The sequence below is a fragment of the Shewanella sp. ECSMB14101 genome, from assembly GCF_000773485.1.
Classification (GTDB): Bacteria; Pseudomonadota; Gammaproteobacteria; order Enterobacterales; family Shewanellaceae; genus Shewanella; species Shewanella marisflavi.
Genome location: NZ_JSFF01000007.1, coordinates 1 through 57,671 on the forward strand (window position 1 = coordinate 1; position 57,671 = coordinate 57,671).

53 protein-coding genes, 1 pseudogene and 2 riboswitches (1 of these 56 running past the window's edge) are annotated in these 57,671 nt (G+C 51.6%); of the genes and pseudogenes, 24 read left to right on the forward strand and 30 right to left on the reverse strand.

Going from position 1 to position 57,671, the window contains the following annotated elements:
* Positions 1 to 28: 28 nt before the first annotated feature.
* Genes NY07_RS07735 through NY07_RS07745 form a run of 3 tightly spaced genes read right to left on the reverse strand, consistent with a single transcriptional unit; the run spans position 29 to position 2,243 of the window.
* Entirely contained in the window at positions 29 to 787 is a 759-nt protein-coding gene (locus NY07_RS07735; RefSeq protein ID WP_033538780.1) for a TIGR04219 family outer membrane beta-barrel protein, read from the reverse strand.
* A gap of 4 nt (positions 788 to 791) precedes the next feature.
* Entirely contained in the window at positions 792 to 1,763 is a 972-nt protein-coding gene (locus NY07_RS07740; RefSeq protein WP_033538781.1) for a DUF2333 family protein, read from the reverse strand.
* 12 nt (positions 1,764 to 1,775) lie between these two features.
* Positions 1,776 to 2,243, reverse strand: a complete 468-nt coding sequence (locus NY07_RS07745) for a copper chaperone PCu(A)C (protein WP_033538782.1) — start codon at positions 2,241 to 2,243, stop codon at positions 1,776 to 1,778.
* A 49-nt stretch (positions 2,244 to 2,292) separates the two neighbouring features.
* Between NY07_RS07745 and NY07_RS07750 the strand changes: the two genes are divergently transcribed.
* A complete protein-coding gene (locus NY07_RS07750) occupies positions 2,293 to 3,030 on the forward strand; it encodes an enoyl-CoA hydratase (RefSeq protein ID WP_033538783.1) in 738 nt (245 codons plus the stop codon).
* A gap of 13 nt (positions 3,031 to 3,043) precedes the next feature.
* Here the strand turns inward: NY07_RS07750 and NY07_RS07755 are convergent, their stop codons facing one another.
* From NY07_RS07755 to NY07_RS07780, 6 genes are all read right to left on the reverse strand, one after another.
* Entirely contained in the window at positions 3,044 to 3,403 is a 360-nt protein-coding gene (locus NY07_RS07755; RefSeq protein WP_033538784.1) for a hypothetical protein, read from the reverse strand.
* A gap of 18 nt (positions 3,404 to 3,421) precedes the next feature.
* Positions 3,422 to 3,628: a PspC domain-containing protein gene (locus NY07_RS07760; RefSeq protein ID WP_033538785.1), complete on the reverse strand. Its 207-nt coding sequence runs from the start codon at positions 3,626 to 3,628 to the stop codon at positions 3,422 to 3,424.
* A gap of 162 nt (positions 3,629 to 3,790) precedes the next feature.
* Positions 3,791 to 4,069, reverse strand: a complete 279-nt coding sequence (locus tag NY07_RS07765; protein WP_033538786.1) for a hypothetical protein — start codon at positions 4,067 to 4,069, stop codon at positions 3,791 to 3,793.
* Positions 4,070 to 4,365: 296 nt separating this feature from the next.
* Positions 4,366 to 5,355, reverse strand: a complete 990-nt coding sequence (dusA, locus tag NY07_RS07770) for a tRNA dihydrouridine(20/20a) synthase DusA (protein WP_033538787.1) — start codon at positions 5,353 to 5,355, stop codon at positions 4,366 to 4,368.
* A 183-nt stretch (positions 5,356 to 5,538) separates the two neighbouring features.
* Positions 5,539 to 6,207 carry a single-stranded DNA-binding protein gene (locus tag NY07_RS07775; protein ID WP_033538788.1) on the reverse strand — a complete coding sequence of 223 codons (669 nt, stop codon included), beginning with the start codon at positions 6,205 to 6,207 and terminating at the stop codon, positions 5,539 to 5,541.
* A gap of 74 nt (positions 6,208 to 6,281) precedes the next feature.
* Positions 6,282 to 7,649, reverse strand: coding sequence for an MFS transporter (locus NY07_RS07780; protein WP_033538789.1), 1,368 nt, complete (start codon positions 7,647 to 7,649; stop codon positions 6,282 to 6,284).
* Positions 7,650 to 7,851: 202 nt separating this feature from the next.
* Between NY07_RS07780 and uvrA the strand changes: the two genes are divergently transcribed.
* From uvrA to NY07_RS07795, 3 genes are all read left to right on the forward strand, one after another.
* Positions 7,852 to 10,677: an excinuclease ABC subunit UvrA gene (gene uvrA, locus NY07_RS07785; protein ID WP_033538790.1), complete on the forward strand. Its 2,826-nt coding sequence runs from the start codon at positions 7,852 to 7,854 to the stop codon at positions 10,675 to 10,677.
* A gap of 108 nt (positions 10,678 to 10,785) precedes the next feature.
* Positions 10,786 to 11,778, forward strand: coding sequence for a M20/M25/M40 family metallo-hydrolase (locus NY07_RS07790; protein WP_235363906.1), 993 nt, complete (start codon positions 10,786 to 10,788; stop codon positions 11,776 to 11,778).
* 247 nt (positions 11,779 to 12,025) lie between these two features.
* The gene (locus NY07_RS07795) at positions 12,026 to 13,834 is read left to right on the forward strand and encodes a DEAD/DEAH box helicase (RefSeq protein WP_033538791.1); all 1,809 of its coding nucleotides are present in this window, start codon (positions 12,026 to 12,028) and stop codon (positions 13,832 to 13,834) included.
* A gap of 49 nt (positions 13,835 to 13,883) precedes the next feature.
* On the opposite strand, the gene NY07_RS07800 is transcribed toward NY07_RS07795, so the two are convergent.
* Complete coding sequence (locus NY07_RS07800) at positions 13,884 to 15,011, reverse strand: NAD(P)/FAD-dependent oxidoreductase (RefSeq protein ID WP_033538792.1); 1,128 nt, start codon at positions 15,009 to 15,011, stop codon at positions 13,884 to 13,886.
* Between the two features lie 233 nt (positions 15,012 to 15,244).
* Here NY07_RS07800 and NY07_RS07805 point away from each other — a divergent pair, with 233 nt between their 5' ends.
* The 3 genes from NY07_RS07805 to NY07_RS07815 all read left to right on the forward strand — a co-directional run bounded on the left by NY07_RS07805 (position 15,245) and on the right by NY07_RS07815 (position 17,888).
* Positions 15,245 to 16,072, forward strand: a complete 828-nt coding sequence (locus NY07_RS07805; RefSeq protein WP_033538793.1) for a tetratricopeptide repeat protein — start codon at positions 15,245 to 15,247, stop codon at positions 16,070 to 16,072.
* A gap of 79 nt (positions 16,073 to 16,151) precedes the next feature.
* Entirely contained in the window at positions 16,152 to 16,976 is an 825-nt protein-coding gene (locus tag NY07_RS07810; protein WP_081953793.1) for a tetratricopeptide repeat protein, read from the forward strand.
* 84 nt (positions 16,977 to 17,060) lie between these two features.
* A complete protein-coding gene (locus NY07_RS07815) occupies positions 17,061 to 17,888 on the forward strand; it encodes a tetratricopeptide repeat protein (protein WP_033538794.1) in 828 nt (275 codons plus the stop codon).
* Positions 17,889 to 17,949: 61 nt separating this feature from the next.
* Here NY07_RS07815 and NY07_RS07820 read toward each other — a convergent pair whose 3' ends face one another.
* From NY07_RS07820 to metB, 7 genes are all read right to left on the reverse strand, one after another.
* Positions 17,950 to 18,327: a hypothetical protein gene (locus NY07_RS07820; RefSeq protein ID WP_033538795.1), complete on the reverse strand. Its 378-nt coding sequence runs from the start codon at positions 18,325 to 18,327 to the stop codon at positions 17,950 to 17,952.
* 27 nt (positions 18,328 to 18,354) lie between these two features.
* Positions 18,355 to 18,576 (reverse strand): cysteine-rich CWC family protein, encoded by a 222-nt coding sequence (locus NY07_RS07825; RefSeq protein ID WP_033538796.1) that lies wholly within the window; start codon positions 18,574 to 18,576, stop codon positions 18,355 to 18,357.
* A gap of 66 nt (positions 18,577 to 18,642) precedes the next feature.
* Positions 18,643 to 19,710, reverse strand: coding sequence for a c-type cytochrome (locus tag NY07_RS07830; RefSeq protein ID WP_052125554.1), 1,068 nt, complete (start codon positions 19,708 to 19,710; stop codon positions 18,643 to 18,645).
* Between the two features lie 11 nt (positions 19,711 to 19,721).
* A complete protein-coding gene (locus tag NY07_RS07835) occupies positions 19,722 to 20,312 on the reverse strand; it encodes a c-type cytochrome (RefSeq protein ID WP_235363908.1) in 591 nt (196 codons plus the stop codon).
* A 126-nt stretch (positions 20,313 to 20,438) separates the two neighbouring features.
* Complete coding sequence (gene metF, locus NY07_RS07840; RefSeq protein ID WP_033538798.1) at positions 20,439 to 21,329, reverse strand: methylenetetrahydrofolate reductase; 891 nt, start codon at positions 21,327 to 21,329, stop codon at positions 20,439 to 20,441.
* Between the two features lie 264 nt (positions 21,330 to 21,593).
* Positions 21,594 to 23,987 (reverse strand): bifunctional aspartate kinase/homoserine dehydrogenase II, encoded by a 2,394-nt coding sequence (locus NY07_RS07845; RefSeq protein ID WP_033538799.1) that lies wholly within the window; start codon positions 23,985 to 23,987, stop codon positions 21,594 to 21,596.
* 19 nt (positions 23,988 to 24,006) lie between these two features.
* Complete coding sequence (metB, locus tag NY07_RS07850) at positions 24,007 to 25,173, reverse strand: cystathionine gamma-synthase (RefSeq protein WP_033538800.1); 1,167 nt, start codon at positions 25,171 to 25,173, stop codon at positions 24,007 to 24,009.
* A 223-nt stretch (positions 25,174 to 25,396) separates the two neighbouring features.
* On the opposite strand from metB, the gene metJ reads away from it, so the two are divergent.
* Together metJ and NY07_RS07860 are read left to right on the forward strand one after the other, a co-directional pair.
* Positions 25,397 to 25,711 carry a met regulon transcriptional regulator MetJ gene (gene metJ, locus NY07_RS07855; protein ID WP_033538801.1) on the forward strand — a complete coding sequence of 105 codons (315 nt, stop codon included), beginning with the start codon at positions 25,397 to 25,399 and terminating at the stop codon, positions 25,709 to 25,711.
* Positions 25,712 to 25,788: 77 nt separating this feature from the next.
* Positions 25,789 to 26,529, forward strand: coding sequence for a sulfite exporter TauE/SafE family protein (locus NY07_RS07860; RefSeq protein WP_033538802.1), 741 nt, complete (start codon positions 25,789 to 25,791; stop codon positions 26,527 to 26,529).
* 51 nt (positions 26,530 to 26,580) lie between these two features.
* Here NY07_RS07860 and NY07_RS07865 read toward each other — a convergent pair whose 3' ends face one another.
* Positions 26,581 to 27,777: a conjugal transfer protein TraF gene (locus tag NY07_RS07865; RefSeq protein ID WP_033538828.1), complete on the reverse strand. Its 1,197-nt coding sequence runs from the start codon at positions 27,775 to 27,777 to the stop codon at positions 26,581 to 26,583.
* A gap of 499 nt (positions 27,778 to 28,276) precedes the next feature.
* Between NY07_RS07865 and NY07_RS07870 the strand changes: the two genes are divergently transcribed.
* The 4 genes from NY07_RS07870 to NY07_RS07885 all read left to right on the forward strand — a co-directional run bounded on the left by NY07_RS07870 (position 28,277) and on the right by NY07_RS07885 (position 33,293).
* Positions 28,277 to 28,606 (forward strand): c-type cytochrome, encoded by a 330-nt coding sequence (locus NY07_RS07870; protein WP_033538803.1) that lies wholly within the window; start codon positions 28,277 to 28,279, stop codon positions 28,604 to 28,606.
* Between the two features lie 63 nt (positions 28,607 to 28,669).
* Positions 28,670 to 30,382 carry a DUF3373 domain-containing protein gene (locus tag NY07_RS07875; RefSeq protein WP_033538804.1) on the forward strand — a complete coding sequence of 571 codons (1,713 nt, stop codon included), beginning with the start codon at positions 28,670 to 28,672 and terminating at the stop codon, positions 30,380 to 30,382.
* 71 nt (positions 30,383 to 30,453) lie between these two features.
* The gene (locus NY07_RS07880) at positions 30,454 to 31,833 is read left to right on the forward strand and encodes a tetrathionate reductase family octaheme c-type cytochrome (protein ID WP_033538829.1); all 1,380 of its coding nucleotides are present in this window, start codon (positions 30,454 to 30,456) and stop codon (positions 31,831 to 31,833) included.
* Positions 31,834 to 32,135: 302 nt separating this feature from the next.
* Positions 32,136 to 33,293 carry a putative sulfate/molybdate transporter gene (locus tag NY07_RS07885; protein WP_033538805.1) on the forward strand — a complete coding sequence of 386 codons (1,158 nt, stop codon included), beginning with the start codon at positions 32,136 to 32,138 and terminating at the stop codon, positions 33,291 to 33,293.
* An 85-nt stretch (positions 33,294 to 33,378) separates the two neighbouring features.
* On the opposite strand, the gene NY07_RS07890 is transcribed toward NY07_RS07885, so the two are convergent.
* On the reverse strand, positions 33,379 to 34,767 hold the full coding sequence (locus NY07_RS07890; RefSeq protein ID WP_235363907.1) for an ammonia-forming cytochrome c nitrite reductase subunit c552: 1,389 nt from the start codon (positions 34,765 to 34,767) through the stop codon (positions 33,379 to 33,381).
* 41 nt (positions 34,768 to 34,808) lie between these two features.
* Positions 34,809 to 36,020, reverse strand: a complete 1,212-nt coding sequence (locus tag NY07_RS07895; RefSeq protein ID WP_033538830.1) for an NnrS family protein — start codon at positions 36,018 to 36,020, stop codon at positions 34,809 to 34,811.
* Between the two features lie 267 nt (positions 36,021 to 36,287).
* Between NY07_RS07895 and NY07_RS18875 the strand changes: the two genes are divergently transcribed.
* Positions 36,288 to 36,575, forward strand: coding sequence for a thioredoxin family protein (locus tag NY07_RS18875; RefSeq protein WP_258311759.1), 288 nt, complete (start codon positions 36,288 to 36,290; stop codon positions 36,573 to 36,575).
* 11 nt (positions 36,576 to 36,586) lie between these two features.
* On the opposite strand, the gene NY07_RS07905 is transcribed toward NY07_RS18875, so the two are convergent.
* The 3 genes and pseudogenes from NY07_RS07905 to NY07_RS18880 all read right to left on the reverse strand — a co-directional run bounded on the left by NY07_RS07905 (position 36,587) and on the right by NY07_RS18880 (position 39,145).
* The gene (locus NY07_RS07905) at positions 36,587 to 37,129 is read right to left on the reverse strand and encodes a NifB/NifX family molybdenum-iron cluster-binding protein (RefSeq protein ID WP_033538807.1); all 543 of its coding nucleotides are present in this window, start codon (positions 37,127 to 37,129) and stop codon (positions 36,587 to 36,589) included.
* Positions 37,130 to 37,138: 9 nt separating this feature from the next.
* The gene (locus NY07_RS07910; RefSeq protein WP_033538808.1) at positions 37,139 to 37,423 is read right to left on the reverse strand and encodes a DUF134 domain-containing protein; all 285 of its coding nucleotides are present in this window, start codon (positions 37,421 to 37,423) and stop codon (positions 37,139 to 37,141) included.
* Between the two features lie 387 nt (positions 37,424 to 37,810).
* A pseudogene (locus NY07_RS18880) lies at positions 37,811 to 39,145 on the reverse strand (M24 family metallopeptidase).
* 133 nt (positions 39,146 to 39,278) lie between these two features.
* Between NY07_RS18880 and NY07_RS07920 the strand changes: the two are divergent.
* The gene (locus tag NY07_RS07920; RefSeq protein WP_033538831.1) at positions 39,279 to 39,914 is read left to right on the forward strand and encodes a flavin reductase family protein; all 636 of its coding nucleotides are present in this window, start codon (positions 39,279 to 39,281) and stop codon (positions 39,912 to 39,914) included.
* Positions 39,915 to 39,930: 16 nt separating this feature from the next.
* Here NY07_RS07920 and dauA read toward each other — a convergent pair whose 3' ends face one another.
* A complete protein-coding gene (gene dauA, locus NY07_RS07925; RefSeq protein ID WP_327266734.1) occupies positions 39,931 to 41,640 on the reverse strand; it encodes a C4-dicarboxylic acid transporter DauA in 1,710 nt (569 codons plus the stop codon).
* Between the two features lie 410 nt (positions 41,641 to 42,050).
* Positions 42,051 to 42,160, forward strand: a riboswitch (glycine riboswitch).
* A gap of 8 nt (positions 42,161 to 42,168) precedes the next feature.
* A riboswitch (glycine riboswitch) is annotated at positions 42,169 to 42,290 on the forward strand.
* 217 nt (positions 42,291 to 42,507) lie between these two features.
* On the opposite strand from dauA, the gene NY07_RS07935 reads away from it, so the two are divergent.
* Positions 42,508 to 43,881, forward strand: a complete 1,374-nt coding sequence (locus NY07_RS07935; RefSeq protein WP_033538811.1) for an alanine/glycine:cation symporter family protein — start codon at positions 42,508 to 42,510, stop codon at positions 43,879 to 43,881.
* Positions 43,882 to 44,223: 342 nt separating this feature from the next.
* Here NY07_RS07935 and NY07_RS07940 read toward each other — a convergent pair whose 3' ends face one another.
* Positions 44,224 to 44,910 (reverse strand): hypothetical protein, encoded by a 687-nt coding sequence (locus tag NY07_RS07940; RefSeq protein ID WP_033538812.1) that lies wholly within the window; start codon positions 44,908 to 44,910, stop codon positions 44,224 to 44,226.
* 236 nt (positions 44,911 to 45,146) lie between these two features.
* Here NY07_RS07940 and NY07_RS19165 point away from each other — a divergent pair, with 236 nt between their 5' ends.
* The 3 genes from NY07_RS19165 to NY07_RS07955 all read left to right on the forward strand — a co-directional run bounded on the left by NY07_RS19165 (position 45,147) and on the right by NY07_RS07955 (position 47,685).
* Positions 45,147 to 45,626, forward strand: a complete 480-nt coding sequence (locus NY07_RS19165; protein ID WP_033538813.1) for a hypothetical protein — start codon at positions 45,147 to 45,149, stop codon at positions 45,624 to 45,626.
* Positions 45,627 to 45,779: 153 nt separating this feature from the next.
* Complete coding sequence (locus tag NY07_RS07950; RefSeq protein WP_033538814.1) at positions 45,780 to 47,372, forward strand: bacteriohemerythrin; 1,593 nt, start codon at positions 45,780 to 45,782, stop codon at positions 47,370 to 47,372.
* A 58-nt stretch (positions 47,373 to 47,430) separates the two neighbouring features.
* Positions 47,431 to 47,685 (forward strand): DUF2999 family protein, encoded by a 255-nt coding sequence (locus NY07_RS07955; protein WP_033538815.1) that lies wholly within the window; start codon positions 47,431 to 47,433, stop codon positions 47,683 to 47,685.
* Positions 47,686 to 47,753: 68 nt separating this feature from the next.
* On the opposite strand, the gene NY07_RS07960 is transcribed toward NY07_RS07955, so the two are convergent.
* Positions 47,754 to 49,781, reverse strand: a complete 2,028-nt coding sequence (locus NY07_RS07960; RefSeq protein ID WP_033538816.1) for a S9 family peptidase — start codon at positions 49,779 to 49,781, stop codon at positions 47,754 to 47,756.
* A 355-nt stretch (positions 49,782 to 50,136) separates the two neighbouring features.
* Here NY07_RS07960 and NY07_RS07965 point away from each other — a divergent pair, with 355 nt between their 5' ends.
* From NY07_RS07965 to NY07_RS07985, 5 genes are all read left to right on the forward strand, one after another.
* Positions 50,137 to 50,454: an ArsR/SmtB family transcription factor gene (locus NY07_RS07965; protein WP_033538832.1), complete on the forward strand. Its 318-nt coding sequence runs from the start codon at positions 50,137 to 50,139 to the stop codon at positions 50,452 to 50,454.
* 63 nt (positions 50,455 to 50,517) lie between these two features.
* Positions 50,518 to 50,763, forward strand: coding sequence for a thioredoxin family protein (locus NY07_RS07970; protein WP_033538817.1), 246 nt, complete (start codon positions 50,518 to 50,520; stop codon positions 50,761 to 50,763).
* A gap of 95 nt (positions 50,764 to 50,858) precedes the next feature.
* Positions 50,859 to 51,854: a permease gene (locus NY07_RS07975; protein WP_033538818.1), complete on the forward strand. Its 996-nt coding sequence runs from the start codon at positions 50,859 to 50,861 to the stop codon at positions 51,852 to 51,854.
* A 97-nt stretch (positions 51,855 to 51,951) separates the two neighbouring features.
* Complete coding sequence (locus NY07_RS07980; RefSeq protein ID WP_033538819.1) at positions 51,952 to 52,563, forward strand: excalibur calcium-binding domain-containing protein; 612 nt, start codon at positions 51,952 to 51,954, stop codon at positions 52,561 to 52,563.
* A gap of 46 nt (positions 52,564 to 52,609) precedes the next feature.
* Entirely contained in the window at positions 52,610 to 53,881 is a 1,272-nt protein-coding gene (locus tag NY07_RS07985) for a hypothetical protein (RefSeq protein ID WP_033538820.1), read from the forward strand.
* Positions 53,882 to 53,937: 56 nt separating this feature from the next.
* Here the strand turns inward: NY07_RS07985 and NY07_RS07990 are convergent, their stop codons facing one another.
* The 4 genes from NY07_RS07990 to NY07_RS08005 form a co-directional block, all read right to left on the reverse strand.
* Positions 53,938 to 54,633, reverse strand: coding sequence for a hypothetical protein (locus tag NY07_RS07990; RefSeq protein WP_033538821.1), 696 nt, complete (start codon positions 54,631 to 54,633; stop codon positions 53,938 to 53,940).
* Positions 54,634 to 54,767: 134 nt separating this feature from the next.
* Entirely contained in the window at positions 54,768 to 55,934 is a 1,167-nt protein-coding gene (locus tag NY07_RS07995) for a BamA/TamA family outer membrane protein (RefSeq protein ID WP_033538822.1), read from the reverse strand.
* A 291-nt stretch (positions 55,935 to 56,225) separates the two neighbouring features.
* Positions 56,226 to 56,630 carry a hypothetical protein gene (locus NY07_RS08000; protein WP_033538823.1) on the reverse strand — a complete coding sequence of 135 codons (405 nt, stop codon included), beginning with the start codon at positions 56,628 to 56,630 and terminating at the stop codon, positions 56,226 to 56,228.
* 94 nt (positions 56,631 to 56,724) lie between these two features.
* On the reverse strand, positions 56,725 to 57,671 hold the 3' portion of the coding sequence (locus NY07_RS08005; RefSeq protein WP_052125560.1) for an SEL1-like repeat protein. 97 nt of this gene lie beyond the right edge of the window; the window shows 947 of its 1,044 coding nt (coding positions 98-1,044); its start codon lies beyond the right edge, outside the window; it ends in the stop codon at positions 56,725 to 56,727.

The window sequence follows — 57,671 nt, forward strand, 5'->3', positions numbered from 1 at the left end:
CGGTTTTTTTTATGCTTGAAACAAGACGTTAGAAAACCAGTTCAAGTCCGGCAAAATAGCCTTTGAACTGCATATTAGCGGTCACACCATCGAAGTCATTCACGTCAAAGTTAAAGTCACGGTAACCGAAACGGATCTTAGTATCCAATGCCGTACCATCAAACGCCCAGCCTAGGCCCAGCTGATAGTCATAGACGCTACTTTCATCTACGCCCTGCATCACATCGGCAAAAACATACAAACCTATGCCAGGAATCCCCACTTCGGCGTTGGCATAGGCCATCACGACACCATCATCGAGATCTTTCTGTGAGTAGGCACCCACTACGCCAGATGGCGAGACCTGATGAACACGAAAAGAGCCATGCATCTTCTTATAGGCGGCACCAAGATCCAAAGCGACGATATCGTTATCTAGCAGCTCCCAATAAAGTACAAAATCGGTATTGCTCAGGTTACTCGCCGTAGTCACGTCGTCGTTAAACACGTTACCACCAAAAGCCCAGTCGCCACCGAGTGTTGCTTTACCATCGGCATCCAAACGGTTTTCGCGGATCTTAAAGTTTGGCACTAATGGAATTGGGTGCTCGATAGCAACCCATACACTGCCTTGAGATGAAGAGCTGTAATCAAACTCTTGTTGGGCTACTCCTTTTTGCGCAAAGGTGCCCTCTGCATCGGCTTCCCAATAATCACCACCCACTTTAAAACCAACAACTGTGGCCGCGTGTGCGGACGTCGCTGCTATAGACCCTAGCAGTGCACATGCAACTAGTGTTTTTTTCATCTATTTAGCCTTGAGTCAATAAGTTAGTTAAGTCAATCACCGCGGCATTTGCGCGGGAAATATAATTGGCCATCACGAGAGAATGGTTGGCCACTATGCCGAACCCAGATCCATTTAAGACAATTGGGCTCCACACAGACTGCTGAGTCTCTTCCAGTTCACGAATGATCTGCTGTAAGCTGACCTCAGCATTTTTCTTCTTCAGTACATCGGCAAAGTCGACCTCAATCGCCTTCATAAAATTAAGCAGTGCCCAGGTAGCACCACGAGTCTCGTAGAAGACATCATCTATCTTCCACCAACTGGTTTTAATCTGTTGGCTCGCAAGGTTAGGAGTCGATTGACTGGCTTCAGTCTCGCCAGCCAGATCGGTATTAATACGCTCCTGTCCGACACTGGCAGACAAACGCTGAGACATACTGCCCAAACGCTTCTGCACCTCTTTCAACCATTCATTTAAATTATCGGCACGAGCATAAAATTGGGCATCTGGATTATTGGTATCAGCAATGCGGGCACGGTAGAGCTTCAGCAGCTTAATGGCGTCACGGTACTCGCCTTCGGCGCTAGGCACCAGCCAACTCGTGTGTTCGATATTCAGCTTGGAATGAGCCGCCAGTAGATCTTTATCGGCGGTAGACTGCGACTGTGAGCGACTAAACTCTTTGCGCATGATCAGCGCCAAGTCCCTCGCCTGCTCGATGGCACCAAACTCGAAAGCGGGCATATTATCCATAAACAACGAGGGTGGCATGACATCATTCGACAGCCAACCGCCATTTTTATCCAGGAGTGTTTCCATGGTCAAAATCAAAGACGTCGTTGTCGCATAACCGACAATCTTATGGCCTGACTCATTATTGAGCTGATGAGGTTCTATACCATCGGGCTCAATGCTCCACCAAACGCTGATGATGTAGCCAATAAAAAACAATATGGCCACCGCTAGACTGACCCGTTTCCATGTTACCTGCATATGATTACTCCATTAATGGTGATGATGGTGCTCACCATCATCTTGTGTCGCTGCCGCTTGCTTGCTAACTGGAAGCGTCACTTGCTGCTCGCTGCCATCACTAAACTTTAGCCTTAACACCACTTCCTGTCCTTCGGTCAGCGGTTGTTTTAGTCCTAACAACATCACATGATTCCCCGAGGGTTTCAACTCAAGGTTGCTGTGACTCGCCAGGGTAAACTTAGGCAATTGACGCATCTTGATCACGCCATCTTCTTCGATCAGGGTATGTAATTGCGCTTCCCCCGCCACGTCGGTCTCGACGCCAACCAGATCAAGATCTGGCCCATGATTCATCAGGGTGAAATAGGCAGCAGTGTTAGGCACGCTCGGCGGCATGGCTCTGACATAGCCATCCACAAACATGACGTTTGCTAATACGGAAAATGAAGTGCATGATAGCAAGACGAAATTAAACGCTTGTTTGAAAATCTGTTTCAATGCCTTAAACTCCTTTTTAACCCCATTTGCCTATAAGGATTATTGACCAATGAGTACTATTCAATTTCAAGATGAGCAGGGCGTTCGCATCATCACGATCAATCGCCCCGACAAACGCAACGCGTTGAACCTTGAGATGTACACTCGGCTCACAGAATACCTTATCCAAGGGGAGTCCGACAACGGAATTAACGCCTTTCTGCTTAAAGGTGAAGGTGATTGCTTTACCTCTGGTAATGATGTTGCTGACTTTTTAAAAAATAGTGACTTAGGACCGAATCACCCCACCTTCAAGTTCCTGTTTACCCTACTTGATCTCACTAAACCTTTAGTCGCAGCAGTGGCTGGCCCAGCAGTTGGGATTGGCACAACTTTACTATTGCATTGCGATCTTGTGTATGCCGACAACACGGCTAAGTTTCAGCTGCCCTTCATCAATCTAGCCCTAGTGCCAGAGGCAGGAGCCAGCCTATTACTGCCCCGCCTTGTTGGCCAGACCAAAGCCAATGAACTCTTGCTGCTAGGTGAACCTTTCGACGCTCAAATCGCCCAAGCCATGGGGCTTATCAATCAAACAGTGCCAAGCGATGAACTCATGAATTACGCCTTGGCGCAAAGCATCAAGCTGGCACAGAAACCTCCTCAGGCACTCAAGATCAGTCGTCAATTGCTCCGAGGCGATAAGGCGCTTATCAGAGAGCAGATGCTAAAGGAGTTAGAAGAGTTTGCCCTAAGATTACAGAGCGACGAGGCTAAGGCGAAGTTTAAGGCCTTTCTCAGCAAATAATGACTCAACTTGGCTAGTCGACTCGACTGGCCAACCCGACTCCCCATGCGGCCAACAATAACAAAAGTAGTGGCCAAAATAGGGAAAAACCCGCAAACATCATGGCGATGGCGCTCAATACGCAGAATGAAGAAACCAGGGCGATAAAACTAAATGCCAGTGTCAGCCATAAAAGTAAAATCAGTAACAGTGCGCTGACCAAGGCACTACTCCACAAACCAATATCTATCCATTGGGGCGCTTCGAGAGTGATATAAAACCAGCTGACTTCAACGTAATGGCCCAGTATCAGAATGGTCGCCGCGACAAAGGTAATGACTCCCAAGACCAAGAAGATATCCAGTGCTTTATATAATACTGTACGTCCTTTCACACTATCATTCCCTAGGTACTAATAACCGGGTTTCCACTTGGGCAGCACCAGCGCCAATACAAAATAAACCAATAACACTAAGGCGGGATTCATAAAGGCTGCAACCGCCCAAACAACTCGAGTCCACAGACAAGACCAGGCAAATTTATCCGCCGTCATCGCCGCGACACCACACACTATGCTGCGGGGATTTTTCAGTCTTCTAACCAGATCATCGATATTCATAACGCTTGTCCTTACATCAAAAAAGTCTTGAGCTTCCGCTATAACACCTTATGCAATTTCAACGTACAGACTAAGGTAGCGCAGAGCGCGAAGCTCAATACAGGGAGCAGTAATAGTGCTGCTAACTCAAACAGATAAGTCATAGTTATTCCTTAACCAGAGTTATTCCTTAACCATTGCACTCGTCATTGGCGCTTCTTCAGTTCTTGTCGTTGTTTCGGCCAACTTGACGTTGGTATCAAACAGTGATTCTGACAACTGCGCCTGCAGTGATAGGCTAAGTTCCTGCTGAGCGGTGGCCATCATCTCTTGCATTTGAGTGGCTAAATGACGCTCCAGCTTGGCGGTAATATCTGTTGGGATAAAGTCGTCTGCCGAAGCAGAGAAGCTAGCACCTACTAGTAGAGAGGCGATTAGCGATACTTTAGTTAGCTTGTTCATGATGTCTTCCTTTCCATTTCGTTTATGACATCTTAGACAATACAAAGGGTGTGCCAACTTTGGCATTTAGGTGTAACAATATGATAAATAATCGTTTATATAAAAATAATGATTCGGTGAAGGATTTTTCAAGAAAAGCGAAAATCAACAAATAGTGAGTTTCACTACCCGCTGGTAATTTTCACTATTTTTGGTGGTTAGTTTAAATAATAAACAAAAAAAGCCACTAACACTGCAGTGGCTTCTTCCATGAGATATGGGTTAAACCCATACTAAATAAGCTTTTTTATATCCGCCTATTTAGCATCCATGCTGGCACGCGCTTGATGCACGACCTCGATACCTGCGCCAGGCTTATGAGCGTTTTCACTCAAATAACGACGCCAGGCCCGAGACCCCGCCTCGCCTTGATACAAACCTGTGATATGGCGAGTGATATGATTTAGTCGTCCGCCGGACAGCAGATGTTTCTCTATATAAGGAATCATATTCTCCAAAACGGCATCTCTGCTCAACACAGGCTTATCCGAGCCACACAACTGCTGATCCACCTGCGCTAACATATATGGGTTCTGGTACGCTTCACGCCCTACCATGACGCCATCTAGCTGGGTCAAATGCTCGCCGCACTCAGCCAATGTCTTAACGCCACCATTGATGGAGATGCTCAGCTGAGGGTAATCCCGCTTGAGGCGATAGACTCTGTCATAGTCGAGCTCAGGGATCTCGCGGTTCTCCTTGGGACTGAGCCCCTGCAGCCAAGCCTTACGGGCATGAATAATAAAAGTGTCACAACCGGCCGCGCTCACCTTATCGACAAACTCAGTCAGAAATTCGTAGCTATCTTGGTCGTCGATACCAATGCGAGTCTTCACTGTTACCGGAATATCCACCACCTGATTCATCGCCGCCACGCACTCGGCTACCAGCTCAGGCTCAGCCATCAAGCAGGCACCAAAACGGCCATTCTGCACGCGATCCGATGGACAGCCCACATTAAGGTTAACCTCATCATAGCCGCGCTCGGCCGCCAGTTTGGCACACTTGGCCAGATCTGCAGGATTTGAGCCTCCTAGCTGCAAAGCAAGCGGGTGCTCTTCCTGGTTATAGGCGAGATAGTCACCTTTGCCATGAATGATTGCGCCGGTCGTCACCATCTCGGTATACAGCAACAACTCAGAAGACATGAGACGCGCGAAATAGCGATAGTGTCTGTCAGTCCAATCGAGCATGGGCGCAATGGAGAAAGTACGATTAATGGCAGTTGGCATAGTGGCAGATGACATAAATAAGGATAACCCAAGTTTAGCAGTGCCCTTCTAGGGGCTGGGCGCGCATTTTACACCGCATGGCGGCAAATGAACACTCCAGCGCGAGTATACCATCCCTGCATAACCACAGAGATTCGGGCGCTAAAAAGAAAAACCCTGCCAAGGCAGGGTTTTAACGAAACGATTGTCGACCTCATCCTAAAACGGGATATCGTCGTCCCAGCCATCATCCAGATCCGGCGTGAAATTTTGCTGTGGTTGCGGCGCAGGACGTTGCTGCGGTGCCTGTTGCGGCGCCGCCTGTGGCTTAGGAGCGTAGGCTGGTGCCGCTGGTGCGCCATAACCTTGCTGTGGTGCCGCTTGCTGCGGCGCACCATATCCACCCTGAGGCGCTGCGCCCGATGACTGTGGCTGTGGTTGTGATTGTGGTTGTGGACGTGGCGCTGGAGCCGATTGCTGAGGCGCATACTGGTTCTGCTGCGGTGCACCATAACCTTGCTGACCACCTTGACCGCCTTGACCTTGAGCACGGCTATCAAGCATCTGCATCTCGTTGACATTGATCTCTGTCTTATAGCGATCTTGGCCTGTCTGCTGATCTTGCCACTTGCTGGTCTGCAGCTTGCCTTCAAGATAAACTTTTGAGCCCTTCTTCAGGTACTCACCGGCGATCTCAGCAAGACGACGGTACATTACAATGTTGTGCCACTCTGTACGTTCTTGCATCTGACCTTGTTGGTCTTTCCAAGACTCACTGGTCGCCACTGTAAAGTTGGCTACGGCGTTGCCGTTTGGCATGTAACGAACCTCGGGATCTTTCCCTAAGTTACCGACCAAAATTACCTTATTGACACCACGACTGGCCATTGAAATCTCCTGCGATAATCTTACAAATCTAAATTAAGTACACTTTAAACGAGCGACCTGCGGCCGATAAAGTGTTAATTGGAAGAGCCTAACACAGCTCGCGCCTGTCTCAAATCGAAATGCTCATCAACTTTCAAATAAGCGACCTTCTCCTCAAGTACCACAATGGCCTCGGCCACCCCTGGCAATTGCGATAGTTCAGTCGCCATCGCGCGAGCCTGATCTTTACCTTCCACCACAGCTTCAAGGGTATAGCTCTTTAACAACACAGGGTTTTGCATTCCCAGCGTTAGCAGTAACCAGATACACATCAATCCAAGCGCCACGGCAAAGACGCCCGCCGCCCCCAGTAACTGGTAAGCCCCACCGCCGAGCAAACCACCACAGAAAGCACCGAGGAACTGACTGGTGGAATAGACCCCCATGGCCGATCCCTTGTCGCCCACAGGGCAGAATTTGGCGATCAGGCTAGGTAAGGAGGCCTCAAGATAGTTAAAACCGGTAAAGAAGAGCACCACGGCCACACTCAACACCATCAGACTATCGGCAAACATTGCCATGGCAGCTAAGGCCGCAATCATGATCATCAGCGCAACTTGAAAAGTCGCCTTAGTGTTTTTCTTTTTCACCCCTATGATGATCAGCGGCACCATCAGGAAGAAAGCGCCCACAAAGGCAGGGAAATAAAGCATCCAGTGCTTCTCTTTCACCAGACCGGCATCGACAAGATCCAGCGGCAAAGCAACAAACACTGCGGTTAATACCAGGTGGAGAATGAAGATCCCCGCATCCAAACGAAACAGTTGAGGATCGGTAAGCATCGCCTTGAGCTTAGCCGGCGCCGCGACCGTGTCGCCTTTAGGGGCCTGACTTATAGGCGTCGGCACTAGCAGCTGCACTATCACCATACCCAGCAGGGCAAGGCCTGCGGTCATGGCAAACAAGCCTGAAAGACCTAAATGCTCAGCCACAATAGGGCCAACCAGCAAAGATAAGGCAAAGGAGAAACCTATGCACATCCCTATGATAGCCATCACCTTGGTACGTTGCTCATCCCGGGTCAGATCGGCGGCCAGCGCCAACACAGCCGCCGCAATCGCCCCCATTCCCTGCAGTGCACGACCAGCAACGACACCATAAATGGAATCGGCCGATGCGGCCAACAAGCTGCCCAGCGCAAACACTGCCAAACCAATCAGAATGATAGGTTTACGGCCATACTTATCCGATAAGATCCCCATTGGGATCTGTAATATGGCCTGAGTTAATCCATATGCCCCGATGGCAACGCCTACCCATAAGGGAGAAAAGCCTTCAAGGTGTTGTCCGTATAACGCAAAGACAGGCATGATCATAAACAAGCCCATCATGCGCAGCCCAAATACACTGGCTAGTGAAAACGCGACTCTTTTCTCAGTCTTAGACAGTCCATTATTGGCCATTGTTCACCCTGATCTGTATTCATAAATAAGTCGCGCAGTTTATCATGAAGCATGGAAATAGCTCAAAAAGAAAAGTAAAAGCTGCGACCAAAATGCACTATTACCATTCGCCTATCGCTAGATCACAAGCTTGGCTTTTCTATGACCTAACTCAATTTTTATGCGATAATCAGTCTCTTTTTCGGCACAACCAGAGAGACAGATGGACAAGATTGAAGTACGTGGCGCCCGCACCCACAATCTCAAAAACATCAACCTGACGATCCCCAGAGATAAGCTAATCGTGATCACTGGCCTGTCGGGTTCAGGAAAATCCTCACTCGCATTCGATACCCTCTACGCCGAGGGGCAGCGTCGTTATGTCGAATCCTTATCGGCTTATGCGCGCCAATTCCTAAGCCTGATGGAAAAACCCGATGTAGACCATATCGAAGGTCTGAGCCCGGCGATCTCCATCGAACAGAAGTCGACCTCACATAACCCGCGCTCTACCGTAGGAACCATCACAGAGATCTACGACTACCTGCGTTTATTGTTTGCCCGTGTCGGCGAACCCAGATGTCCGACTCATAACCAGCCGCTGGCGGCACAGACCGTTAGCCAGATGGTGGACAAGGTATTGGCACTGCCAGAAGGTAGCCGGCAGATGCTGCTGGCGCCGGTGATCAATGATCGCAAGGGTGAGCACGTTAAGCTGCTCGATAGCCTAGCCGCCCAAGGTTTTATTCGCGCCCGTATCGACGGTGAAGTCTGCGATCTGTCCGATCCTCCAACGCTTGAACTGCATGTGAAACACACCATCGAAGTGGTGGTGGATCGTTTTAAAGTGCGCGATGATCTACAGCAGCGCCTGGCAGAATCGTTCGAAACCGCGCTGGAACTCTCAGGCGGTATTGCCACTGTCGCCTCTATGGATGGTGACACAGAAGAATTGCTCTTTTCGGCTAATTTTGCCTGTACCCACTGTGGTTACTCTATGGCCGAGCTTGAGCCGCGCATCTTCTCCTTTAACAACCCGGCCGGCGCCTGCCCTACCTGTGACGGTTTAGGGGTGCAGCAGTTTTTCGATGCCGACAGGGTGATCACTAACACCGAACTGTCGCTGGCTGGCGGCGCCATTCGCGGCTGGGACAGACGTAACTTCTACTATTTCCAGATGCTTACCTCTTTGGCTGAGCACTATAAATTTGATGTCGAAGCCCCTTTCGAGAAGTTGAGCGCCAAGATACGCAATATCGTCTTGCATGGTTCAGGTAAGGAGAGCATCGCCTTCAAATACATCAATGATCGCGGCGACGTGGTGGTGCGCAACCACCCCTTCGAAGGGATCCTGAACAACATGGACAGACGCTACCGCGAAACCGAATCCAACTCGGTACGCGAAGAGCTGGCCAAATATATCAATACCCAGGCCTGTCAGAGCTGTGGCGGCTCGCGCCTGCGGGAAGAAGCCCGTCATGTGTTTATTGAAGACCTCAACCTACCGAGACTCACCGAGTGGTCTATCGGTGAGGCGATGGAGTACTTCGAACAACTGACCCTAAGCGGGCAAAGAGCCCAGATCGCCGAGAAGATCCTCAAAGAGGTGCGCGATCGCCTCGGTTTCCTGGTGAACGTCGGCCTCAACTACCTCAGTCTGTCGCGCTCCGCCGATACTCTGTCTGGCGGTGAAGCCCAACGTATTCGTCTCGCCAGTCAAATCGGCGCAGGCTTAGTCGGCGTCATGTATGTGCTGGATGAACCATCTATCGGCTTACACCAACGAGACAACGAACGCCTGCTCAATACCTTGATCCACCTTAGGGATCTCGGCAATACGGTGATCGTGGTCGAGCATGACGAAGATGCCATTCGTATGGCGGATCATATTATCGATATCGGTCCGGGCGCTGGGGTGCACGGTGGTCAGGTGATCTGCGACGGTCCGCTAAAAGAGATCATTGCCTGTGACGAATCGATCACCGGCCAATATATCTCGGGTAAGAAGCAGATCCAGATCAGCGAAAAGCGCGCCCAGTACGATGCTAGCAAGGTCATAGAGCTATTTGGCGCTTCGGGCAACAACCTAAAAAACGTCGATCTCACTATCCCCGTAGGTCTGTTTACCTGTGTCACCGGGGTATCGGGCTCGGGCAAATCGACCCTAATCAACGATACCTTCTATAAAATTGCCCATCGCCAGCTGAACGGTGCCACGGTAGATGAACCCGCGCCCTATCAGAAAGTCACTGGTATGGAGCACTGCGACAAGGTGGTGGATATCGATCAGAGCCCTATCGGTCGCACGCCGCGCTCTAATCCGGCCACCTATACGGGAATTTTTACCCCAATCCGTGAGCTATTTGCCGCCACCCAGGAGGCGAGAACCCGTGGTTACAAGCCGGGACGTTTCTCCTTCAACGTCAAGGGCGGTCGCTGCGAGGCCTGTCAGGGCGACGGCCTGATCAAAGTCGAGATGCACTTCTTGCCGGATGTGTATGTGCCCTGTGACGCCTGTAAGAGCAAGCGCTATAACCGCGAGACCTTAGAGGTACGCTACAAAGGTAAGAACATTCATGAGGTGCTTGAGATGACGGTCGAGGAGGCGCGCGAATTTTTCGACGCCGTGCCAGCCATCGCCCGTAAGCTGCAGACGCTGATGGAAGTAGGTCTCTCCTATATTGGCCTTGGGCAGAGCGCCACTACCCTCTCAGGCGGCGAGGCCCAGCGGGTCAAGCTCGCCAAGGAGCTGTCTAAGCGCGATACCGGCAAGACACTCTATATCCTCGATGAGCCCACCACAGGTTTGCATTTTGCCGATATCCAGCTGCTGCTCGATGTGCTGCACCGCCTCAAGGCCCACGGCAATACTATCGTCGTCATCGAGCATAACCTGGATGTGATCAAGACCGCCGACTGGATCATCGACCTTGGCCCAGAAGGCGGCTCGGGCGGCGGCACCATACTGGTCAGCGGCACGCCGGAGCAGGTGGCAGAGCATAAAAGTTCACACACGGCCCGCTTCCTTAAGCCGCTGCTAAAGGGTTAATCCTAACTCAACCCTTCAAAAGCCAGCCTCACCGGGCTGGCTTTTTTGTTTCCTTTATTGAGCAAACCTCGGTAGGTTAGGAGTTTTCATCCAAAGGGTATCACTGAATTGACAACCCCTCTTGCCACAGACCCTGCTCGTCAGCTGATCCGCTTGCTGCTTGTGTGCATAGTCACAACGAGCCTAATGGGCTGTGCCAATACCCAGCCCACCTGCAGCGAAGAGTATCGTCTCACCTGGGCCAATCAACAAATGCTATATGAGCGGGTCGCCACGCTGAGTTCGCCGGTCTACATGGGACGCAAGACAGGCACAGAAGGCGCCGCCCTCGCCCGAGAGTACATTATAGAGGCGATGCAGGGCGCAGGACTCACCCCTTGGCAGGGCAAATTTTCACACGATTTCGAATACAAGTATCAATTCAGTACTCGCATCGGCACCAATGTGATCGGCATGCTACCCGCCACCGCGCCCAGTGACCGCTGGCGAGTCGTGGTGGCCCATTATGATCACTTAGGCAAACAGGGCTCCAAACTCTATGGCGGCGCCGACGACAACGCATCTGGTGTCGCCGCCTTGCTGGAAATAGCCGCCCACATAGCCAGTCAACCAAGAGAAGCCAACCTACTGTTTATTGCCACAGATGCTGAAGAACCTGGACTGTATGGTTCCAAGGCGTTTGTCGACGGTTTGATGGCGCCAGACACTCAGCTCGTGCCAGAACAGATCGAATTGGTGATCAACCTGGATATGATAGGCCGACCGGCACGTAACGCCCGCATCTATCTCGAGGGGCGTCGCGGATTTAGCCAATTCGACACCTTGAAGACTGAGTTGGAACAAACTGTCAACCTCTGTATTCGCGCCAATCATCCCCCCGAAGCGGGCAAAACCATTCAGCGTATCGACTGGTTAAGAGCTTCAGATCATTATCCTTTTCATAAAGCAGGCATTCCCTGGCTCTACTTCGGGGTCCCACCCCATAAGGATTACCACCAACCTGGCGATGACATATCCAAGATAGATGTTAATTTTCTAGCCGCTGTTACGGAAACTGCCTACAAACTGTTAATAATTGATAGTTATCTTTTAAATAACTAATATAAAACACAGGGAATTTTGTATTTCTGAAAAATGTAACTCATTGTTAAATATCTGTTTAAATTAACCGTACTCCTGCTTTACTGCTAAAATTATGCCAAGTGGTGGAAAGATATCTCACTTACTGGTATAATAATCGGCTTACTGATTCGTTTTCGGTGCGGGAAGTCGACACGGGGTTGATTTTCTGTCTTTAAAATCTTTTGGTGCAGTCTCTGCACTTAGTTACACCACAAGGCTACAACCCATGTCATCCAGTGAAAAAACTTTCCGCGAACTCGGCCTGTCCGAGCCTTTGTTGCGTGCTCTTGACGAGCTAGGTTACGAAAAACCTACGCCAATTCAAGCAGCTAGTATCGATCCCCTCATGGAGGGTAAAGATATTTTAGGCCAGGCACAAACCGGTACAGGTAAAACAGGTGCCTTTGCACTTCCCCTATTAAATGCTATCGACGCCAATGCCAATACTCCACAGATCTTAGTACTCGCGCCAACACGTGAGCTAGCCGTTCAGGTCGCCGAAGCATTTGGTAGCTACTCCAAATTTATGAAAGGCCTGCATGTACTGCCTATCTATGGTGGTCAAAGCATGCACCAGCAGCTTAATGCGCTGCGTCGTGGTCCACAGATCGTAGTCGGCACGCCAGGCCGCGTCATGGACCATATGCGTCGTGGCACCCTGAAGCTTGAAACGTTAAAAGCTATGGTGCTCGATGAAGCCGATGAGATGCTCAAGATGGGCTTTATCGACGATATCGAGTGGATCCTGGAGCATACGCCCAAGCAACGCCAGCTAGCGCTGTTCTCTGCAACCATGCCAGAGCAGATCAAGCGCGTTGCCAACAAGTATTTGCAAACGCCGGTACACATCAGCATCGCCGCCAGCCACACCACGGTTGAGTCAATTGAGCAGCGTTTTGTTCAGGTGTCACAACACAACAAACTCGAAGCCTTGGTACGCGTACTGGAAGTGGAAAACACTGAAGGTATCATCATCTTCGTGCGTACCCGTAACAGCTGTGTCGAATTGGCTGAAAAGCTTGAAGCCCGTGGCTATGCCTCGTCGCCGCTGCATGGTGATATGAACCAGCAGGCCCGTGAACGCGTAGTAGACCAGCTCAAACGCGGCAAGCTAGATATCTTGATCGCTACCGATGTTGCCGCCCGAGGTCTGGACGTTGAGCGTATCGGTCACGTGATCAACTACGACATCCCATACGATACCGAAGCCTATGTACACCGTATTGGTCGTACTGGCCGCGCGGGTCGTACCGGTATGGCGATTCTGTTCGTTACCCACAGAGAGATGCGTATGCTGCGTACCATTGAGCGTGCGACCAAGAGTCGTATTTCGCCAATGAATGTACCTAGCCCAGAAACCGTTACCGAGCGTCGTTTGTCTCGCTTAGGTGAGCAGGTATCAAACACCATCAACAATGAGTCATTAGACTTTATGCATGGCGCCGTTGCACAGCTTTGCCAGCAGCTGGAAGTGGATACCGAAGCTTTGGCTGCCGCCCTGCTTAACATGGTGCAAAAAGAGCGTCCACTGCAACTGCCACCGATCCAGGAACGCCAGCGCGATAGTCGTGATGAGCGTAACTCACGTGATCGCAGTGAACGTGGTGAGCGCGGCGAACGTAGCCCTCGTGGCCGTCGTGAATCGCGTCCAACGCCAACCAATCTGGGTAAGGCTGACACGCTTAAAGATCATCCAGATGTCAAAATGTGCCGTTACGTCATAGATGTCGGCCGTGACCACGGCGTGGGTGTGGGTAACATTGTGGGCGCCGTAGCCAACGAAGCCAACATCGACAGCCGCTACATTGGCCAGATCCAGCTATTCGATCAGATGACCTCTATCGATCTGCCTGATGGCATGCCAAAAGATATACTGCAACACCTCAAGAAGGTGCGCGTATGTGGTAAGCCACTCAATATTCGCGAAGCGGGAACTGAACTTGCGGGTGCGTCAGATGACAGCCGTCCAGCACGTCGTCGTAAGCCTGTCGGCGAGCGTAAATCTCACCGCAAAGGCGGTAAAGATAACGCTTAAGCGTTAGACGTTTAAAGAAAAGGAGCCTAAGGGCTCCTTTTTTGTTGCCTCAAAGGCTAGGTAACTTCTTAGAGACCTGATCGGCAATGGCCAGGCTCGCGGTGAGCCCCGGCGATTCTATCCCTATCAGGTTAACCAATCCCGCCAGGCCATGTTCGGCCTCACCTTGAATAACAAAATCAGATACCTGGCTATCATTCTGGCCCTGTAACTTAGGCCGGATACCCGCATAGTCAGCTTGCAATCTATCAAGCTCAATCTGAGGAAAATAGGCTGAGATAGCGCGGTAAAATGTCGCCTTCAAGCTCTCTGGCACCGCATAATCTTCACCGCTGCTTGGCGGCAAGTAAAGGGTATCAGGACCAAATTTGAGTTGACCCGCCAAGTCTAAGGTTGCATGAATCCCCAGACCTTTAAGACCGGGCTCAGGCACGGGATAAATAAGATGACGAAAAGGACTCTTCCCTTGATAGGAAAAATAGTGCCCCTTGCACCAATGCAAGGTAGGAATAAACGCACTACCCAACCCCTCTATCTTACTGGCCAGCTCACAGGCATAAAGCCCGGCGCTATTAATCAAATAATGGGTATCTATCTGCAGCGCTAATCCATCATTTACCAGCTCTATGCTAAAGCCATTGTTGTGGGCGCTCGCCCCCATAAACTCAGTATGTGCAGCAAAAATCACCCCGTTTGCCTCGGCTTCAGCCAATAGGCTATACATATAGCCGTGGCTGTCTATGATGCCGGTTGAGGGAGAAAATAGCCCGCCCGCCGCCTTAAGCGCAGGCTCCAGCTCCGCCAATTGCCGACGACTCAGGGACTCGAGATCTTCCACCCCATTGGCCCGACCTTGCTCGAGCAAGGCATCAAGCTTAGCCTCCTGCCCCTTATGGCTGGCGACTATCACCTTGCCGAGGGGGTTAACCGCGATGCTACGTCGGGCACAATAGGCATAGAGGTCATGTTTTCCCTGCACACACAGTCTCGCCTTCAGGCTTCCAGTGGGATAATAGATCCCCGCATGGATCACCTCACTGTTGCGGCTGCTGATCCCTGTACCTATGGTGTCGGCGCGATCGACGAGCAGCACCCGCTTAAAACGCTGGCTTAGCCTGGCAGCCACCGCAAGCCCTACTACCCCAGCGCCAACGACCACTGCATCCATCTTATCCATCGCCCGCTTCTCCCTTAATTTATATCCGGTTAATCAGAAAGATAGTCGCCGTCCCAACCGGGCCATACTACCAACATTAAGCATCATCGGCTTATAACAGACCCAGAGACCCACTGATACTAACCGTAAAACTCACCTTGAATCACGCTTCTACATTAGCACTTAAGTACTATGGCACTATCCGTTAGTTACTGATAGTAATAGTGATTAACATTTTACAAAAGGAGTTTGGCATGCAGCGGATCGTGAATCAGCTTTTGTTAGCTGCTGCTCTGGTCGCAATAACCTCTACCAGTAATGCATCCCAGTTGTCCGCCTGTAATACGGCGGAATGTGAAGATTACTTTAACGCTTATACCATCTTAACCAAGCGTGGCCATTCGAGTGCCATGGCGACCCTTGGTGAACTCTACTATTCAGGCTACGGTACAGAGCAAGATAAAGATAAAGCCTTTAAATGGTTTAGGCGTGCTGCCAAATTTGGCCACACCACGGCGCAATACAAAGCGGGGATCATGTATCTACAAACCTCGGCACATCAAGATATCGATAAGGGGATCAATTTATTAAAGCGCAGTGCTAAGGCTGCTTTTTCCCCAAGCGCACTGGCCCTTGGCAAGATATATCTACAAAATACCTTAACCGAACCGGATCTCGAAGAGGCCGACAGATGGCTCGCTCTAGCCTATAAACTCAATAATTTAGAGGCCATGAAATTCACCAAGGCACTTAGAGAATCACCCGACACTCGCTCACTCAAGCTGCCTAAAGCCTTTGCTCTTGTCGATGCAGAAAAGCCAATAGCGCCAGACAGTAAAAACGCCATGGAAGAGATGGAAGTGATTCTCGTCGAAGCGCCTGACTTTGCCGCTTACTTCGATGAGGAGATCGCACAGCTTAACCGTAGTCGCCCTGACACAGCGAAAGGCACGGGCTCCAGCATCGCCGGGCGCACTTGTACAGATATTTGGGCCTGTAGCAGCGAAGGAGACAATGAACGCATTCGAGATACCTTGCTGTCAGACTGGGGAAATATCGCATTAGCTTCAAACATTAGATAATTTTTATATCAACACGTCGTACTTATAGCCATGTATAGCTAGAAGAGTTGAACATGATCGGCTCTAAGAAAGGGACTAAATGATGAAGAACACACTCAAAGCACTCTCGCTCGGACTCAGCCTATGGGCAGTAACCTCATACAGCTACGCAGCCGGGCTGCCTGAATGTGACACGGCAGAATGTCAGGAATATTTCAAAGCCTACACCATTTTAACCAAACGAGGTCACTCGGATGCGATGGCGACTCTTGGCGAGCTCTATTATTCAGGCTATGGCACAGAAAAAAATCCTGAGAAAGCACTCAAATGGTTTAGACGCGCCGCCAAGTTTGGCAATACCACGGCTCAATATAAAGCAGGGATCATGTACCTGCAGCAAACCGACTATCAAGATATCGACAAAGGTATCAGCCTGCTGAAGCGCAGTACTAAGGTCGATTTCTCACCCAGCGCCTTCGTATTAGGCAAAATCTATCTTGGTAATGAGCTCGTCATACAGGATCTCGCCGAAGCCGATCACTGGCTGTCAAAGGCCTATGAACTTAATAATCAGGAGGCTCAAAAATTTGCCAAACAACTAAAAGGCTCTGAGCTTGGCAAAACAGTAGCACTACCCAAGCTCTATAGCCTGATCGACGCCAAAAGCGCCGACAAACCCGGCAGCAATGCGCCCGTCGGTGAAATGGAAACCATTACGGTGACGGCACCGGATTATACGCAATATTTCGATGACGAAATTCTTCGTCTTAACCATAGCCAACCCGATACAGAGAAGGGCACAGGCTCAAATATTGCCGGACGTACCTGCGCCGAGATGTGGGCCTGTAGCAGTGAAGGAGATGGCGATCGTATTCGCGACTTCCTCCTGTCTGACTGGGGAGCCGCAGCACTTATTTTCAGATAACTTAACACTTCAACATGTCGTACTTTAGGTCACTAACGACTTAAGGGGTTGTACTCAACCAACCACCTAAATAGGATGTTTAAAATGAAAAGGATAATCAAATCGCTCTCTATAGGCTTAACCCTGTGGGCGATCAGCTCCAGCAGTTATGCTTCAGGCTTGTCTGAATGTGATTCAGCCGAGTGTAAGGAATACTTCAAGGCCTACACCATTTTAACCAAGCGGGGTCACTCAGATGCCATGGCAACCTTAGGTGAACTCTATTATGCGGGTCACGGCACAAAGAAAAACCCTAAAAAGGCACTCAAATGGTTCCGACGTGCGGCTAAATTTGGCAATACCACGGCGCAATACAAGGCTGCAGTCATGTATCTTCAAGATACCGACTATCAGGATGTCGATAAGGCTATATCTTTATTGGAACGTAGCCTGAAAGTCGATTTTTCACCGAGCGCCCTGATACTGGGTAAGATTTATCTCAATGATAATCTCGTCAAACAAGATCTTGCCGAAGCAGACAAGTGGCTATCTAAAGCCTACGAACTAAACAATGTTTCTGCCAAAAACCTTGCCAAAAAGCTCAAAAACTCAGAGCAGGAAAAAAACCTAGCACTTCCAAAGTTATACGCCTTGGTCGAAGCCGATAAAAACGCTAAACCAGGCAGTAATGCCCCTGTTGGTGAGATGGAAACCATTACTGTTACGGCCCCCGACTATCATCGCTATTTCGATGATGAGATCGCCCGTCTCAACACCACTCGCCCCGATACCGAATCGGGTACTGGTTCCAAAATCGCCGGCCGAACTTGTGCCGAGATGTGGGCTTGTAGCTCCGAAGGGGACGGCGAGCGTATAAGAGATGTAATGTTATCTGACTGGGGAAAAGAAACGCTTGCCTTTAGACTCAATTAAATAAGCCCCCCCGAGCGCTCGTTAGAGGATAAAAAAGAGGCAATTTCGCCTCTTTTTCTTTTTAAAGCCTGTCGAAATCGACCCTGTACGCCAGCGCATCGCAACGCAAATACTCGGAACAATCGTTGTTCAATTTATGGTCGACACATTCCATGACCACTATGCCATTGGCCCCTAGCTTTTGCGCCTTATGCTTTAAATTACCCACTAACAAAGATTCTGTTGGTCTTGGCTGGCTCGACCGCATCCTGCAAAAGGAGGTTGAAACCTTGCCTAAGGAATCCGCCTTATAACGATGAATCTCCTCCACACTGTACACCTCGACCTTATAAGTCTTCAAAGCTTCCTCTGGTGAAGGGGCAATATTGGCACTTAGGTTTAAATTGCCACATCCTGGTAGCATCAAAACTCCCAACAGGGTTATTGCTATTTTTTTCATTGATGTTTGTCCTTAAATCATACTTTTTTACTTATCGACACGCCTGACACCTAGCAAAGCCTCTTGTTTCAAGGCCTCAGCGCAAACTTGGCAGATACAACGCTCAGGTGCCAAGTTATCCAGTGCCAACTGGTGTTTAGGCACAAAGACCTGCTGCTGACACCAACAGGTCTCTATCTGACGCTTAGCCGCCATGGCACAAGCATTAGGCTGCTGACACAGGGGGCAGATACTGGCTTTTATATTCATACATTAAAAAACTGAGTGTTAGCCATCAACGGTAACACTCAGTCTTGGGTAGAACAAGTTTAGGGCTTATTGCTTCGCCGGGTTGATGGGATAGGATTGAGTGCCCAGCACGGCTCCCTCTGCTACCGACTGACCATAGTAACCCTGATGTTTGTGGTAACGCTCGGCAAGGTCGGCCACTTTACCCTCTTTCAGGCGTGGATCTTGTGGTCGCTCATGGGAGACCACAAAAGCTGCGACATCCCAGGCATCCTGATGACTGAGCTGAATGCTCTTACCTAGAGGCATGTTCTCATAGATGAAGTTGGCCGCGGTATTCACCCTGTGCATACCCGCCCCCCAGTTAAAGCTGTTTGGTCCCCATAAAGGCGGCAGGCTATAAACCCCTGCCATGGCAACACCTTCGCCGTTTTCACCATGGCAAGATTGACAATGGGCTCGATACACCTGTTCCCCGCGTGCTGGAGAATAGGCCTGCTCTGGCTTGGGAATGGCGGGAAATCCGCGGCCCGGCAATTTAGCGCGCTCATCCAGGCTAGTCGCCTTGGCAATCGCCTCTGGTAAAACAAAGTCCTCCCGCTTACCCCCTTTAAGCAATTCTTCATCACTCAGCTCAGGCACAGCCCCCGCTACGCCATATTTGTCCATCAGACCACTCATGGCCAACCAGTAAGAATAAGCCGACAGCGCCACCAATGGCTCACTGCCAGACTCGGGCGCCTTGCCATTCATCGAATAGGTAAAACAGCCCTGGATCCGCTCCTGATAACTGTTTACCTTATCGTTTTTCTTACGATAGGCCGGATAGGCCAGATAGGCGGCCCACAAAGGTGAAGCATTAGCCTTACGGCCGGCATCCATATGACAGTTAACGCAATTAAGCTCATTGCCCACATACTTACCGCGCAGCTGCTGCGTATTCACAAACAGCTGATACCCGAGCCGCACCTTGTCACCGAATGTGCCCTGGGGAATGGTCGAGAGCGCACGCATCTTGAGGTACTCAGCGTCAGGGCTTGGCGCCGCCAACTTCAATTCAGCCTGCTTATCTGGCAACTCCCCTGCCTGCACACTATTGCCAAGGGCGATTAAGAGTAAGCCGCTTAGTGTCTGACTCAATAGATTCCTGTTCATTACCGCCTCCTTTATTTCATCTTGGCAAAATAGTCGGCAAGTGCCGCTATCTCATCTTTACTCAGCTTATTGGCGATATGACTCATCATGCCATCAACATCCCCCTTGCGCGTGCCTGACTGCCAGGCCTCCAGCTGGCTCTTAAGATAACTGGCTTGCTGGCCCGCCAGACGAGGAAACTGACCACCACCTATCCCCGAGGGGCCATGACAAGTGACACAAGCAGGTAAAGTACGCTGCCAGTCCCCCTGATACACCAAGGTTTCGGCAACCGAATCAAAGGTGAGCTGACTGCCACGCGTGACTATTGTCGGTGCGGGCACAGGCTGCGCCGCGAAATAATCGGCGACCTGGCCAATGGCATCTCCCTGCACCGTCATCGCCATAGGCGTCATGGTCGGGTTTTGCCTGTCACCTTGCTGAAACAAGTGGATCTGCTTAGCAATATAGTCTGACGATAAGCCTGCAATTCGCGGCGCAATAGGCTCAATCCCCATCCCCGTAGGGCCGTGGCAACTACCACACAGCGCCGCTGCAGGCGGCATCTCATTGGCGGCTATCGCCTGGTTACTCAAAAAAAGAACAGTCACTCCGATAAGCATTTTGTACATATCAACCTCCTTATTAGCTGTGGTTAATCATAGGAGTAAAACCCCACTACGCATACTGGCAATAGGTATAAAAAAGCCCCGCTGATAAAAGCGGGGCCGGAGGTGATGACAAATGGATTATTTACCCGGTCTGACACCTAAGGTATGGCAGATGGCATAGGTCAATTCGGCGCGGTTTAGGGTATAGAAATGAAAATCCTTCACCCCTTCGCGGGACAACACCTTGACCATATCGATGGCCACGTTAGCGCCGACCATCTGGCGGGTCGATGGATCATCATCTAACCCCTCAAACTGCTTGTGCAGCCATCTTGGGATAGACACATTGGTCATGCCAGCAAAGCGTTTCAGCTGAGTAAAATTGGTCACAGGCAAAATGCCAGGCACTATCTCTACATCTATGCCGGCCGCCACGCAGCGATCACGAAAACGTAGATAAGATTCGACATCGAAGAAGAACTGGGTGATGGCGCGGTTGGCCCCGGCATCAATCTTTTTCTTAAGGTTAATCAGGTCCGCCTGGGCGTTAGGGGCATCGGGATGAACTTCTGGATAGGCCGCCACAGAGATATCGAAATCGGCCACAGATTTCAGCAAGCGCACCAAGTCATTGGCAAAACGAGTTGGCTTAGGGCTTCCCGCAGGGAGATCACCACGCAGGGCGACGATATCGCGTATACCCGAGTTCCAGTAGTGTTTCGCCAGCTCCACCAACTCTTCGTCGCTGGCATCGACTAGGGTCAGATGGGGCGCCGCCACCAAGTCTGTCTCTTTTTGAATACGCTCAATCACCCCATGGGTACGATCACGAACGCCAGAATTAGCACCGTAAGTCACGGATACAAACTTAGGATTAAGCGGCTCTAATCGTCTGATAGAGTTCCATAAGATAGTTTCCATCTCAGGTGTGGCCGGCGGGAAAAACTCAAAGGACACATTGATGTCACCATTGAGCTCAGACAAGCTTTGGTTTAACGAATTGGCGTGTTGTGCGTGGTGAAAAGCCATCTTAATTCCCTCAGACCTAGAGCAAAAATATTTTTAGACGTTTGGACGTCTATATGTCCATATACTAGAGAAACTCAGAGTGATGTCAAGCCTAAAAATTGACTCATTGCAAAACAATCTGTTTATAAGATAGTCCGAAAGCGAAACGGCTGACACAGGCAGGCCGATCTCACCGATTCATCCGGCGAAACCCACTGAAAGAGAGATAAAAAGAAGGAGATAAAAAGGTATAAAAAAGGCCGATGCACGCATCGACCCTTTAGATTACTCTTGTAGAAGATCCCGGCACATCTGCGCCAGATCTGACTGCACCGCAGCCGCCGTCACCTCGCGCCCGGCCCCCGGACCACGGATGATCAGCGGGTTATCCTGATAAAAATCACTGCGGATCACAAAGACATTATCACCCGGTGTCAGGTTGGCATAGGGATGACTTCTATCGACCCACTCAATTCCCACCTTAGCCTTAAGCTGCCCTTGTTGGCTGTCCAGCGAAGCGACATACCTGAGCACCTTGTTCTGCTCGGCGGCCGCCTGATACTGCTGCAACATCTCGCCATCGAGTTCCGCCATACGTGAAAGGAAGTCATCCAGTGGGATCTCAGCCAGAGACGCCGGCACTAATGACTCAAGCTCAATATCATCAAGCTCTATGTCATAGCCTATCTCACGGGCCAAAATCAACAACTTACGCTGCATGTCCCGCCCAGAAAGATCATCGCGTGGGTCCGGCTCGGTAATGCCCAGCCCCTTGGCTTCCAACAACAACTGCGAAAAAGGCTTAGTGGCATCATAGTGCTCAAACAGCCAGCACAGGGTTCCCGAGAAGATCCCGCCAACGGCCTCGATACTGTCGCCACTGTTATGCAGATCGTTGAGTGCATGTTGCACAGGCAAACCCGCGCCACAGCTAGCGTTATAGCGCCAGAACAGACGGCGGTTGCCCAGCTGCTGTTTCAGCTCCTGATAGAAAGCCAGCGGGCCAGAACCCGCCAGCTTGTTGGCGCTGACGATATGAATACCGCGGGCAAAGAACTCAGGATATTGCAGGGTGAGATCGGCGCTGGCGCTGATATCCAAAGCGATCAACTCATCGCAGTCCAGTGCCTGAAGCTGCTCAAACAGATGAGTGTATTGCCAGGCTGTACCTCGCTCTTCAAAGGCCTTTTGCCAGGTGTTAAGGTCGATATCTGTCTCACTGAGCAGCGCCTTCTTGGAACTCAGTAGTCCCACTAACTCGACGCTGACCTCCAGCTCCTTATTAAGCACAGGGCGAGCACGCTTAAAGAGATCGATCCAGGCTTCACCTATGTTGCCTATGCCCAGCAGCAGGACGCCGATGCGCTTACGTGGACCGGCGCAGCGTCTGTGCACCTTCTGAGTTAACAGATTCACCTGGGCCTTAGGCACTAAGGTCACCAGACTCAAACCATCGTTACACAGAGGATGCGCCTCTCGGCTCAGCAGGCGGGAAAAGCCGCGACGATAGAGGCTGGCATCGGCACTCACTAAGGCCACCAGGCCAAGATCGTCTCTAAGCTGCAACTCATCGATACCCAGCTCGTCAGTATTGGCTTCAAAAATCGCCTGGGCTTGCTTCTGATTCTCATGGGTAAAGGCCAGCTCGGCGCGACCATGAGCCAATGACCAATAGGCCAGTGGCGTCAGCCCTGCCCGGGCAAAGCAAGCCAGCAACTGCGGCAACTCGACATCTATGGTCAAGCTGAATAGGCTAACGCTCGCCAGACTGGTCACCACAGGGGCACTGGCCGACGAGCTCTTTGGCGCGATCAGGGTGAAGTCGGTATGGGGGGCATAACTTGAGCGCACCGCCAGGCTAACCTCGGTATCAAACAGAGGCTGCAGGGTACGATTGTGCAGCACAGGGGAGCCCAGATGCGCCAGGCGATTCGCCTCGGTCAGCGACATGCTCTTAAGCAACTTGGCATCATTAATTCGGTTGGGGTCAGCGTTAAACACCCCTTCGACGTCGGTCCAGATGGTGACTCGCTCGATATCTGCCAGACTGGCCAACAGGGTGGCACTAAAATCTGAGCCATTGCGACCAAGCAGCAGGGTATCACCCTGTTCATTGGCGCAGATAAAGCCGGTGATCACCAGACGCTCTTGAGGATGAGCCTCAAGCAGTGCCTGCACTCTTTGTCTCGACTCGTCTATGCGGATCTGCGGCACGGCGCCTTCATCGGCTACCAGCAGGGTACGGGCATCGACATCCGATGCGGCCACGCCAGATTCTCTCAGCAGCGCCGCCAGCAGACGCGAAGACCAACGCTCGCCGAAACTTACTACCTGGTTACGTTGATAGTCGTTCAGTTCATCCAGCGACAGCAGGCTACTCAGCTGCGACTTGTCGGTCGACAGGCGCTCTCTGAGGCTACGGGCCTGCTCATTGGAGAGCAACTGTTCAATCAGGTTTTGCTGGTAACTCACCAGCACCTGTAACTCCTCTTGCCATAGCTGATTTGAGTCACACAGCTCCAGCAAGCGGTATAAAAAATTGGTACTCTTACCCGCAGCCGACACCACGATCAAATCATCGCTGTGGCCATGAGTCAGTAAAATGTGAGCGACGCGGCGGTAACAATCTGCATCCGCTAAACTAGAACCACCAAATTTATGCAAATGACATCGTGTCATTTTATGCTCCTCAAACCCTTTAACTACTTACCGCGATAGCCGCTTCTAAACCGGCGAGTATACCTGCCACCAGATCCTCGCCATCTTCAATCCCTACTGACAAGCGGATCAGGGTATCTTTAACACCCGCTTCGCGACGCGCCTCTGGGTCCATCGCTCTGTGGGTCATAGTCGCAGGTACTGCCACCAGACTCTCCACGCCCCCCAGACTCTCGGCTACCGAGAAGTATTGTAACGCATCTAAAAAGGCAACGAGTGCCGATTCACCGCCTTTTAACTCAAAACTGAGCATTGCGCCGAAGCCCTTCTGCTGTCTAGCCGCAATTTCATGGCCAGGATGCTCGACAAGGCCCGGATAATACACTTTTTCTACCGCCTTGTGGTCACACAGCAGGGCCAAAACCTTCTGGGCGTTGGCCTGATGTTCACGAATACGCACCGAGAGAGTTCTTAATCCCCTCAGGGTCAGGTAGCTGTCAAAAGCCGAACCGGTCAGCCCCAAAGTATTAGACCACCAGTGCAGTAACTCGCCGACCTCAGGGTCTTTGGCCACCACGGCCCCGCCGACAACATCGCTGTGGCCGTTAATATATTTGGTGGTCGAGTGCACCACTATGTCGGCGCCGAGCAACAAAGGTTGCTGCAAGATGGGAGACAAGAAGGTGTTATCCACTACAACCTGCGCCCCAACCTGATGGCTCGCCTGTGCAATGGCTTCAATATCGACCACCCTCAGCAGCGGGTTAGAAGGTGTCTCAAGCCACACCATCTTAGGCGCTTGTGATAGCGCTTGGCGTAACGCGACATCATCGGTTTGATCCACTACGGCTAACTTAAAGGCACCCTTCTTCGCGAGGTTGGTAAAGAGTCGATAGCTGCCGCCATAACAATCATGGGGGACCACCAAGAGATCCTCAGGCCCTAGCAGGCTGGTCACAAGAGTGATGGCTGCCATGCCGGTGCAGGTGATCACACCAGTAGCCCCTTTTTCCAACTCGGCAATTGCATCGCCCAAGATTGAGCGAGTAGGATTGCCCGAACGACTATAATCGAATGCCCGCGGCTGTTGATGCCCTTCAAACGAGTAATTTGTCGACAGATAGATAGGCGGCACCACGGCACCATGCTGAGTGTCTGACTCTATGCCTTGTCTTACGGCGGCGGTGGCTAGTTTACGCTCTGTCATCTTCAACTCCTCAATTCGAATCTGGGCAGAGACCTCTGGCAAAAGAGATGTCTGGACGTCTAAATGTACCTAAGCCAACGGGTAGCGTCAACAACTTTAGACGTTTAGACGTCCAAACATTTAGAAATCTATTTGCAATTACCAAAAATTAGAGGCAATAATTTGACTGTATTTTGTAAGGGTTTAAAATCTGCACCGAATTTGAGAATTTACAGGTGAGTCAATGACTGAGTGGAATGGCGATTATATCAGCCCCTATGCTGAACATGGTAAGAAGAATGAGCAGGTAAAGAAGATCACTGTCTCTATTCCTCTAAAGGTGCTTAAGGTATTAACCGATGAGCGCACTCGGCGCCAGGTCAATAACTTACGTCACGCCACCAATAGTGAGTTACTCTGCGAAGCTTTCTTACATGCCTATACTGGCCAGCCACTGCCGCACGATGATGACCTGTCTAAAGATAAACCCGACAGCATTCCAGCAGAGGTAAAACGCCTAATGACCGAAATGGGCATTGAGTGGGAAGAGATGGAATAACACGGCCACACACTAATCGACAGAGGGATCGCTAGGCGATCCCTCTTTAGTTTTCACACTTAGTCTGGACTATCCCTGTGCCTGCACTTCCGCTCGATCCACAGATCTTAGCGCTCGCCTCGCTTATCGTCTTTGTCGGCGCTCTTACCCAGAGCCTTATCGGCTTTGGCATGGCGATAGTAGCCTCACCGTTACTTTATCTTATCGAGCCCTCATTGGTTCCGGCGCCCGTGATCTTAATGGGTTTCTCTATCGCCCTATTGACCCTATTTCGTGAACGCGGCGCCTTGGAGTTTAATGGGCTGCAATACGCCTTGCTTGGTCGAATCCCAGGTGGATTTATCGGCGCTGGTTTACTCTTGTTCGCCCCACAAGCTATCTTAGGACTCACAATCTCCATCATTGTCGCAATTGCCGTAGTGCTGAGCCTGCTCAGGGTTAGCCTGGTGGTCAATCGACGTTCTCTCTTTAGCGCTGGCGTGATTTCGGGGATCTTCGGCAACATAGCTGCCATAGGCGGTCCGCCATTGGCTATCTTACTCTCGGGCAAAGATGCCAAGCAGTTTCGCGCTGCATTATCGGCCTTCTTTATCTTCAGTTCCGCCATCGCCATGGTGATCTTAGGGCTGACAGGGCTACTTACCCCGCAACACTTTTACTGCTCGGCCTTACTACTGCCCTCAGTGCTGCTTGGTTATCTGATGGCAAACCGACTCGTCGGACGCATAGACAAACAAAAGACCCGCATGATGACGCTTATTCTTTGTAGCCTGAGTGCTATCCTATTGGCCGCCAAGTCGATAACGAGTCTGCTATAAAATAGAAAAAGCCGGCAATATTGCCGGCTTTTCGATTATCGCTACCTTAGGCTAAAAATGATAAGAAGTTTGAATCACGCCGCCAAAGGCATCGTCACTGCCCACTAAACCGGTAAGATCTAAGTTAAAGAAGCGCCCTATGGTAAAGCCCGTACCTAAGCTATAGAGGTTACTACTGGTATCTTTCATATCGTGACGATAACCCAATCGCAACGCAAACCAATCTGTGGCTCTCATTTCACCACCTATGCGCCAATATTGTGTTTCACCCAGCTCGTCAAAGCGCTTATGACCGTTGAGATCCACATCGGACGTCAAACTGAACTTATCCCAATCATAGGCAACACCTAAGGTGTATAAGGCCTCGATGCGATAGGTAAACTGACGCCCCAAGGTCTCAACGGTATCGAGCTTCTGACTCACCAAGTTGCGTCCAGATAGGCCCAGAGTTAAGCCTTCTATGGGCTGCATGGCCACGCCGATATCCAAGTTAAACACGCTTTCATCGTTGCGATACTTGTTGTCGTCAAAGTCATCGACATCGTAGTTATTAGCACTGACCACATAGTTATAGGTATCTATACGCTGAAGCTTGGGAGAAATCCCCACCGCTATCGGCATATTGACTATCGAGAGTGGAAAGCTCAAGGCAAGCCCAAGGTCTGAAATAGCCCCCGCCACCACGGCGCCCTGTGAGTCTAAATCGGTCACCTCTGGAGGATTGTTGGGATCCAGATTCGTCAAGGAATCGATATCGCTCTGCTCTATCACTGCCACGCTCGCCACATCTATATATGTCTTATAGAAAATCGACATGGGCATACGCTTAGTCGGCAGCACCACAGAAAAACCCAGTCCCACCTTGGCGTAAGCGTTCTCGCCATCGAGTGCCTCTAGATCGGAAATCAGCAGATCTCGAAAACTGCTTATGCCCGTCACGTCACCGGCATCGATGGCGGCTTCAAGGCTGTCATAGGAATCCTGCAGGGCGTCAAACTTATCAATGAGGTCATCGAGGCTGCCCACTTCGGCCCCCAAAGCCGGTATCATCACGGCACCACTAGAGTACTTAGGAGCATGAATAGCTAACAGAGCAGGGTTGATAAAGGCGGCACCTTCGCGGTTAGATGCCGCAACCCCGGTTCCGCCCATGGCATCGCTCCTAGCCTCGCTATAGAGAGAAGCAGCAGACGCCACAGAGACATGGCAAGACAATAACACCGCAATAGCCAAGCTAAGGTATTTCATATCATTCACCCCATTCATTATTCTTGTACTTGCTCTAAAAAACTGACCAAGCTGTATTTAAAGATAGACCATGCCCTCAAAACAGTGACTGCAAAACGGGACAATTTAATAATTTTTTTCACCCCTTTTTAGCCCCAAGCGCCTACAACAATATTTTGCCGACAAACCTGCTCTGCGACTTGAGTTATTGAGCGCATTGGCTGAGCTAAAACAAGTCTAAATACCTATTTAGAGGGTGCTTAAATAACAAAGTGTGATCTTAACCACTCCAATTATTGCTTGGCTTTTCTCGCTAAAAAACAAAAACAAACAATATTTTTCAACAACTTAAGCAACATCCATTAGACTTTTATCCATGATATTTTTATCAATTAGATTTATTTCATGAAGGTGATCAACATCAAATTTACAACTGCCCATTTTTGGTAAATTTTCCAACAAGAAACAAGCATTTTGTTTCATGTTAATAAATCGCTCACAGTAGCGATTAAGGAAAAAGATGATGAAAAACCTAACCAAAATCAGCACCTGTTTACTACTCGCTTTCTGCGTCGGCGGACAAGTCTACGCCGTCGATGGCGGTAACCCTAAGAAAGGCAAACATCTCTACAAAAAAGAGTGCAAAGCCTGCCACAGCAAGGGTGATGCCGCCGGTGAACTCACTCCTATGAGCAAGACCATGAGCCAGTGGGACCGCTTCTTTAAACGCGATATGCACAGCGCTCAACCTGAAGTATTTAAAAACCTCTCCGACAAAGAGCGCTTGGATATTCAGCAATTTTTATACGACCACGCGGCCGATTCCGATCAACCACAAACTTGCGGTTAACCACAGTTTCGTAATCGAAGCGCTCATTCACTGCTCCCGATGAGCGCCTAAGGAGAGATTCACATGCGTACTCTACTGTCTATACTGATCGCTAACGCCCTGGCTATGTCAGGCACAGCCTATGCTGTCGATAGCGACGCACAAAAATTAGCCGAACTGAAACAACAACTTGCCGACCTTACCGAAGAGATTGACGATATCAATAGCCGCGTCGACAAGAACGAGCGCCACACTGCTCTCGACCGACTTGAAATCACCGGTGATTTCCGTACCAAGGCCCATTCATTGCATTACCAAAATGTCACCTGGAACCCTGCAATCAAGGTAGACTTTAATGATTTTGGGGCTAAAGCCATGTCTGGTGCCTTTGGTATGCCTAACGATCCCGACTCCCCGCTGGGACAGATGATGGCAGCCAATCCGGAGCTCGCCGCGGCCTTCCAAAGCGGTATGCTGCAAGGCGTGATGCCTTACGTGCTGGCACCTAAAACCACACAAGACATCAACAACGATATCTTCTACACCACGCGTCTCAGATTGAACCTCAAGGCCAAGGTATGGGATAACGTCAGCTTTGCTGGTCGTCTCAGCATGTACAAAAACTGGGGCGACTCAACGGGTGTTCAGGTCTTCGATTCATGGCGCTCTTTCACCATGGATGGCACCAATAGCGGTAACACCAGCGGCGATTGGCTAAGGGTTGAACGCGCCTATTTCGATTGGAAAAATATCGGTGGCAGCAACACCTACCTATCTATTGGTCGTCGTCCATCTACCTATGGCCCACCAACCCAGTATCGTGAAAATGAGAAACGCGGCGGCACACCGTCTGGCCACCTGGTGAACTTCAACTTCGACGGTGCGACCCTGGGCTACAATCTCGGTGAGATCACGGGTATCGAAGGCCAAGTCGTACGTTTCTGCTACGGCCAGGGCTTCGAATCCCAGTGGGGTAATGGTGAGATGTTTGGCGATATCGTCACTAAAGACACCCACTTAGGTGGCTTTAACATCGATGCCATCAACGACGGTAATCACTTCCTGCAATTTACCCTGTTTGGTGCTAAAGACATTAACGACGGCTTCAAGGGCACTATGGCCTTCCCAACTCAGCTTGCGGGAATCTTTGCCCCTACCATGTACCAGGACATGCAGAAGTTCAGTAACTTCAACTTCCAAACCCGAGTACAGCCTAGCGGCGTTATCGGCGACATGTACCTTGGCGGTATAGGTTACGCCTACGAGAGCGATGAAGACTTTAAAGCCTTCGCCTCTTTCGGCTGGACCCGCGCCGAAGGCAACGGCAATGCCGGTATGTTTGGCGGCATGCTAAGCGATGCAATATTTGAAGCTCAGCTTAATGCCGATGGCAGCGAGATCATCATGATGCCAAGTGCCGCCGACGAAGCTGACACCAAAGATGGTTATGGTATCTATGTGGGCATTCAAATCCCTGCACCTTACGGCAAGTTCGGTCTCGAGTATAACTATGGTTCCAAGTACTGGACCCCATTTACTCAGGCGCAGGATGACCCTATCGGCAGCAAGCTAGCTACCCGTGGTCATGTGGCCGAGGCTTACTATATGTTTGATATCAATCCAAGAATGTTCATCAAGCTGGCTGGTCTCTACTACGACTACGAATATACCGGAAGCGGCACTCCGGTAGGCGCCCCACAAAAAGTGGATGACGTGGTAAATGGCTCAGCCTACTCAATGTTGCCTGTGGTCGATACTGCCTATGACCTCAACGCTTCATTAGTCATCAACTTCTAACTTTATTGTCTCCCCCGGCTTCGGCCGGGGGTAGGGAAATCAGCATGAAACTCACATACTCTCTTACGGCGATGTTTGCTGCAGGGATCTTCGGCTTGGCCAGCCTTAATGCCGTTGCCGAAAATCCGCACAAGGAAGCCATTCAGGGGCCCTTTACCCAGGGCTCTCAGGTGACCGAGCAGTGCATCGAATGCCATGAAGATCACGCCAAAGACTTTATGAAGTCTTCTCACTGGACCTGGGAACTGGAACAAGATCTCCCTGGACGCACAGTAAAGCGTGGTAAGAAGAACGCTATCAATAACTTCTGTACCTCAATTTCGGGTAACGAGCCAAGATGTACCAGTTGTCACGCTGGCTATGGTTGGAAAGACAATAACTTCGACTTTAGCGACATGACAAAGGTCGACTGTCTGGTATGTCACGACACGACGGGCACTTACATCAAAGATCCCGCCGGCGCAGGTGAAGCTCTGGCAAAGGTAAACCTAGAGCGCGTTGCGCAAAATGTTGGCATGCCGGTGCGCGACAACTGTGGTAGCTGCCACTTCTATGGTGGCGGCGGCGATGCGGTCAAACATGGAGATCTCGACTCCTCTATGGCCTATCCCGATAAAGCCACCGATGTGCATATGGACACAGACGGCAATGACTTCCAGTGCCAAACCTGTCACACCACACAGGAGCACCAGATCACGGGTAATGCCATGGGGGTTTCACCAGGTGGACAGAACGATATCGGCTGTGAAAACTGCCACGATGGTGCGCCGCACGCCAACAAGCGCCTCAATACCCATACCGCCAGTGTCGCCTGTCAGACCTGTCACATTCCTTTCTTCGCGCGTAACGAACCCACCAAGATGAGTTGGGATTGGTCTACCGCAGGACAAGACCTACCTGAAACCAAGGATGAAAACGGCAAAAAGACCTTCCAGAAGAAGAAAGGTAGCTTTGTCTGGGGCAAGATGGTTGAGCCTGAGTATGCCTGGTACAACGGTAAGGCCGATGCCTACATGGCTGGTGATAAGATGGATCCCTCTAAGGTCACTAAACTGACCTCACCACTGGGTGATATCACAGACAAGACAGCTAAGATCTATCCATTCAAGGTACATCGCGGCAAGCAGATCTTCGATGCTAAACAGAACATCATCATCACGGCAAAAACCTATGGCAAAGGCGGTTACTGGACCGAGTTTGATTGGGATAAGGCCGCCAAGCTTGGCATGGAAGCTAATCAGGCACTGACCCAACAAGGCATCAAGTACAGTGGCGAGTACGGCTTCGCCGAAACCGAGATGTGGTGGCGCATCAACCACATGGTTTCGCCAAAGGATCAGGCGCTAAAGTGTAACGACTGCCACAACAAGGGCACACGTTTAAATTGGCAAGCCTTAGGCTACGACGGCGACCCAATGAAAAACAAGAAAGGCCCTAAACACGCTAAATAATTAATCATTTTCATCATCACCCCCGCAGTAAAGAGGTCTGGTTCGCCAGGCCTCTTTTTTATCAACTTTCTTCACCAGCATATCAGCAAGCGACGTACGACTTAGGGGCGCAACAGATCGACTATCAGCGATATCTTATAGAACAGACAAAACAACCCAGTACAAAGTCAAAATGTGACAACTTGTCTCATCCACTTCAGCCAAATGGCGCACTTTACCTCGGTTTACCCCAAAAAGACTTACAAAAATCATGGCATTAAATTTGCCACAAAATTAAGTGATGATTTCCCACGGCAAGTAATATGAGATGTAAAACCAAATTCTTTAACCATTTAAACCAGCATATAGGAGAGTTTAGCGGCGCCTTTGCCGACTTGGGCACCTTCCTGCCCCTCGTACTCGGACTGATCGCCATCAACCACTTTTCCCCTCAGGGGATCTTTCTCGGGTTTGGGCTGTTCGCCCTCTTTACCGCCTACTTCTACCGCAGACCCATTCCGGTACAACCTATGAAGGTGATCGCCGCGCTGGTGATCGCCCAGGGGCTGACACCGGGCATGCTGCAAGCCAGTGGCATCATGATGGGGCTGATTTTACTCATCTTGGCCTATAGCGGTGCTATCAACTGGATGGCAAGGCAGCTGTCACCCGCCATCAGTATCGGCATTCAGCTAGCCATAGGGTTACAGCTGATCTGGATGGGCGGACAGATGATGAGCGGTACCTGGCTCATCGGTATCCTGGCATTCAGCGCGCTATTCATGAGCCGTTTCCTGCCGCTTCCCTATCTTGCTATGCCCTTGGTACTAGGGCTAGGTGTCCTGTGGCAAACGACTCAAGGCAGTGCTGCCAGCTTTACGCTATCGGCCACCACAGACTGGCAAATGGGCTGGCCCAATATGGAGGAATGGAGCTCGGCGGCGCTCCTGCTTGTACTACCACAGCTGGCATTGACGCTGACCAATGCAGTGATCGCCACCTCAGCCATGGCAAGTGGAAAATTTCCTCAAGATGCCCTGATCGACAGCAAACGATTTACGCCCCGTCGCCTGGCCACCAGCTCAGGCTGGGCAAACCTGGTGTTAGCACCATTTGGTGCGACACCCATGTGTCATGGCGCAGGAGGGTTGGCGGTGCAGTATCATTTCGGCGCCCGCAGCTGGCGGGCTCCGGCCCTGTTTGGCCTGACCTGCTTAGCGATCGCCCTGTGCTGGGGTGACACCATAGCTCAGGTGTTATCACTGATCCCCTTGGCGATTCTCGGTAGTCTGCTGGCGATCGCCGGCTTGCAACTCGCCTGGTCACAGCGCTTTATCGATGGAAAGCCCTTCTGCATCTTAGTGATCTTATCCACCGCCGCCGTTTGTCTGACCATCAATACCGCCGCCGGACTCGCTGTCGGCGTGATATTAGAGATGGGCCGCAGGCGGTGGCACCTGATATCAGATCTCAAACTGTAAACACAATTCAATATCCAGAAAATAACAACGCCAGCATTAACCCTAGGGGTTGGTTGCTGGCGTTGTGCAATTTAAGCTATTGACCTTAGTAGCCTGTACGGCTCACCGCCGGCCAATGCTTATCCACCTCTTGTTTAATGAAGGCCTGCTTGGCTTTAGTCAGCTTATCCAGTTCTATACCCACCGCCTGCTGCGCCGCCTCCTTGGTCGAGATATCGGGATAATCCACTTTAGTAACAGAGAGCATGCTCAAGATCTCAGCAAGGCCTTGACGGGCATATTCGGCCTGAACTATCGCCCTATCCAGCAGAGCATTAGCTTCCTGAGGGTTATGGGCATAACTGCCATGAGATGACATGGCAAAGTCCCAGCGCCACTGGGCATGACGGATCGCCATGATGGCATCATTCATAATGGCCCAGCTCGCGCCAGCATCCCAGGCGGCGCCCGCCTCATAGTGAGCCTTAACCAGGAGTTGCTCCACTTTTCTGGCCTTCGCGGCAATCTCTGATTTAGCGGAGTTAAGTTGCTTCATCAAGGCCGATTTATCTTGGTGGCAGCCCTGACACACAACGTCATAATTTGGCAGCGCCTTGCCCACCTGATGGTTAGTGTAGGCTTTACCCTCACTGTCAGTAGCGGCCGGCATATGACAAGTCACACAGGTGACGCCTGCCTTGGCATGTTCGCTGCGACTCCAATGCTCAAACTCGGGATGGCGAGCCTTAAGTATGGGGGTCTTTGAGATAGGATGGATCCACTCGTAGAAGCGGCGAGTATCGTAATATTTCTCGATCAAATCGGCACTGCTACCGAAGATCCAGGGAATATTCACCTTATTGCTGCGCTCGGGTTGAAAATAATAAGTCACATGACACTGGCCGCATACCTGAGCCCCCTGCATCGACTGATTTTGCTTGTCGAACGGCAAGTGTACCTTGGCCATGGCATCTCGCGCGTGAGGGCGCGGCAGGGTCAATGCCGCCTTACCTTGCTCATGACAGTCACTGCAGTAAACGACGCTGTTCATCTCGGTGCCGAGATCGGTGAAATTCTTAGCCGAAAAGCCTTCCACGCCCAGCTCATCGATAAGCCTTGGCACATCGGGCGATTTACAGGTCCAGCAGCTCGCCGACAGTCCTTTCTGCCCCGCCTCCGGCGGCACGCCGGTCCGCAGGGTATGAGTCACGTCTGCTACCGCAAACTGGTGTCCCCTAGGGCTATGGTATTCCTTGGCATAGGCAGATCCCGCCCAGAGTATGATGGCGGCAGGATAGCTGGCCAGCATGTCGCTGCGCGCATCTTGGGTCGAGGTCGCCTCCCAGCTGGCATACTGATTAGGGTACTTGGTCTGCATGGCCTGCATGCTCTCCATCACCTTACTGCTCACATCTGCCGCTAAGGCCGAACTTGAAATCGTACTCAGGGTGCACCAGCCCAGTAGGCTCAATGCGATAGCGCTTAGTTTCTTCATTGGACTTTCCACACTCATTAATATTCTTACTTACGCCAGGACTAGCCTGGTCGTCCGTCGACTCTGGGCCGGGTCAATATTGGCGCATAACACCAGACAAACCAGCCAAAGGCCAGGCTCCAGAAACTGCCAGCCATCCAGAGCCAAAGCTCACTATAGGCTGGAAACCATAAGGGCATCACGGCGCGACATAGGGCTGCCAGGCTAATAGATAAAAAGGCAAACGCCATCTTAGGGCCCTGATAGATGTTACGACTGGTATGCCCCAGAGAAACGCGGGATATCATAGATAGACAGAGCCCAGCCATGGTGCCGATAGCAAACAAGTGCAGCAGATGACGATAGGCATTCTCATCCTCAATGTTCCAGGCGATAGCCGCCAGGGTCACGGGCAGACAGAGATAAGCCAGCTGCAATGACCAGAGCATAGGCTCTTTCAAGGTTTTATGGGGCTGCCAGCGTAACCAACGCAGCAGATGAGCCAGGGCCGCTAATCCAAGCAAGGCTTGCTCGGCACCAAGGGGCAACCACTTAGTGATCCCTTGAACTATCAATAAGATCATCAGCCCAATCACACTCAAATCCAGCGCCTTGATGGGATCGGGCTTGGCTTGCTTAATACGTACAGCGGTAAAGAAGGGAATAACTCGTCCCCCCACAATAGTGATCAACAAGCCTAGCCACCAAAGCATGCCTTGCCAGATATGATGGCTGAGTACAAAGTCTCGCTGACTCAGGGCGTAATAACTCAGTAAGTTGATCCCTGTGGCCACCAGCAACATGATGGGAAAACCTATGTTTCGCCACTGTTTGACACGGTAGATACAAGACCACAGCTTGGCCGCCGTCAGCAGCAAAAAGAGGCTGTCAAATAGCGCCGGTAACCAGACTGGCAGCTCAAGCGGCAATAGCAACAAAACACGCGCCAGTAACCAGCAGGCAAACACCAAGGCTAAAGACCAGCCCTTAAGGCTCGGCTGATTGGTCCAGGTCTGCACCGAGGTCAGTAGGAAGCCACTAACGATTGCCATGGCAAAGCCAAACAGCAGCTCATGGGGATGCCACCAGAGCGGCACCACCTTGACCCAAAAATGTTCCCGTAACAGACTCATTTCAGGCAGATACCAGGTGATCAACCACAGCGGTATATAGAGGGCGGCCAACAGGGCACCGCCTAAGAAAAAGGGCCGAAAACCCAAACGCCAAATCGCCGGTGTCTTGTCGATCACTTTAGGGTCATCAATATTGAGCATCTTCTGCACCTCTGCCAAAGAAAAGCTTAAACAAACATCTTAAATATAGCTTTATAGTCGCCAGTCTACTGAGACAAGCACGGCTGAACAATGGAAATTCAAGGTGATATAAAGAAGTGTGAACCAGATAGCGAGATTAGGCTATGATATTGAATTTAAATACCTCTTTAGAGGCATCCTGCTCACCCAAGAGCGAATCATTAATATAGAGAGGCAAGGCCGTTGAATCCAGACAAGATTGAATCCCCCTAGGCACTAACGCATTACATACAGACCACCCAAGCGGTCATGATACTGTTTGGCGGGGAACACTGCGGCGTCTGCCAGAGTATCAAACCCAGATTAGCCGAGTTGCTGGCCTGTGATTTTCCAAAGGTGCAGCTCTGTTATATCGATTGTGAAGCCCATGGCGACATTGCCGCCGCCCATAGAGTATTTACCCTGCCAGTTATTGAACTCTACTTTCACGGTCAGGCATTTGGGCGCTTTATCAAGGTGTTCTCTTTGGCCGAGGTGAAAGAGGCGATCGCCCGCCCCTATCAACTACTGGACTAAGTGTGGCGAGTTTATCCTTTCAAGGGACGAAAGCCACCATAGGCAACAGGCGCATCAACGCCTTGATGAGACATAGACTTTTTAAGTGCTAAAGGTTGCAGCAGCACTGAAGGTGGCACACTATCGGCCTCAAAACCGCCACAGCCACAACCTCCGGCCGAACCGCAACTGCCACCACTGCCACAGCAACCGCCCTTCTTGGCATGATTGAGTGAGGCGCGCCCCATAGAGGCATCTACCAGGCGCCGCTCCAGCACCTTAGTCTGACTGAGCAACACCTCGATACTCTCCTCTTTATCCCCCTGGCTAACGCTAATACCCGCCGCTAATAACTTACCCAAGATGCGCTCGCCGATATGCTGCACTATGACAATATCTGTCTTTTGAGCCTGGATCAGGCGCAGTAACTCAGCCTTAGCACGGCAGTTTCCCTCAAGTGCTGGATTATCGAAGCTGGTGATTAACTGGTGATACTCGTTAAAAAAACCGATCCTTTGCGCCTTGGTAAAATGCGCCGCAAGACGTCCACGGCTCATTGGCATAGCAACTATCATGATAATTCCTTATGAATTCGATGAGGGCAGAACCAGGGCCTGGCCCTGAGTGATCGCCGTCGCCACCTTTTGACGAGCGCTGGCCAACAGATTGCCGAAGGTCTGACGGGAGATCCCCATAGACGCCGCTGCCTCGAGTTGACTGAGTCGCTGCACGTCCCCAAGCGCCAAGGCCTCAAATTCATCGGCATCAAGCTGGATTTTCTCTAGCTCAGTACTGGGAATACCGTTAGGTTTGAACAAGCTGCAGGGTACACAGCACTGCAATCGGCGGCATTTCTTAGGTCTTGGCATGGCCATTCCCTTAATCGATTAAATAGCAATGAGTTCAACCAATTCCACATTAACTTGCGCTGGCATAACCATCATTTGATGGCCACAAATCGATAGCGACTAAACCTGGGCAAGACATTGAGAACGGTTTGAACATAGGTTATTGGCATACGCCAATAACTGGATTGTGGAAGATCTTATGGAATGAAACTGAGGGCCAGCTCACACGCGCTCATATTCGCATTGGCTAAAAAATAGCAAAGCGAACCACCTAAACAGTGATTCGCCTTTGAAATAAGGCCTTTAAGGACTAGAGCGCGTGCTGCTTAGTCAAGATGCGGATTCGAGGGAACTCCTGGGGACATGCCACATGCCTTGAACTGCTCGCCAAACACCTGCAAAGCTTTTTCATTCAGGCTTAATAAGCATCAAAGCCGTCTGGCGACCATTGAGATACCAGACCCCACTGGCGTCAAACATGGCATCCTCTTCCAGCATGATGCGGATCTCCCGCTCCCACTCTGGGATCAACACGGCGTTATTAAGCTCAATGGAGTAGGCGGTATTGAGGTGCAGCGGATAATCCCCTGAACCAGCAACCCCTTGCTGGGCATCCCACATCCCTAAGGTCGTACCCGCTCCATGACCGTGATAACCTATGGGATGGGAGTAAATAGTCGGCTTAAGTCCGGCTGCAATGGCCTGTTCCCGTGCGGCCTTGAGCACCTGGTTGCCCGTCCTGCCCACGGCAAACTGAGCGGTTAATATGTCTTGCAATTGATTACCACTGTTAAACGCCTTCACCAGATAGTCTGGCGCCTAGGTCTCGCCACTGCGCAGCACATAGGCGAGTTGCTGGGTATCTGTGTTTAATCTCAGGTAGGTGATGCCAAAGTCCACATGCAAGAGATCCCCAGGCAAGATCACGGTATCACCGGACAGGTCGGCCTGCTTGGCCCTTTGAATGGTGACACTGGGCTGAAACCAGGTTTGCAGTTTCAGCTCTCTTACCCGCTCCCTGAACCACCACACCAGATCCTCGCTCGTGGTCTTGCCCACCTGTATCACCTCATTGGAAAAGCCCTGGGCGATGATCTCATGGGCCATCTTGACCAAACTGGGATAGAGGGCAACCTCCTCTGGGATACGACGTTCCAGCCAGCCAATCGCCAGTGGCTCGGCAGACACCAGAGCCTGTCGATAGGGTTCCGGCAGATGACGCAATAGCCGCGCCTCGTCACCCGATACCAGACCGTCGGCATGGGCCCAACTGGCAGAGCGGTTAACGCCGATACGCTTGGGCTGATAACGCTCCACCAAGGCATTCAGCGCCTGCCACTGACTGGGATGTGTCTCCTTATCCCAGGCCTTAGTGAACAAGTTGCCGACACTGTAAGGCGCGATAGCATAGGCGTTCACCTCGCCCTGCTTATCACGGGCAAACACCAATATGGTAGTACGCCGCGCCGACAGCCAAGTCGCAGGAAGCATAGTTTTCAGCACAGGATCTGCGTTATATTCGCGGCTGATCAGCAGCCACATATCGATATTGCTTTCGCGCATCAACTCGGGCAGCAACTGCTGCACACGTTTCTCGGTCAGGCTGTCGATCAAAGCCGCCCGTTCTCGCAGCGGCAGTATCTCGTTCGTTGCGGCACCTTGGCTGGTCTGAGGCAGCAAGGTCAAACACAACAGCCAAAAAATAGCATAGAGGCTCAAGTTATTATTCTTATTAGCCAGCATTAGTTGTCTCATCTCTCATATCGGGGATTTTTTAGACTAATCAAAAACTCAGTCCATGACCAGAGAGTTGTTTTTCAAGGTTAAGGAGCGTTAAATAGCCCTATCGATGGCAGTCTTGGTAAAGGACAATAAGATGGATACACAAGCACGTTATTACTATGAACCCAGTAAAGGACATGGTTTAGCGCACGACCCGCTCAACGCCATCATAGGGCCAAGACCCATAGGCTGGATCGCCACGCGCAGCCAGGACGGTAAACGTAATTTAGCCCCCTATAGCTTCTTCAACTGCTTTAACTACCATCCCCCCATCATAGGCTTTGCCAGCGTGAGTTACAAAGACAGCCTGGCCAACATATTGACCACGGGCGAATTTGTCTGGAACCTGGCGACCCGGCCACTGGCCGAGAAGATGAATCTCACCTCCGCAGCCCTAGCACCAGATAGCGATGAGTTTGAATTTGCCGGGCTCACGCCAGTGCCGGGCAATCTGGTGGGCGCCGACCGAGTGGCCGAAAGCCCGGTGAATTTCGAGTGTAAATTATCGCAGTCTTTGCAGCTGCAATCGGCCAGCGGCGAAAAAATTGAAACCTGGCTGGTGCTGGGCGAAGTGGTCGCCGTGCATATCGATCGCCAACTGTTGGATGCCGATGGCACCTACCTGACCGCCAAGGCCGAGCCCATTCTCAGGGCGGGTGGGCCTTCGGCCTACTATGGCATCTCAGAGGCGCTGCGTTTCGACATGCAAAGGCCGCCAGCGCCTAAATAGCCAAATCCCAGCCCGCTTAGGCCTGCACCGTCATGCGCCGCGCCAGGGCAAAGCTGTCATCCATGGTGCGGGCATATTCTACCTGGCCGCGACGCTTACGGATCCCGGCGCGCCTGAGTTTCAGCAACATGCGCGGTTGCAGGTTATTGATAATTAACCCCACCTGTTTCGCCGCCAGTTCCTTGGCGATGGACTCCATGGCGACTATGGCGCTCATATCCAGCAGGGTCACTTCAGACATATCCAAAACTACCACCCGCACATCCGGGCGCACCAATGCGATAGTCTTAAGCGCCTTGTGGGCCGAGCCAAAAAACAGCGGCCCGTTGATGTCGTACACCACGACCCCCTCTGGCACCTTATAGGCCTGATGATTGGTCTCTATCGCCCTGGTGTCGGTCAAACTGATACTGCGGCGAATAAACAACATGGCTGCCAGCCCCATGCCCACCGCCACGGCAATCGTCATGTCAAACAGCACGGTAAGCGCGAAACAGAGCACTAAGATCAGCACATCATCCCTCGGCGCCACCTTGATTGTTCGCACAAAATGCTTCGCCTCACTCATGTTCCAGGCCACCACCAGTAGCAGCGCGGCCATAGACGCCATGGGAATATAAGAGAGCAGCGGCGCCAGCAGTAATATTCCCGCCAATATAAACAGACCATGCACCACTGAGGCCAGCGGCATGCTGCCCCCCGCCTTGACGTTGGCGGCGGTGCGGGCAATCGCCGCCGTTGCCGGAATACCACCAAACAGAGGCACCAGCATGTTCCCCAACCCCTGACCGATCAGCTCGTCATTGGGGTTATGTTTCTTGCCCGACATGCCATCGGCCACCACGGCGCACAACAAAGATTCCAGCGCCCCCAGAATGGCGATGGTAATGGCTGACGGCAGCAGCTCACGCACCAACTCGAAACTTATGCCTATGGGCTGGCCATCGGCGCCCGGCAGATTCCAGGGCCAGTCGAAGCTCGGCATGATGGGCGGAATACCGCTGCCCAGCACACCATCTAGCTCATAGTGAAAGCGACTGCCTATGGTTGCCACAGAAAAGCCCTCAACAGACAGTGTCATCACCCAGGCGATTAAGGCGCCCACTAACAGCGCGGCCAGGTGCGCCGGCACCTTAGATTTCAATCTTGGCCAAGTTAGCAGCACGGCCAGGGTCAGGGCGCCAATCAGGGTTTCCTGCCAGGCAATGCTGCCCAGCGCCTGAGCGATATAGGAGAGTTTCTCAAGGTAATGCTCGCCGCCCGCGGCGACATCTAGGCCGAAGAAGTCTTTGATCTGAAAGGTAGCGATCACCACGCCAATCCCGGCGGTAAAGCCAACGGTAACTGGGTAAGGCACTATCTCAATCAATCGCCCCAGCTTACCCAGGCCCATCAGCAGCAAAATCACGCCAGCCATCAGACCGCTAAGCAACAGCCCCCCCAAACCATACTGCTGCACGATTGGCAGTAAAATCACCACAAAGGCCGCCGTGGGCCCGGAGATGTTAACCTTAGAGCCGCCGCAAATGGCGATCACTATGCCGGCGATCATCGCCGTATAGAGGCCATGTTGTGGCGGCACGCCGCTGGCAATCGCCAGTGCCATAGAGAGTGGTAGGGCGATCACCCCGACGGTCAAACCCGCCAGGATATTGGTCTGTATCTCCTGCAAAGAGGGTTTAGCGCTAATGCTTTTTCTAACTGCTGATAACATGTTGATCCCGATGAAATGATGCTAGCTGCCGCGACACAATGGCGAACATCGAGTGTAACGAGTCGAGATCAAGGCTTGTCTGCACTTGGCAAAAAATGGCAAGTCGTGAGGTGACGATACACCTGAAGTTTCTGTGAGCGTAGAGGCTGGACAGCTAAGCAAAGAATGCCTGCATAACCACAATGCGGTTAAGGCCTTTTATTCTAAACCCTAGAAGGGCGCTATGGTAAGGGGCTGGGCGAAAAAAATCTTAAGCCTTTGGTCTAAAGCAGCCGTCAATGCTCCCTCCAGTATGATCGCTATCTCACTCATGCTTTCGCCCTCTCCTCCCCTTAAAAATGTGACGTAGATCCCTTGAGATACGGCGGTGTTTAGCGCATTCTATACGGCCCCGGGGGCTGCAGCCCCCGGATTCCGTTCGGATGAAGGTAGCAGGAGAGTGGGGAGTTAACCCCACACCGACGAGGCAACTTTTTCGCCAGGCGTTATCGGCGATAAAGCACTCTTTCAGGTGCCATGATGATGGCGTGGACTGTTACTGGACGAGCCTCTGGAGAGACTGTGAGCTAAGGATGATCCCTGAGTATCACGGCGCCGAAGGCGAAAGTGTAGCCCCCAAGGCGCTACGCGAAACGCTCAGGCAAAAGGACAGAGGAGAGGATGACTGTAGCGGTTATAGCCCCGGCTATATTCAGTCACTGTCGTTTGTTACTTTTGGCCTGTTAGTGCACGCCACCCTTAAGGCGTGTCACAGTGAATACCTGTCACTGCTAATTAAGTGTCACAAAGCCACAAACGCCAGTCTCCAAACAGACATTTCTTTTCCTCCTCCATATTAGGGGGTCTACGGACCCTAGAGTTTAATATTCGAGGAACACCATGAATTTTCACGCGTTACTAAGCGAGATCAACGCCATCGTCTGGGGCCCTATCACCCTCTGCTTGTTGGTGGGAACAGGTCTCTATCTCACCCTGCGTCTGCGGCTAATACAGATCTTTAAGCTCCCCCTGGCGCTCAGATTGCTGTTTAAGCCTGCCAGTGGCAAGGGCGATCTCTCCTCCTTCGCCGCCCTGTGTACTGCACTGTCTGCCACCATAGGCACGGGCAATATCGTTGGTGTGGCCACCGCCATTAAGATTGGTGGTCCGGGCGCTCTCTTCTGGATGTGGTTGGCGGCCTTCTTCGGCATGGCCACCAAGTATGCCGAATGCATGTTGGCACTCAAGTATCGCACCACAGACGCGCGCGGCAATATTGCCGGTGGCCCCATGTACTACATAGAGCGCGGATTAGGGCTTAGCTGGCTGGCCAAACTGTTCGCCTTATTTGGTGTCGGCGTCGCCTTCTTCGGCATTGGCACCTTTGCTCAGGTCAACGCCATCAGCGATGCCATGACCATCGCCTTCCATGTGCCCACCTGGGTCACCGCTATCATCCTTACGCTACTCGTGGCCGCGGTCACCCTGGGCGGCGTTAAGCGGATCGCCAATGTGGCGCAAAAGTTGGTGCCTAGCATGGCACTGGGGTACGTGCTGGCCTGTGTGTGGATCCTGTTTACCTTTAGCGATCAGATAGTCCCGGCATTACAACTTGTGGTGCAGTCGGCCTTCAGCCCCATCTCAGCCGCCGGTGGCTTTTTAGGGGCGACGGTTGCGCAGGCGATTCAGATAGGGATCGCCCGCGGCGTCTTCTCCAACGAGTCAGGCTTGGGGAGCGCCCCCATTGCCGCCGCTGCCGCCAAGACCAAGGAGCCGGTAGAACAGGGACTGGTCAGCATGACGGGCACCTTCTTCGACACCCTGATTATTTGTACCATGACGGGACTCGTGCTGATCATCACAGGCGTATGGAGCGGAGACACCGCGGGTGCCGCCATGACCAGCGCCGCGTTTGCCAGCGGCGGTTCGGCCATCGTCGGTCAGTATCTGGTGACCATCGCCCTGGTCTGCTTCGCCTTCACCACCATACTCGGCTGGCACTACTATGGTGAGCGCTGTTGGTACTATCTGACGGGGAAACGCTTAGGGGACAACGGCATTAAGATCTATCAGTTTATCTTTCTGAGTCTTATCGCCGGTGGCGCCTTTATTCAGCTGGATCTGATCTGGATGTTGGCCGATACGGTTAACGGCCTGATGGCGATCCCGAATCTCATCGCCCTGATCGGCCTGCGTAAGGTGATCATTGGCGACACCCTGGCCTACTTCGCGGCTAAACGCGCCAGCACGGCGCCGCAAGAACTCACAGCCTAAGGCCTATGCGATCGCCGACCGATCCCGGCGGCGATCACAACAAGTCACTAAAAGCTGATTGAGATCAAATACCCGACTATTTTAATCAAGTACTCTGTGGCCACTTAATCGAGATAACAGGAGTCATTATGAGTTGTTGTGGCGGATGCGGCGGTCAGGCCGAGAAACCTAAACAGGAAGAGACGAAACAAGAGAGTGGCACGCAGCAGGAGACGAACACGCAGCAAGCTAAGGATTAAGCACCATCTCACACACTCCCTACACCACTGCATCGAAAGCCGGCCTTCATCACCGGCTTTTATTTTTCCTATTCAGCATGAGCCTGAGTTATCAGCACCACCGCTAGCGTCTTAGCTTAAGATAGAGCTCGCCATCGCGGATCTGCAGATCATCAACGCCGTCGGCAAAAGTCGTCCAGAAACCACGGTCACCAAACTCCCCCACCAGATTGACGTTTTTCATGTTGCCGAGCCAGGCATTAGGGATCGGCACGCCCATCAGGCTAACCCCCACCAGCGCCACCACGGGGCGACGAGTGGCGTCCAAATGGATATCCAATCCCGCATTAACCCTTAAGATCTCACCCGCCATAATGGGAAAATCCTGCGGGATAGGCACTAAAATCTTGGCGCTGGCCAGGTTGTCGGAGAAGTCTATCGCTACCCGCTCGGCAAAGTCAGGATTACGGCCTATCATGGCATTGACCTCCTTCTCGCTGAAGGTCACCTGACGATCGGCGTCGCGCTCGCGATAGGGTTCGGGCTCTAGCTTATCGCCACCACGCTGCCCCTCGGTGTTGCGCTCTACCTGCCAGCCCAGCTGAGACAACTTGTTGTCCAGTCGCTGCTCCTCTTTGGCATTTAGGGTCACGGGCGTAAAAGGCGCCGGGAAAATGTAGGTGCGAATAATGAAAAAACTCGCCACAGCGGTCAGCACTATGGTCAGCAGCACGATCAAGAGGATCTGCACTGTGCTTGCCCCCTGTTGACGGCCCATTCCCTTAGCAGAGTTCAAATTGTTAGTTAACATCACGCCTTCCTTGCCTTTGCCAAATCGAGTCGGCAATTGCTTATAGAGTCTATATCTTGTTGGCTATGTTACTTGGCCAGCGAGCAGAAGAGAATATAGCCCTAGGTTAACCTCAGCCCCGGCTATGCGCCACCGTCATCTCACTGTTACCGTTAAATTATCCGCCGTTGAGCTAGGCATTGGTCTGCTTTCTGTTACAGTATTCCTTGTCAATTTCGAATATGAGGAATTAATCTGTGGGTATCATTACCAAAATCTCGCTTCCCCTAATCGCCGCATTCGCCTTAACCGCCTGCGATCAAGAACAGCAATCCACGCCTGAACAAACAAAAGCCCCAGCGGAACAAGCAAAAGCCCCAGTAGAACAAGTGGCTCCTAAGGCCGAACGTCCCAGCGCCGATGAACTCGCCGCAGTTCCTAATGGCCTCTCAGTCGAGCAACCCCATTCACCGGATAAGGGCATCAATATGACACAAGGCACGGTTAGATATTTCAATCTTGAAGGCGGTTTTTGGGGCATTATCACAGACGATGGCCGCCAGATCCTGCCGCAGAACCTAGCACAGGAATACCGTAAAGATGGCCTGAGACTGAGTTTTAAGGCCCAAGAGGTTAAAGATATGATGACGATTCAGCAATGGGGCGTACTCTCTACCCTCAGCGATATCGAAATCATTGGCCAAGTCGAGAGCAAATCCAGCGATCCACTCCTCTAAAGCTGACAGGGGCAGATAGCCCCCTTAGGCTTGTCTCGCAAACCGCCTGACTGCTATCAACTCGCAGTCCGGCGGTTGAATCATTCGCAATAGTACCCATTTGGTAAATTTAGACTAAATTTTAAGGAGTCCCACCCAACATAAGGTTTCGGAATGATTGATAAAATGGCGAAAAGGATCGCTTCGCTGACAGCCTTTCAATGGAGTCTGCTGCTCGGCGTTCCCCTACTACCGATAGCTTATCTCCTCCTGCAACAAGGCCAATGGCCCTGGTTATTATTACTACTGGTTTACTTTCTGCTTATTCTCTCTGTGCAAGTGTCGATGCGTAACATGTTAAACACACTGCGCAACGCCGCAATTCAGCTTTCTGAGGGCGATCTTCGCGTCCGCTTAGAGACTCAAACCGCCATTGGTGGGCCGCTGTTCAAGGCCTTCAATCAGATAGGCGAAGACCTCTCTCGCACCCTGTTTTCCCTCAATAAGTCGACCCTGAAACTGGTCAATGTGGCCGATACGGTACAGACAGATTCAGAGACCTCGAAAGGCGGCGCGATACGGCAAAAGGCCGATGTTTTGGAGGCCAAGCAGATCGTCGCTCGCTTATTTGAAACCACAGCCGAGGTCTCTAGCTTTTGTGAGTCCACCTCGCAGCTCGCCAGCGAGTCGAAACTTCAGGCCGATAGAGGCAAGAAAGAGATGCGCTCCCTTGAGCTGGCGCTGGAAGAGGTGGGCGAACAGTTTGCCGCCTCAGATGAAAACTTCGAGCTGCTGAAGCAGGAGAGTCTGCAAATTGGTCAGGTGATAGAAACCATCAGCAGCATCGCCGAGCAGACCAATCTGCTAGCCCTCAACGCCGCTATCGAGAGTGCCCGGGCAGGCGAATTGGGTCGAGGCTTCGCCGTGGTGGCCGACGAGGTGCGATCTTTGGCACAGCGTACCCAGGAAGCCACAGAAGATATCAGCAACAAGATAGCTAACCTGCAAACTCAGATCAGTAGCGCCATTACCACCATGCAGAAAAATCGCCAGAGCGTGCAGCACTCGCAATCTGTCGCCGAAGAGGCTGAAAGCCACTTCGAACAACTCGTGGCACAAATTGAAAGCATAGACACACTAGGCCATCAGATCGCCGAGGCTTCGCAACAACAGGTTGAACAGACTCAATTGCTGGATACCTGTCTGGTGGAAGTGGATAAGGTGTCAGATGAGAATGTTAAAGCAACTCAGGAAACCCTACTGGCCAGTATCACAGTGCGAAATCTGGCGGGCGAAATCGACTCACTACTGCATCGTTTTGCCACCGACAGCGAACAGATAGCCCGCGAAGATAAGCGCCGCGAGAAACTGATCGAATGGAGCGACGCACTGGATCTTAATCTGGCCGAGATCAATCGCCAGCACCAAACCTTGATACACCTGATCAACGAACTCTATTACCTACTCCATCACAACTATGGCCTGGCTTCTATCAAGCGGGTGGTACAGGGGCTGATCGATTACACCGCCAACCACTTTAAGTATGAGGAGACGCTGTTTGAACAATTCGGCTATCCCCAGGACAAGCAACATACCGACTTCCACCACCAACTGGTAGGCAAGGTGCTGGCGTTTCAACGCCGGGTCGAACAGGGGGAAGATATTGGTGATGAGTTGATGGCGTTTCTGAAAAACTGGCTTAGCCAGCATATCCAAAAGGAAGACAAGGCTTTTGTCGCCTGCTTTAAAGAGAATGGCTTGAGCTAGTCGCAGAGGATGCTAAACTTGCGGCCTGTTTTACTTTTAACCAAGATAAGGTAATGCAATGAATCCCATTATTGCGATCTTAAAAGAACACAATGTCAGCGACACTCAGATCCAGGAGCTGTTTCAGGCCCTGACCGAAAACCCATTGATGGCGATGGGTACCATTGGCCAGCTGGGCATCGCCCCTGAAAAACTGCAACAGCTTATGGCGCTGGTAATGCAAAACCCGGCCCTTATCAAAGAAGCCGTGACCGAGCTGGGATTAGATTTCGCCAAGGTAGAGGCGGCCAAGGCCCAGCTACAGCAACCTTAATCAAGCCTGATGAGTGAAAAAAAGGCTGCCCTGAATAAATCGGGGCAGCCTTTTTTATTACAAACGGATTATTTTCCGCCCGGCTCGGCGAAGCGGGTCATCCAATCTTTCACTTGGTTATACCAGTAGATGGAGTTATTGGGTTTCATGATCCAGTGATTCTCGTCAGGGAAGTAGATCATGCGCGACTCCACACCACGGGTCTGCAGGGTTCTAAACAGCTCAAAGCCCTGTCCCACAGGCACGCGATAATCCAGCTGACCGTGGATCACTAGGGTTGGCGTATTGAAGTTGGCCGCGCCATAGTGAGGCGAGATAGACTGGTAGATCTCTGGGTTATCCCAGTAGTTGCCAAAGCGTGGACTATGCACAGAAAAATCGGCCGCCATCTGCGAATACATGTTGTATACGGCAGCGTGGATCAGCAGGGCGTTGAAGGGATGCTTCTGCCCCAGAATGATAGAGGTCAGGTAACCGCCGTAGCTGGCACCACCAGCCACCATGCGCTTATCGTCGATCCAGGATTGCTGCTTAAACCAATCGGCCGCCTTGAGTACATCTTCCAGTGACTTATTTTTCCAGTCTGGGTTGATGCTGTCGGCAAACTCCTGACCGAAGCTGCTAGAGCCATGGAAGTTAGGCCAGGCTGTCACATAGCCCCAAGAGGCAAAGGTCTGAGCGTTCCAGCGATAGTGGAAACCGTCAGAGATGGCGTTGTGTGGCCCGCCGTGCACCAGCATCATCAAAGGGTATTTCTTGCTGCGATCAAACCCTGGTGGGTAATGCACCCACATCTGGATCTCTTTGTCCTGATAGCCTTTGTAGGTCACTGACTCATAGGTACCTAAGTCTACCCCCGCAAGGATCTCGTCGTTAAAGCTGTCTAAACGCGTCATCTTGCCGTTTTTGGGATTGAGCTTCACCAGACGCGCCGGATACAGGAAGCTATCGTTGGCCACCACTAGCGTGCCGTCATTCGCCACAGCAGGCTGACCGAAGTTGGTCGCCTTGGTAATGGCCTTCACCTTACCGTTTTTAGCATTGATATGATAAAGGCGAACGGTGGCCGCGTCGTCGATGGCGCCGTAAAAGCCTTTACTGTCTGGCGTCCATACCCAGCGCGAAACCGAGCGATCCCACTCTTTGGCCAGCATCTTAGTGCTACGCTTGTTCAGATCAAACAGCATCAGCTTGGCGGTGTCGGCATAGAAACCCTGAATGTGCTGGCGGGTGAAGGCCAAGGTTTTTCCGTCAGGGCTGAACTTAGGGTTGCTGTCCGGAGCCAGATTGTCTGGGGTGATATTCTCAGCCTTGCCACTACCAATAGCCGCCAGGAAGATATCTATCTTAGGGTTAACCTGATCATCACTACCATTGGCGTTAAAGGCAATCCAGCTTTCATCCGGGCTGATATCATAGCTTCCCGCACTTTGGTATGAGCGCGGCAGCTCAATGTTTAGGGGCTGAGTAATCGCCTCCACATCACCGCCTTTAGCGGGAATACGGAACACATGAGCCTGACGGCCTTCATCAATCCAGTGATCGAAACTTGAATAGGGCAGCGCGTTCCACTGCTGAGCCGACACCTTGTCATCCTTATCGGCCTTGAGCTGCTCGCCTATCTCGGTCCAGTTCTTACCGGGATAAACCGAGCTAATGAAGTAGAGGTGCTCACCCACCCACTTAAGGCCGTAAACACCGCTCGGCACCTCACTCAAGCGCTGAGCTTCGCCCGGACCATCCATAGGCAATAGGTAGATCTGACCGGCTTCATCGTTATCACGCTTACTGATAAAGGCCAAAGTCTTGCTGTCTGGTGAGAATACCGGCTCGCTAACCCGCATCCCTTTAGCGGTCAGGGCGCGCTGCTGCTCGCCGTCTTTATCGAACAACCACAACTGAGTATTGCCCTTATCTTCTGGCACATCGTACTCAGTCACAGGGGCGATGATGTAATCGCCATTGGGGGAGATGCTAGGATTGCCAATACGGCTGAGCTGCCAGAGCACCTCCACCGACAGTGGCTTGCCCGTCTCGGCAAACACAGTTGTTACCGGCATCAAGATGCACAGTAACAGGGTGACTATTTTCTTCACGCGTCCTCTCCTTCAAGTTGTTTTTATTTTGATTTAGCCTAGATGATCGTGCCTTAAACTTAAACCAAACTTAACCCCACTACCTTAGCGCTATCGATAACAAAGCTGTAGCCCTTTTCGCCAGTGGCAATCTCCTTACCCCAGTCTCAAGAGAATAAGCACAACCTCTAAGAAAAAGCGCAATTTCAAATAGCGCAAAACAGGATTCACACCCAGTTCACAAAGGCATAAAAAGTGAAACACCCATCACGATTTAGCCCTAAGCCATTGATGAAAAACTATTCTCACAAAAAAACATTTGGCTATTATGCCAAATGAAGCCAACACATTTTTAAGGCGCGCGATGAATCCTAAGATGACGCAAACACAGCAAACCAGGCTCAATGCCCGCGCTGGCGTACTCAAGGCGCTGGCCCACCCTACTCGTCTCTGGCTAGTTGAACAGCTGGAACACCAGGAACGATGCGTCTGCGAGCTGACCGACGGGGTCGATGCCGACATCTCCACCGTCTCCAAGCATCTATCACAGCTCAAAAAAGCGGGGATCGTCACCAGTCGCCGTGAGGGCAAGCAAATCTACTACCGCCTGGAAACGCCTTGCCTGCTAAGCATGCTGAGCTGTATCGAGACCGCTCTTGATACGCAAACACCTGACAGCTGCTGCGGTAAGTAATAGTTCGTCATTGTTCAAGGGCGCCGGGCATGAAAATTCAATCCGTCAGATAAGGAAAAACAGATGAAGATAGAAGTATTAGGCAGTGGCTGTAAAAAGTGCACCAACCTGGCCAACGACATACAGAAGGTGGCCGATAGCTTAAAGATAGAGATGGAACTGGTAAAAGTTACCGATATGGTTGAGATTGCCGCCTATGGCGTGATGTCGACCCCGGCGATCGTGATCGACGGCAAGGTGGTGACCTCTGGCCATGTTCCATCGGAAGCTGAGTTAGCCCTGTTGCTAAATCAAGCCAATCAGGCGTAATTAATTCGCCCTGGCGCGATAGCTACTGCGCGATAGCTTGGACCCACCACCTAGGGTCCAAGAAGCGCATACCATACATTCACTAAGGAGTGTCTATGTTCGCCTGGTTTACACTACTCGCCGACGGCCTGGTGTATGGCCTCTTAGGCTTATCCAGTGATACCCGTTTGGGGCAGGCGCTGCACTTCTTTGTCGAAGACACCACTAAAATCTTCGCCCTGCTCATCTTGATGATCTATGGCATTGGCTGGCTGCGAGCCTCCCTCAATGTCGAGCGGGTAAGGGATTATCTGGCGGGCAAACCTAAGTTTCTCGGCTACGGAATGGGCGCAGGCTTTGGCGCCATCACGCCCTTCTGTTCCTGCTCCAGCATTCCCGTATTTCTCGGCTTTACCTCTGCAGGCATCCCGGTTGGGATCACCATGGCGTTTCTGCTCACCTCACCGCTGATCAACGAGGTTGCCATACTGCTGCTGTTTAGCCTGCTTGGCGCTAAGATCACCCTGCTCTACCTTCTTACCGGCATCACCATAGGCATGCTCGGCGGCGCCTTGCTGGACCTGTTACACGCCGAGCGCTGGTTGCAACCCCTTGCCGCCAACGCCTACAACCGTGGACAGGCGCAGCCACAACAAAGCGCCACCAGCAGCCAGCAACGCCAGTCCATGGACTGGCGCCAGCGTCACCAATTTGCCAAGGCGGAAACGCGGGATATCTTTAGCCGGGTGTGGAAATGGGTCATCATAGGTGTCGGTTTAGGCGCGGCGCTGCACGGCTTTGTTCCCGCCGGCTATCTAGAGGCCAATTTAGGCGACGGCCAATGGTGGTCAGTGCCTATTGCAGTGCTAATGGGGATCCCCCTCTACGCCAACGCCACAGGAGTAATCCCGGTACTGGAAAGCCTGCTGATACAAGGCGTTCCTCTGGGCACAACCTTGGCGTTTTGCATGAGTACCGTTGCCGCCAGCTTTCCCGAGTTTGTGATGCTCAAACAGGTAATGCAGTGGCGCCTGCTGGCCCTGCTGTTTGCTTTGCTTCTGGTCGCCTTTACCCTGATGGGCTGGGTGCTCAACCTAATCACCCTTAGCTGATGACAAAAGAGGTCGTTTCACGCTAGCATAAGCGCGGTGACTCCCCTTAGCCACTGAATAGACATACAAATAACACATATAAAGGACACTAGCCGCCATGGAAAGAGGCACCCTAGTTCGCTGGAACGACGACAAAGGCTTTGGCTTTATCAAGCCAAACACGCCCAATGCTCAAGACATATTTATCCATATCTCGGCCCTGAAACAGATGGCGAGAAAGCCTGTGGTGGGTGATGAAATCATCTACCAACGCCAGCAGCAAAGTGATGGCAAATTTAAAGCCGTTAAGGCGAGTATCGAAGGCGTCGCCGTAGTCTCTGGCGTAGTGTCAGGACGGGCTAACACTCCCAAACCAAAGCCCGCATCAAGTAGAGACCGTACGCCGTCGCCCCACTATTCTCATCGCCGCTCCAGCTCCTTGTTGCAGCGGGTGATCTTCATTGTCTTGCTGGTGAGTATCGGCAGCTTTGGCTTCAAACAATATCAGGCGCTTAATGCCACGCCAATCAACAGCTACGAGGAGCTTCCCGCCATAGAGGCTCAAGAGTGGCAACCAGTCACCCCCAAATTTCGCTGCGAGGCCGGCAAGACACATTGCAGCCAGATGCGCTCCTGCGAAGAGGCTACCTACTACAATCGCAACTGTCCCGGTACCCAAATGGATGGCGACGGCGATGGCATTCCCTGTGAACGACAGTGGTGTCGCTAAGGGATCACGCAGAACCTATTTAAATCAACAATGACAAGGAAGCTCCATGAAACAAGGATGTCTAATTATCGGCCTAGGTTTAGGCGCGATGGCGCTGAGTGCCAACGCCCAGCAATGTGACCTCAGCATCACAGGTACAGTGCCCGAAGGCATAAGCCTGGATAAGCTGGTCGTTTCCACCTATAACAAGGAACTGCCAGTCACCAGCCGCGACTATTCCTTCTGCGTCAGTAAGCAAGATCTCCAAGTTGTGGGACGTCACAGCCCCAACAACACGATCTACCTGAAGGATAAGAGCGGCGCCCTCCCCAGAGGCATCTATACCGCCGAGGTGTTCGTGCAAAGCAAGGCGATCAACTTAGGGGCGGCCTCTAGCCTGACCCAGCGGGCCTGCGACCTGCGCTGTGGCTACTATGCCAGCCAGAGAATCCAAACATCGACGGCGCTGCAACAACTGGCAACCCAGTACCAACAGCTGCCAGCCTCAGACCGCAAAGCCAAAGGCGACTTCATCAATAAACACAAGACGACGCTGGCCAGCCTCTACTTTGACGGCATGTCGCCCAAGTCCATAGCACCTATTGATACCTCAGATCTCTGGGTCGACCCCTATAGCGGCTCGGGTCTCTACTTCGATTCGCCCGAGAGCCTGCTAAGCAGCACCTATAGCGATTATGTCGGCACTAAGGCAAGGGAAGCCCGTAAAGACGATGCTGCCGTTGCCGAGGTAATGAAGCAACATAAGGCCTCGCTCGAAGGGCTCATGAAAGGTTTCGACAGCTGGCAGGCTCGCGTCGATGCCATTTTGGCAGTAACAGCTGACCTTAAGGCGAGCCAGCAACCGGCGGCTAGCAAGGTGGCGCAGATCTTCACCGACGCGGTCAAAGAGGCCGAGGCGACACTCAATCGTTACCTCTCCAACGACAACAAGACGCCCATCGCTTCCCTGACTCAGGCCAATAAGACATTCGATCTACTGCTGGCCGATTGGACGATTGCCGCCTACACCCACAGCAAAGATAAACAGGCTTTCGCGTCGCTGTTTAGCGAACGCTTTAAACAGCAACTGCCCATACAAGATCGCGAGTTAGATAAGGCGCTGAGCCGCTTGATCGACCTGCCCAATCATCTTGGCAAACTGTCCCTTAGCGATGGCTATCAACACATTCAGGTCGAATTTAACCATGCACTGCCGGACTCGCGCACACGCTATGACTTCAAAGATGCCCTGCATAGTGTCAGCTTTGTGTATGAAAAGGGCGCCTGGCGGCTCGATAGCGTCAGCCAGCTACCCATTGCCCGCTATGAAAATGGCTAAGCGTCAGGCAACTAAACTTGGCTGACATCAAATGATGTCATCATGAGGTGAGCGACTCACACCGAAGGGGTTGAGTCGCAAGTAGAACTGTAGTGATTAAGCTGGATAAGGCCTTGCAGCAAGATGCCATGATAGCGCGCCTTGATAAGCTGATAGTCCAGCTCTGGAGCGAAATAGTAGGTCACCTCTTCGGCCCCCGCCTGCTCCACCGGCACCAGCATCAGTTCCCCCCAAGGGGTCACCTCTACCGGCTGCGGCGCCTTAACATAGTATTGATAGCGCTCGGTCGCATCCGATGCCTGGCGGATCAAGGCAAACTGGCTCCGCCCCTGCATTAACAATCGGCGGATCTCTAGCGCCAGGGTATCCACATCACGCAGCGCCGTTTCATCGGAGCGATAGTGGGTCACCTCGCCGTCCAGATCCACCCTTGCGGCGCGGCCATTGTCACTAAAACGCACCTGCATGTCTCTGCTACGAAAACCGCTCACCTGCTGATGAAACGCCTGGGTGATCCACTCTTGAGTATCACGGGACCACGCCAGCTCTGCTCGCTGACGATAGCGAGTGCCTATGCCTAAGATGCTGGCCTCACTGTTAGAGGTCACCACGGCGCTTTGGCCCTGCCAATGCTCGGTGCGGCTCATAGTGCCTGTGTGTATGCCGCTAAGATAGATGTCATATTCTGAGCTGCGCGTGCACTCAAGCTTTTGCTCAAGTGCCTTTTGCTCAAGCGATCTGTCCTCACTCATCGGTGCGCCGCCAGAGGCGACCTCATTCGTACCAGCAAGCGCTAGCGGGCTCGCCGCAAAAACGGCGACTGCCAGGAGTGAGGATAGTGACCTTGGCCATTGCCAAGTCTTGGGCTCAGAACAATCAGGCATACTTAGAAGACTTCGTTCACATTAAGATAAAAATTGGTCTCATTTTCACCCACACCCACGTCAAAACGCAGGTTGATATTATCTTTAATCTTGAAGCGGAAACCTGCGCCGTAAGAGGTCAGCAGCTCATCGCTTAACTCGCTTACCTTATCGGCCACGCTCCCCACGCCGCCCCAGAACACCATGCCGTAACGCTGGAAGATAGGCAGGCGATACTCGACCTGGCCCATCATCATCTGCTTGTCGCGATAACGTCCCTTGATATAGCCGCGCATAGCACTGGAACCGCCAAGATCAGGCAACATGTTCCAAGGCACATCACCACTGGTAAAGTGGCCCTGTAGCTGCCAGGCAATAAGCCCTGGCATAGTGCTTAACAAAGCAGTGCTGCTGAGATCGATATAGTTGGCCAGTTCAAGATCATACTTGGCGAAGCTGTCGTACTCGCTGTTTTGATACAAGCCCGCATCGAGCTGGAACAACCAGCCCTTGGTGGCATTGAGGCGATAGTCGCGTGAATCATAGATGCTGGTCACCACCAGGCCCGAACTAAAGTTGTCCGGCAAAATGCCATCAGATGGCAGAGGAATATCCCCCTCTACCCGGGTGAACTTGTCGGCGCTGACATAGGTAAAGTCGGCGCCCACACCGATAAAATAGTTGTCGGCCACCTGGGTCATCCAGCGCGGCGTAAAGCTGTATAGCTGCTCATCAAACTCATGATGATTGCTGTCGATATTGCCATCGGCAATCCCGCGGCCATAGTAAACAGACGCCTCGTTATGTAGCTCCAGCCCCAGTAGTAATCGCTGCTTACCGCCGTTGAAGAAGGTCATATTTTCCACTTCAATGCCGTATGAGTTGTTCATCGACACAAAAGAGTTGAGCACCAGTGATGAAGGCTGCTCCTCGGGCGCCGCGCCCTCTGTCTTATACAGACCGACCATCAAGAGGCCCACGCCAAACTTCTTCTCGGGGGTGTAATAGGCGGTCGGCAGGTAACTCATATCTATGGGCTTGCTGTCATCAAACTCACCGTCGGCGCCAAACACGTCGAGGAGCTCATCGACCCAGGTGGGCTGCATATCTTTTGGGGTTTGAATCAAAGGTTCGACGGCCATGGCCATTTGAGAACAGGCCAGCAGGGATAAGCATAAAATCCGTTTCATAGAGACTCTAATGATTAGTAAAAAATAAGATGTAATCAGGCAAACAAGCGCTTTTAAAACTGTTACTCACGACGATGGCAACAACAGCGACGGCAAACCGAGCGGCATTTTAACACCCCTGCGGGTTTCAACAACGACTTTTTCGATTAACAAATGTTCAGTAAACGGGGAAACAGAGACACAGCAAAGCTGCTTAGGATAAGTGGTTGAACGAGCGGATTAAGATATTAATAGGGTGAGCGCGACAATAACCCGCTCACCCAACAGATGGCTAACACTCTAACCAAAAGATTAGCGCACCCAGCGCATCAATTGATTGGCGTCTTGCACTGCAAACTGACGTTTTACCAGCTTGCCCGAGCCATCAAATAACAGCAGTTCGGCGGACCCAGCACGGTACTTAGCGATCATATTATCGCCCTCTGGCGTGCCGACTCTGGCGAGTAAAAACAGCACATTGTCGCCTAAGTGACCTCGCGCTTCGTTCATCTGCTCGGTCTGACTATGGCTCACCGCCAAGTTAGGATCGTAAACAAATACCACAGCAGGCTTACCTGTCCCTATCTCTTCATGGGTCGCCTTAAACCCTTTTGGCATCATCGCCAGCAACAAACCGATCAGCGCGACGACTGCCAAGCTCACGCCAATGGCTACCCAAGGCCCTCGCTTCACGCCGTTTAATTGCTGATTATCCATGATGCTCACTCCCTTAATGACTATTCCAAACACGATATAGTCATCATGCTAACCCAATAAGCTGAGACAAATCTTAAAACCGGGTAGACAAATGCTATCTCATGCTGGCTAATTGCTCTTTCGCTTTAATATTTCCCTGCTCCGCAGACAAACCAAACCACTTTTTGGCTTCAACATAATCAATCGATACACCGGTACCATAAGCATACATGACTCCAATAAGGTACTGAGCTGTACTATGCCCTTGTTCCGCCGCAAGCAAAAAATAGCGCGCCGCTTCCTCATAATTTAACTGCCTACCGCTTCCCTGAAAGAAACAAAATGCAATTTTTAACTGCGCTTCAGCGTGGCCTTGTTCAGCAGCTAATTGAAACCAATCACAGGAGACTGTAGGGTCCTTTTTTACCACTTGACCGACTCTATAAACCTCACCCAGATAATATTGCGCCTCAACAAGTTGTTGTTCAGCAGCTAAGTTTAATAATCTCATAGACTCTTGATTATTTAACTCAACACCTTCACCTTTGGCATACAACAAAGCCATGCTGTATTGAGCATCGGGATTGTTAAGGTTCGCCGCCTTTGAAAAATACGTTACGGCAAGCGGCAGGTCTTTTGGTACATCAGTACCGTAATAATACATTGATGCCAGAGCATAACCTACCTCACCAGACCCGCCTTCCACCGCAAGCTGATACCATTTTATTTTCTCTTGTATATTTTTCTCGACGCCCAAACCTTTTGAATACATAGTTCCAACAACATCATATGCAGGTACAAATCCTTGTTCTGCGGTTTTGAGCAACCATTTAAACGCTAATTCATAATTAATGTCAGTGCCCAAACCAGCATAATAGGAAAGCCCCAAGTTAAATTGAGCCCGCACATTGCCAAGCTCTGCAGCCTGTTTATACAAGTTAAACGCTTTAGCGTGATCCTTATCGACAACAATACCTTCATCATAAAAGCTGGCTAAGTAGCTTATAGCATCAGGATCTCCGCCATGAGCCAAGGGCTCTATGATCGCAAATGCTGCCGCAT

Bases quoted from the DNA above. Each gene is read 5' to 3' on its own strand.
- NY07_RS07810 (WP_081953793.1), top strand. From the start codon at position 16,152: ATGATGAAGAACACACTCAAAGCACTCTCGCTCGGACTCAGCCTATGG.
- NY07_RS07980 (WP_033538819.1), top strand. From the start codon at position 51,952: ATGGAAAGAGGCACCCTAGTTCGCTGGAACGACGACAAAGGCTTTGGC.
- NY07_RS07890 (WP_235363907.1), bottom strand. From the start codon at position 34,767: ATGAAGAAACTAAGCGCTATCGCATTGAGCCTACTGGGCTGGTGCACC.
- NY07_RS07990 (WP_033538821.1), bottom strand. From the start codon at position 54,633: ATGAGTGAGGACAGATCGCTTGAGCAAAAGGCACTTGAGCAAAAGCTT.
- NY07_RS07940 (WP_033538812.1), bottom strand. From the start codon at position 44,910: ATGTTAACTAACAATTTGAACTCTGCTAAGGGAATGGGCCGTCAACAG.
- NY07_RS07795 (WP_033538791.1), top strand. From the start codon at position 12,026: ATGTCATCCAGTGAAAAAACTTTCCGCGAACTCGGCCTGTCCGAGCCT.
- NY07_RS08000 (WP_033538823.1), bottom strand. From the start codon at position 56,630: ATGGATAATCAGCAATTAAACGGCGTGAAGCGAGGGCCTTGGGTAGCC.
- uvrA (WP_033538790.1), top strand. From the start codon at position 7,852: ATGGACAAGATTGAAGTACGTGGCGCCCGCACCCACAATCTCAAAAAC.
- NY07_RS07830 (WP_052125554.1), bottom strand. From the start codon at position 19,710: ATGAACAGGAATCTATTGAGTCAGACACTAAGCGGCTTACTCTTAATC.
- NY07_RS07885 (WP_033538805.1), top strand. From the start codon at position 32,136: ATGAGATGTAAAACCAAATTCTTTAACCATTTAAACCAGCATATAGGA.
- NY07_RS07955 (WP_033538815.1), top strand. From the start codon at position 47,431: ATGAATCCCATTATTGCGATCTTAAAAGAACACAATGTCAGCGACACT.
- NY07_RS07935 (WP_033538811.1), top strand. From the start codon at position 42,508: ATGAATTTTCACGCGTTACTAAGCGAGATCAACGCCATCGTCTGGGGC.
- NY07_RS07765 (WP_033538786.1), bottom strand. From the start codon at position 4,069: ATGAACAAGCTAACTAAAGTATCGCTAATCGCCTCTCTACTAGTAGGT.
- NY07_RS07820 (WP_033538795.1), bottom strand. From the start codon at position 18,327: ATGAAAAAAATAGCAATAACCCTGTTGGGAGTTTTGATGCTACCAGGA.
- metJ (WP_033538801.1), top strand. From the start codon at position 25,397: ATGACTGAGTGGAATGGCGATTATATCAGCCCCTATGCTGAACATGGT.
- NY07_RS07815 (WP_033538794.1), top strand. From the start codon at position 17,061: ATGAAAAGGATAATCAAATCGCTCTCTATAGGCTTAACCCTGTGGGCG.
- NY07_RS07975 (WP_033538818.1), top strand. From the start codon at position 50,859: ATGTTCGCCTGGTTTACACTACTCGCCGACGGCCTGGTGTATGGCCTC.
- NY07_RS07950 (WP_033538814.1), top strand. From the start codon at position 45,780: ATGATTGATAAAATGGCGAAAAGGATCGCTTCGCTGACAGCCTTTCAA.
- NY07_RS07985 (WP_033538820.1), top strand. From the start codon at position 52,610: ATGAAACAAGGATGTCTAATTATCGGCCTAGGTTTAGGCGCGATGGCG.
- NY07_RS07735 (WP_033538780.1), bottom strand. From the start codon at position 787: ATGAAAAAAACACTAGTTGCATGTGCACTGCTAGGGTCTATAGCAGCG.
- NY07_RS07835 (WP_235363908.1), bottom strand. From the start codon at position 20,312: ATGCTTATCGGAGTGACTGTTCTTTTTTTGAGTAACCAGGCGATAGCC.
- NY07_RS07800 (WP_033538792.1), bottom strand. From the start codon at position 15,011: ATGGATAAGATGGATGCAGTGGTCGTTGGCGCTGGGGTAGTAGGGCTT.
- metB (WP_033538800.1), bottom strand. From the start codon at position 25,173: ATGACAGAGCGTAAACTAGCCACCGCCGCCGTAAGACAAGGCATAGAG.
- NY07_RS07965 (WP_033538832.1), top strand. From the start codon at position 50,137: ATGACGCAAACACAGCAAACCAGGCTCAATGCCCGCGCTGGCGTACTC.
- NY07_RS07845 (WP_033538799.1), bottom strand. From the start codon at position 23,987: ATGACACGATGTCATTTGCATAAATTTGGTGGTTCTAGTTTAGCGGAT.
- NY07_RS07870 (WP_033538803.1), top strand. From the start codon at position 28,277: ATGATGAAAAACCTAACCAAAATCAGCACCTGTTTACTACTCGCTTTC.
- NY07_RS07905 (WP_033538807.1), bottom strand. From the start codon at position 37,129: ATGATAGTTGCTATGCCAATGAGCCGTGGACGTCTTGCGGCGCATTTT.
- NY07_RS07865 (WP_033538828.1), bottom strand. From the start codon at position 27,777: ATGAAATACCTTAGCTTGGCTATTGCGGTGTTATTGTCTTGCCATGTC.
- NY07_RS07995 (WP_033538822.1), bottom strand. From the start codon at position 55,934: ATGAAACGGATTTTATGCTTATCCCTGCTGGCCTGTTCTCAAATGGCC.
- NY07_RS07805 (WP_033538793.1), top strand. From the start codon at position 15,245: ATGCAGCGGATCGTGAATCAGCTTTTGTTAGCTGCTGCTCTGGTCGCA.
- NY07_RS07895 (WP_033538830.1), bottom strand. From the start codon at position 36,020: ATGCTCAATATTGATGACCCTAAAGTGATCGACAAGACACCGGCGATT.
- NY07_RS07740 (WP_033538781.1), bottom strand. From the start codon at position 1,763: ATGCAGGTAACATGGAAACGGGTCAGTCTAGCGGTGGCCATATTGTTT.
- NY07_RS07920 (WP_033538831.1), top strand. From the start codon at position 39,279: ATGGATACACAAGCACGTTATTACTATGAACCCAGTAAAGGACATGGT.
- NY07_RS07750 (WP_033538783.1), top strand. From the start codon at position 2,293: ATGAGTACTATTCAATTTCAAGATGAGCAGGGCGTTCGCATCATCACG.
- NY07_RS07760 (WP_033538785.1), bottom strand. From the start codon at position 3,628: ATGAATATCGATGATCTGGTTAGAAGACTGAAAAATCCCCGCAGCATA.
- metF (WP_033538798.1), bottom strand. From the start codon at position 21,329: ATGGCTTTTCACCACGCACAACACGCCAATTCGTTAAACCAAAGCTTG.
- dusA (WP_033538787.1), bottom strand. From the start codon at position 5,355: ATGTCATCTGCCACTATGCCAACTGCCATTAATCGTACTTTCTCCATT.
- NY07_RS07880 (WP_033538829.1), top strand. From the start codon at position 30,454: ATGTTTGCTGCAGGGATCTTCGGCTTGGCCAGCCTTAATGCCGTTGCC.
- NY07_RS07970 (WP_033538817.1), top strand. From the start codon at position 50,518: ATGAAGATAGAAGTATTAGGCAGTGGCTGTAAAAAGTGCACCAACCTG.
- NY07_RS07875 (WP_033538804.1), top strand. From the start codon at position 28,670: ATGCGTACTCTACTGTCTATACTGATCGCTAACGCCCTGGCTATGTCA.
- NY07_RS07910 (WP_033538808.1), bottom strand. From the start codon at position 37,423: ATGCCAAGACCTAAGAAATGCCGCCGATTGCAGTGCTGTGTACCCTGC.
- NY07_RS07825 (WP_033538796.1), bottom strand. From the start codon at position 18,576: ATGAATATAAAAGCCAGTATCTGCCCCCTGTGTCAGCAGCCTAATGCT.
- NY07_RS07780 (WP_033538789.1), bottom strand. From the start codon at position 7,649: ATGGCCAATAATGGACTGTCTAAGACTGAGAAAAGAGTCGCGTTTTCA.
- NY07_RS07775 (WP_033538788.1), bottom strand. From the start codon at position 6,207: ATGGCCAGTCGTGGTGTCAATAAGGTAATTTTGGTCGGTAACTTAGGG.